52 protein-coding genes, 2 pseudogenes and 1 other annotated feature (2 of these 55 running past the window's edge) are annotated in these 57,671 nt (G+C 49.9%); of the genes and pseudogenes, 38 read left to right on the top strand and 16 right to left on the bottom strand.

Annotated features, from left to right (window positions below):
• On the top strand, positions 1 to 1,655 hold the 3' portion of the coding sequence (gene asmA, locus SK32_RS07915) for an outer membrane assembly protein AsmA (RefSeq protein WP_048212047.1). 199 nt of this gene lie to the left of the window's left edge; only the last 1,655 of its 1,854 coding nucleotides appear in the window; its start codon lies off the left edge, out of view; it ends in the stop codon at positions 1,653 to 1,655.
• Between the two features lie 44 nt (positions 1,656 to 1,699).
• Here the strand turns inward: asmA and SK32_RS07910 are convergent, their stop codons facing one another.
• Positions 1,700 to 3,283, bottom strand: a complete 1,584-nt coding sequence (locus tag SK32_RS07910; protein ID WP_048212046.1) for a TerC family protein — start codon at positions 3,281 to 3,283, stop codon at positions 1,700 to 1,702.
• Between the two features lie 656 nt (positions 3,284 to 3,939).
• Here SK32_RS07910 and SK32_RS07905 point away from each other — a divergent pair.
• The 24 genes from SK32_RS07905 to ugd all read left to right on the top strand — a co-directional run bounded on the left by SK32_RS07905 (position 3,940) and on the right by ugd (position 32,878).
• The gene (locus SK32_RS07905) at positions 3,940 to 5,079 is read left to right on the top strand and encodes a polysaccharide export protein (RefSeq protein WP_048212045.1); all 1,140 of its coding nucleotides are present in this window, start codon (positions 3,940 to 3,942) and stop codon (positions 5,077 to 5,079) included.
• Between the two features lie 5 nt (positions 5,080 to 5,084).
• A complete protein-coding gene (wzb, locus tag SK32_RS07900) occupies positions 5,085 to 5,534 on the top strand; it encodes a low molecular weight protein-tyrosine-phosphatase Wzb (RefSeq protein ID WP_048212044.1) in 450 nt (149 codons plus the stop codon).
• On the top strand, positions 5,531 to 7,693 hold the full coding sequence (wzc, locus tag SK32_RS07895; protein WP_048212043.1) for a tyrosine-protein kinase Wzc: 2,163 nt from the start codon (positions 5,531 to 5,533) through the stop codon (positions 7,691 to 7,693). The genes wzb and wzc overlap by 4 nt, the downstream gene beginning before the upstream one ends.
• A 76-nt stretch (positions 7,694 to 7,769) precedes the next feature.
• On the top strand, positions 7,770 to 8,612 hold the full coding sequence (gene wcaA, locus SK32_RS07890) for a colanic acid biosynthesis glycosyltransferase WcaA (protein WP_005128312.1): 843 nt from the start codon (positions 7,770 to 7,772) through the stop codon (positions 8,610 to 8,612).
• 37 nt (positions 8,613 to 8,649) lie between these two features.
• Positions 8,650 to 9,867 (top strand): colanic acid biosynthesis glycosyltransferase WcaC, encoded by a 1,218-nt coding sequence (wcaC, locus tag SK32_RS07885; RefSeq protein WP_048212042.1) that lies wholly within the window; start codon positions 8,650 to 8,652, stop codon positions 9,865 to 9,867.
• A complete protein-coding gene (gene wcaD / locus SK32_RS07880) occupies positions 9,842 to 11,059 on the top strand; it encodes a colanic acid polymerase WcaD (RefSeq protein WP_048212041.1) in 1,218 nt (405 codons plus the stop codon). Before wcaC ends, wcaD begins: the two co-directional genes overlap by 26 nt.
• 5 nt (positions 11,060 to 11,064) lie before the next feature.
• Positions 11,065 to 11,811, top strand: a complete 747-nt coding sequence (gene wcaE, locus SK32_RS07875; protein WP_048212040.1) for a colanic acid biosynthesis glycosyltransferase WcaE — start codon at positions 11,065 to 11,067, stop codon at positions 11,809 to 11,811.
• Positions 11,812 to 11,820: 9 nt separating this feature from the next.
• Positions 11,821 to 12,375 (top strand): colanic acid biosynthesis acetyltransferase WcaF, encoded by a 555-nt coding sequence (wcaF, locus tag SK32_RS07870; RefSeq protein WP_048212039.1) that lies wholly within the window; start codon positions 11,821 to 11,823, stop codon positions 12,373 to 12,375.
• A 24-nt stretch (positions 12,376 to 12,399) separates the two neighbouring features.
• Positions 12,400 to 13,521, top strand: a complete 1,122-nt coding sequence (gene gmd / locus SK32_RS07865; protein WP_048212038.1) for a GDP-mannose 4,6-dehydratase — start codon at positions 12,400 to 12,402, stop codon at positions 13,519 to 13,521.
• Positions 13,522 to 13,523: 2 nt separating this feature from the next.
• Positions 13,524 to 14,489 (top strand): GDP-L-fucose synthase, encoded by a 966-nt coding sequence (gene fcl / locus SK32_RS07860; RefSeq protein ID WP_048212037.1) that lies wholly within the window; start codon positions 13,524 to 13,526, stop codon positions 14,487 to 14,489.
• Between the two features lie 2 nt (positions 14,490 to 14,491).
• Positions 14,492 to 14,971, top strand: coding sequence for a GDP-mannose mannosyl hydrolase (locus SK32_RS07855; RefSeq protein WP_048212036.1), 480 nt, complete (start codon positions 14,492 to 14,494; stop codon positions 14,969 to 14,971).
• Positions 14,968 to 16,191: a colanic acid biosynthesis fucosyltransferase WcaI gene (gene wcaI / locus SK32_RS07850; protein WP_048212035.1), complete on the top strand. Its 1,224-nt coding sequence runs from the start codon at positions 14,968 to 14,970 to the stop codon at positions 16,189 to 16,191. Before SK32_RS07855 ends, wcaI begins: the two co-directional genes overlap by 4 nt.
• A 3-nt stretch (positions 16,192 to 16,194) precedes the next feature.
• The gene (cpsB, locus tag SK32_RS07845; RefSeq protein ID WP_048212034.1) at positions 16,195 to 17,631 is read left to right on the top strand and encodes a mannose-1-phosphate guanyltransferase; all 1,437 of its coding nucleotides are present in this window, start codon (positions 16,195 to 16,197) and stop codon (positions 17,629 to 17,631) included.
• 110 nt (positions 17,632 to 17,741) lie between these two features.
• Positions 17,742 to 19,112, top strand: a complete 1,371-nt coding sequence (gene cpsG, locus SK32_RS07840) for a colanic acid biosynthesis phosphomannomutase CpsG (RefSeq protein ID WP_048212033.1) — start codon at positions 17,742 to 17,744, stop codon at positions 19,110 to 19,112.
• Between the two features lie 53 nt (positions 19,113 to 19,165).
• Complete coding sequence (gene wcaJ, locus SK32_RS07835) at positions 19,166 to 20,560, top strand: undecaprenyl-phosphate glucose phosphotransferase (RefSeq protein ID WP_048212032.1); 1,395 nt, start codon at positions 19,166 to 19,168, stop codon at positions 20,558 to 20,560.
• Between the two features lies 1 nt (position 20,561).
• Positions 20,562 to 22,040: an MOP flippase family protein gene (locus SK32_RS07830; RefSeq protein ID WP_048212031.1), complete on the top strand. Its 1,479-nt coding sequence runs from the start codon at positions 20,562 to 20,564 to the stop codon at positions 22,038 to 22,040.
• Positions 22,041 to 22,103: 63 nt separating this feature from the next.
• Entirely contained in the window at positions 22,104 to 23,384 is a 1,281-nt protein-coding gene (gene wcaK, locus SK32_RS07825; RefSeq protein WP_048212030.1) for a colanic acid biosynthesis pyruvyl transferase WcaK, read from the top strand.
• Positions 23,381 to 24,601: a colanic acid biosynthesis glycosyltransferase WcaL gene (wcaL, locus tag SK32_RS07820; RefSeq protein WP_048212029.1), complete on the top strand. Its 1,221-nt coding sequence runs from the start codon at positions 23,381 to 23,383 to the stop codon at positions 24,599 to 24,601. The genes wcaK and wcaL overlap by 4 nt, the downstream gene beginning before the upstream one ends.
• 11 nt (positions 24,602 to 24,612) lie before the next feature.
• Positions 24,613 to 26,001 (top strand): colanic acid biosynthesis protein WcaM, encoded by a 1,389-nt coding sequence (wcaM, locus tag SK32_RS07815; protein WP_048212028.1) that lies wholly within the window; start codon positions 24,613 to 24,615, stop codon positions 25,999 to 26,001.
• Positions 26,002 to 26,166: 165 nt separating this feature from the next.
• Entirely contained in the window at positions 26,167 to 27,060 is an 894-nt protein-coding gene (galF, locus tag SK32_RS07810; RefSeq protein ID WP_048212027.1) for a UTP--glucose-1-phosphate uridylyltransferase GalF, read from the top strand.
• A gap of 385 nt (positions 27,061 to 27,445) precedes the next feature.
• Positions 27,446 to 28,465, top strand: a complete 1,020-nt coding sequence (gene galE / locus SK32_RS07805) for a UDP-glucose 4-epimerase GalE (RefSeq protein WP_048212026.1) — start codon at positions 27,446 to 27,448, stop codon at positions 28,463 to 28,465.
• 237 nt (positions 28,466 to 28,702) lie between these two features.
• Positions 28,703 to 29,860 (top strand): glycosyltransferase family 4 protein, encoded by a 1,158-nt coding sequence (locus tag SK32_RS07800; protein WP_048212025.1) that lies wholly within the window; start codon positions 28,703 to 28,705, stop codon positions 29,858 to 29,860.
• A 209-nt stretch (positions 29,861 to 30,069) separates the two neighbouring features.
• Positions 30,070 to 31,476 carry an NADP-dependent phosphogluconate dehydrogenase gene (gene gndA, locus SK32_RS07795; protein WP_040231903.1) on the top strand — a complete coding sequence of 469 codons (1,407 nt, stop codon included), beginning with the start codon at positions 30,070 to 30,072 and terminating at the stop codon, positions 31,474 to 31,476.
• 235 nt (positions 31,477 to 31,711) lie between these two features.
• Positions 31,712 to 32,878 carry a UDP-glucose 6-dehydrogenase gene (gene ugd / locus SK32_RS07790; protein ID WP_048212024.1) on the top strand — a complete coding sequence of 389 codons (1,167 nt, stop codon included), beginning with the start codon at positions 31,712 to 31,714 and terminating at the stop codon, positions 32,876 to 32,878.
• Between the two features lie 47 nt (positions 32,879 to 32,925).
• Here ugd and hisIE read toward each other — a convergent pair whose 3' ends face one another.
• The 9 genes from hisIE to hisL form a co-directional block, all read right to left on the bottom strand.
• Entirely contained in the window at positions 32,926 to 33,537 is a 612-nt protein-coding gene (gene hisIE / locus SK32_RS07785; protein ID WP_048212023.1) for a bifunctional phosphoribosyl-AMP cyclohydrolase/phosphoribosyl-ATP diphosphatase HisIE, read from the bottom strand.
• Positions 33,531 to 34,307 (bottom strand): imidazole glycerol phosphate synthase subunit HisF, encoded by a 777-nt coding sequence (gene hisF, locus SK32_RS07780; protein ID WP_048212022.1) that lies wholly within the window; start codon positions 34,305 to 34,307, stop codon positions 33,531 to 33,533. Before hisF ends, hisIE begins: the two co-directional genes overlap by 7 nt.
• Positions 34,289 to 35,026 (bottom strand): 1-(5-phosphoribosyl)-5-[(5-phosphoribosylamino)methylideneamino]imidazole-4-carboxamide isomerase, encoded by a 738-nt coding sequence (hisA, locus tag SK32_RS07775; protein ID WP_048212021.1) that lies wholly within the window; start codon positions 35,024 to 35,026, stop codon positions 34,289 to 34,291. The genes hisF and hisA overlap by 19 nt, the downstream gene beginning before the upstream one ends.
• On the bottom strand, positions 35,026 to 35,616 hold the full coding sequence (gene hisH, locus SK32_RS07770) for an imidazole glycerol phosphate synthase subunit HisH (protein WP_048212020.1): 591 nt from the start codon (positions 35,614 to 35,616) through the stop codon (positions 35,026 to 35,028). Before hisH ends, hisA begins: the two co-directional genes overlap by 1 nt.
• On the bottom strand, positions 35,616 to 36,683 hold the full coding sequence (hisB, locus tag SK32_RS07765; RefSeq protein WP_048212019.1) for a bifunctional histidinol-phosphatase/imidazoleglycerol-phosphate dehydratase HisB: 1,068 nt from the start codon (positions 36,681 to 36,683) through the stop codon (positions 35,616 to 35,618). The genes hisH and hisB overlap by 1 nt, the downstream gene beginning before the upstream one ends.
• Complete coding sequence (gene hisC, locus SK32_RS07760) at positions 36,680 to 37,759, bottom strand: histidinol-phosphate transaminase (protein ID WP_048212018.1); 1,080 nt, start codon at positions 37,757 to 37,759, stop codon at positions 36,680 to 36,682. Before hisC ends, hisB begins: the two co-directional genes overlap by 4 nt.
• On the bottom strand, positions 37,756 to 39,060 hold the full coding sequence (gene hisD, locus SK32_RS07755; RefSeq protein ID WP_048212017.1) for a histidinol dehydrogenase: 1,305 nt from the start codon (positions 39,058 to 39,060) through the stop codon (positions 37,756 to 37,758). Before hisD ends, hisC begins: the two co-directional genes overlap by 4 nt.
• Positions 39,061 to 39,158: 98 nt before the next feature.
• Complete coding sequence (gene hisG, locus SK32_RS07750; RefSeq protein ID WP_005128078.1) at positions 39,159 to 40,058, bottom strand: ATP phosphoribosyltransferase; 900 nt, start codon at positions 40,056 to 40,058, stop codon at positions 39,159 to 39,161.
• 45 nt (positions 40,059 to 40,103) lie between these two features.
• Positions 40,104 to 40,226, bottom strand: a sequence feature (His leader region).
• Entirely contained in the window at positions 40,202 to 40,249 is a 48-nt protein-coding gene (gene hisL / locus SK32_RS26005) for a his operon leader peptide (RefSeq protein ID WP_101741515.1), read from the bottom strand. It overlaps the preceding feature by 25 nt.
• Before the next feature lie 174 nt (positions 40,250 to 40,423).
• Between hisL and SK32_RS07745 the strand changes: the two genes are divergently transcribed.
• The 6 genes and pseudogenes from SK32_RS07745 to tsuB all read left to right on the top strand — a co-directional run bounded on the left by SK32_RS07745 (position 40,424) and on the right by tsuB (position 45,329).
• Entirely contained in the window at positions 40,424 to 41,248 is an 825-nt protein-coding gene (locus tag SK32_RS07745; protein WP_048212016.1) for an SDR family oxidoreductase, read from the top strand.
• A gap of 41 nt (positions 41,249 to 41,289) precedes the next feature.
• Positions 41,290 to 42,274 (top strand): annotated as a pseudogene (locus SK32_RS07740) (LysR substrate-binding domain-containing protein).
• A 162-nt stretch (positions 42,275 to 42,436) separates the two neighbouring features.
• Complete coding sequence (gene yoeI, locus SK32_RS26705; protein WP_101741514.1) at positions 42,437 to 42,499, top strand: membrane protein YoeI; 63 nt, start codon at positions 42,437 to 42,439, stop codon at positions 42,497 to 42,499.
• Positions 42,489 to 43,850, top strand: a complete 1,362-nt coding sequence (plaP, locus tag SK32_RS07735; protein WP_040231916.1) for a putrescine/proton symporter PlaP — start codon at positions 42,489 to 42,491, stop codon at positions 43,848 to 43,850. The genes yoeI and plaP overlap by 11 nt, the downstream gene beginning before the upstream one ends.
• 176 nt (positions 43,851 to 44,026) lie before the next feature.
• A complete protein-coding gene (tsuA, locus tag SK32_RS07730; protein WP_048212014.1) occupies positions 44,027 to 45,085 on the top strand; it encodes a thiosulfate utilization transporter TsuA/YeeE in 1,059 nt (352 codons plus the stop codon).
• Between the two features lie 16 nt (positions 45,086 to 45,101).
• On the top strand, positions 45,102 to 45,329 hold the full coding sequence (tsuB, locus tag SK32_RS07725) for a thiosulfate utilization sulfurtransferase TsuB/YeeD (RefSeq protein ID WP_048212013.1): 228 nt from the start codon (positions 45,102 to 45,104) through the stop codon (positions 45,327 to 45,329).
• 39 nt (positions 45,330 to 45,368) lie between these two features.
• On the opposite strand, the gene sbcB is transcribed toward tsuB, so the two are convergent.
• Positions 45,369 to 46,793, bottom strand: a complete 1,425-nt coding sequence (sbcB, locus tag SK32_RS07720; RefSeq protein ID WP_048212012.1) for an exodeoxyribonuclease I — start codon at positions 46,791 to 46,793, stop codon at positions 45,369 to 45,371.
• Positions 46,794 to 47,190: 397 nt separating this feature from the next.
• On the opposite strand from sbcB, the pseudogene phsA reads away from it, so the two are divergent.
• From phsA to SK32_RS07685, 7 genes and pseudogenes are all read left to right on the top strand, one after another.
• A pseudogene (gene phsA / locus SK32_RS07715) lies at positions 47,191 to 49,463 on the top strand (thiosulfate reductase PhsA).
• 14 nt (positions 49,464 to 49,477) lie between these two features.
• Positions 49,478 to 50,056, top strand: coding sequence for a thiosulfate reductase electron transport protein PhsB (gene phsB, locus SK32_RS07710; protein ID WP_005128061.1), 579 nt, complete (start codon positions 49,478 to 49,480; stop codon positions 50,054 to 50,056).
• Complete coding sequence (gene phsC, locus SK32_RS07705; protein WP_005128058.1) at positions 50,053 to 50,820, top strand: thiosulfate reductase cytochrome B subunit; 768 nt, start codon at positions 50,053 to 50,055, stop codon at positions 50,818 to 50,820. Before phsB ends, phsC begins: the two co-directional genes overlap by 4 nt.
• A gap of 150 nt (positions 50,821 to 50,970) precedes the next feature.
• Positions 50,971 to 52,143, top strand: coding sequence for a serine-type D-Ala-D-Ala carboxypeptidase DacD (dacD, locus tag SK32_RS07700; RefSeq protein ID WP_075551386.1), 1,173 nt, complete (start codon positions 50,971 to 50,973; stop codon positions 52,141 to 52,143).
• 124 nt (positions 52,144 to 52,267) lie between these two features.
• Positions 52,268 to 52,735, top strand: a complete 468-nt coding sequence (gene sbmC, locus SK32_RS07695; protein WP_005128054.1) for a DNA gyrase inhibitor SbmC — start codon at positions 52,268 to 52,270, stop codon at positions 52,733 to 52,735.
• A gap of 107 nt (positions 52,736 to 52,842) precedes the next feature.
• On the top strand, positions 52,843 to 53,901 hold the full coding sequence (locus SK32_RS07690) for an FUSC family protein (protein ID WP_048212010.1): 1,059 nt from the start codon (positions 52,843 to 52,845) through the stop codon (positions 53,899 to 53,901).
• A 238-nt stretch (positions 53,902 to 54,139) separates the two neighbouring features.
• Positions 54,140 to 54,475 (top strand): DUF496 family protein, encoded by a 336-nt coding sequence (locus SK32_RS07685; protein ID WP_005128046.1) that lies wholly within the window; start codon positions 54,140 to 54,142, stop codon positions 54,473 to 54,475.
• Between the two features lie 39 nt (positions 54,476 to 54,514).
• Here the strand turns inward: SK32_RS07685 and SK32_RS07680 are convergent, their stop codons facing one another.
• The 5 genes from SK32_RS07680 to pduT all read right to left on the bottom strand — a co-directional run.
• Entirely contained in the window at positions 54,515 to 55,381 is an 867-nt protein-coding gene (locus SK32_RS07680; RefSeq protein ID WP_048212009.1) for a GHMP family kinase ATP-binding protein, read from the bottom strand.
• 92 nt (positions 55,382 to 55,473) lie between these two features.
• Positions 55,474 to 56,688, bottom strand: coding sequence for an acetate/propionate family kinase (locus SK32_RS07675; protein ID WP_048212008.1), 1,215 nt, complete (start codon positions 56,686 to 56,688; stop codon positions 55,474 to 55,476).
• Positions 56,673 to 57,125, bottom strand: coding sequence for a EutP/PduV family microcompartment system protein (gene pduV / locus SK32_RS07670; protein WP_048212007.1), 453 nt, complete (start codon positions 57,123 to 57,125; stop codon positions 56,673 to 56,675). The genes SK32_RS07675 and pduV overlap by 16 nt, the downstream gene beginning before the upstream one ends.
• Positions 57,126 to 57,129: 4 nt before the next feature.
• A complete protein-coding gene (pduU, locus tag SK32_RS07665; RefSeq protein ID WP_048212006.1) occupies positions 57,130 to 57,480 on the bottom strand; it encodes a propanediol utilization microcompartment protein PduU in 351 nt (116 codons plus the stop codon).
• Positions 57,480 to 57,671 carry the 3' portion of a propanediol utilization microcompartment protein PduT gene (gene pduT / locus SK32_RS07660; RefSeq protein ID WP_048212005.1) on the bottom strand. It continues 363 nt past the right edge of the window, so the window shows 192 of its 555 coding nt (coding positions 364-555); its start codon lies beyond the right edge, outside the window — the gene reads right to left on this strand; the stop codon is at positions 57,480 to 57,482. The genes pduU and pduT overlap by 1 nt, the downstream gene beginning before the upstream one ends.

The following is a 57,671-nucleotide window of genomic DNA, read 5'->3' as shown; positions in this document are numbered from 1 at the left end:
GCATGGTGCTAACGGCCGAAGGTGCCAGCGAACCGCTGGTTCGTGCCGACAATATGCGTCTGGACGTCGCCTTGTGGCCGTTGTTGAGTCACCAACTCAGCGTAAAGCAAGTCATGCTCAAAGGCGCGGTGATTCAACTCATACCTGAAACCGAGGCTGTGCGCGGAGTCGATGCCCCTGTTGCGCCAAAAGATAATACACTGCCGGATCTGGCAGAGGATCGTGGATGGTCGTTTGATATCGCTCGCCTGCGCGTGGCTGACAGCGTTCTGGTATTCCAGCATGAAGACGATGAACAGATAACGGTTCGTGATATTCACCTGAATATGGAACAGGATGCCCAGCATCGTGGAACGTTCGATTTCACCGGCCGCGTTAACCGTGACCAGCGCGACCTGACGTTGTCCATCAGTGGCGCTGTCGATGCGTCTGACTATCCGCATGATTTAGTCGCCAATATTGAGCAGCTGAGCTGGCAGTTACAGGGCGCTGACTTGCCGCCGCAGGGGATCCGCGGCCAGGGTCAGCTTCAGGCTCGGTGGCAGGAAGAGAAAAAACAGCTCAACTTTACGCAGATTAACTTAACTGCTAATGACAGTTCACTCGCCGGGCAAGCTCAGGTGACGCTGGCGGAGAAACCCGCATGGGACGTCAATCTGAAATTCGGCCAGCTCAATCTGGATAATCTGATTGTACAGCATGATGCTCTGGCGGCGACAGATACCGGGGCACAGCAGAGTCAGAGCCAGTCGACGCTGGCGCGACCAGTCATTTCCTCGCAGGTTGATGCCGTCTCTTATCAGGGGCTGCAAGGATTTTCCGCCAACATTGCACTACAGGCGGATAAAGTTCTCTGGCGGAAAATGGCATTTGATCATGTTTCTGCAAAAATCGTCAACCAGGCTGGATTGTTGAATATCAATGAGTTGCAGGGGAAAAGTGACGGTGGATTGATCTCACTTCCAGGTTCGCTGGATGCCAGAAAAGGCCCACCACGGGCAGTCTTTCACCCACGGCTGGAAGGCGTAGAAATCGGCACTATCCTGAAAGCTTTTGACTATCCGATAGCCCTTACTGGCCAGCTGTCACTGGCTGGCGATTTTTCGGGCTCTGACATTGATGCGCAGGCATTTCGCCACAGCTGGCAAGGACAGGCCAATGTTGAGATGAGCGGCACGCGTATGGAAGGCATGAACTTCCAGCAACTGGTGCAACAGGCGGTTGAACGTAGCGGCGGTAATGCAGGCTCACAACAGGATTTGGATAATGCGACGCGGCTGGATCGCTTTGTGACCGATCTGACACTGGATAACGGCAAGGTTACGCTGGATAACATGGAAGGGCAGTCTGCCATGTTGGCGCTTTCGGGTAAGGGCACGTTAGATCTGGTTGAGCAAAATTGTGATACTCAGTTTAACGTGCGCGTGCTGGGCGGATGGAATGGGGAAAGTAAATTGATCGATTTCCTCAAAGCGACCCCAGTTCCGCTCAGGGTCTATGGCAAATGGCAGTCGTTGAACTATAACCTGCAGGTGGACCAACTCTTGCGTAAGCATATGCAGGATGAAGCGAAACGCCGATTGAACGACTGGGCCGATCGCAACAAAGACTCTCGCAACGGCAAAGACGTTAAAAAGCTGCTGGATAAACTTTGAACCCTGGTGCCGGATGGCGGCTTCAGCCCCATCCGGCATGTCGCTTATACCTCGTAATCCATCTCTTCTTCACTGCGCAGTGGTATCAACTGGACTTTCTGCACTCGATGGTTTTCTACTTGCAAGGTTTTCAGCAAATAGTCGCCAACCTGTACTTCCTCTCCGGTTTTCGGGATGCGCTGCAGATACTCCATTAACAGCCCGGCAATGGTGTGGTACTCACGTTTCTCATCTAATGGGATCGGGACATACTGCACCAGGTCTTCCAGCGGCATATGGCCGTTTGCCGTCCACGACCCATCGGCATTTTTCTGAATATCATGACGAGCATCGATCTCTTCGACTTCATTTGGCAAGTTACCCGCGATGGTTTCCATCACGTCGCTGAGCGTCACAATTCCTTCCACCGAACCAAACTCATCGGCCACAAAAGCGAAGTGTGTACGGGCATTACGGAACTGCTCCAGCGCAGGAAGAAGCGGCAGGGTTTCCGGGAATACCAACGGCTGGCGAAGTAAGACGCGCAAATCGAGCGGTTCGCCACGCAGCGACTGTTGCAGAAGGTCAATTACATGCACCACACCGAGCAGTTCTTCCTGTTCATCTTCTCCGGTTACGACCAGGCGCGTATGCTGGTTTTTCTCCAGTAGTGTGCGAATTTCTGCTTCCGGAGCATTGAGATCAATATGCTCGATATCATGGCGTGACGTCATGATACTGCTGACGGTTCGCTGATTAAGGTTCAGTACGCGCTCAATCATCCGCCGTTCTTGTGGTGCAAAAATCTGGCCTTCATGATGATCCGCCAACATAGCGGCAGTTTCGGCATCCAGCTCGGCATCTTCTTTTTGACCGCTTATCAGACGCATCACCGCCTCGGCGGTACGCTGGCGTAACGTGTGGTTAGCCGACAGGAAGCGACGACGGTTAAAAATAGCCAACTGGTTCAGGGCTTCTATCATGACCGAGAAGCCGATAGCCGCGTACAGATAGCCTTTCGGTATGCGAAAACCAAAGCCTTCCGCGACCAGGCTGAAACCAATCATCAACAGGAAGCTCAGGCACAGAATAACAATAGTTGGGTGGCTGTTAACAAAGCGGGTCAACGATTTACTGGCCAGCATCATCAGGCTGATGGCAATGATCACCGCCGCCATCATGACCGCCAGATGATCAACCATACCAACAGCGGTGATCACCGAGTCCAGTGAGAAAATGGCATCAAGTACCACAATTTGCGCGACCACGCCCCAAAATTTCGCACCCCGACGTTGGGTGGGATTGTCGCTGTCTTTCCCTTCCAGCCGTTCGTTGAGCTCCATCGTCGCTTTAAACAGCAGGAAGAAACCGCCGAACAGCATGATCAGGTCGCGGGCGCTGAAGCTGAAGTCCCGAATGCTGAACAGAGGTGTGGTCAGCGTCACCAGCCATGATATTGACGCCAGCAGCAGCAGGCGCATAACCATTGCCAATAGTAGCCCGGTAATACGCGCCTTATCCCGCTGAGATGGCGGGAGTTTCTCCGCGAGGATGGCAATAAAAACAAGATTATCAATGCCAAGAACGAGTTCTATCACGATTAGCGTGACGAGTCCGGCCCAGATTGACGGATCGGCAATCCATTCCATAGTAAATGCTATACCCATAGTTATATGACAATTGTCACAATTCGATCATGGGTAAAACCGACGAAAAATGCAATGGCGAGAAGGGATTTCTCTGCCCTTTATATCAGGACAGAGGCGAGAGAATAGTCGGAAGGTAACTGCAAGAAATGGCTTTATTTATGCAGTTATATTTAGGAAATATCGCAGGCTGGATATTTATATATTAACATTGTCAACATCAATAAAATCCTAAAAATATACATACCTTATGCTTAATATTAATCTTAAAAGGCTACGTTTCAGGGCTTGTTATCTTGCCTGCTATTCGGTTAGCTGCAACAATTCTTCCCGTAATAATCAAAAGAGAAATATGTTGCCAGTATCGCACCATGCTATTACTGATGGGCAGGCGCTATGAATATGATGACAACAGCGAGGATGGTAAAAATATAAATTAATCAGTGCATTGGTAGCCAATAAAGCCAGGGGCGGTAGCGTGCCTGGTCGCCTGATGATAAACCTAAATTATTCTGTCAAGAGACTGCAGATGGATTCATTTTTTTTAGGACTGATGCCAGTTAAATTTCTATTCAATTAACGGCAAGGTGAATGCAAACAGGCGTAATCGCTATTTAAAACGCACGTGATAATGACTCTGCCAAAGTGATAAATAATCAATGATGAAATCCAAACTTAAATTGATGCCAGTATTGGTGTCGGTAATATTGATCAACGGTTGTACCGTGTTTCCGGGCAGCAATATGTCTACCATGGGCAAAGATGTGATTAAGCAGCAGGATGCCGATTTTGATATCAACCGGATGGTGAATGTTTATCCGCTTACCCCTCGACTGGTTGAACAATTGCGTCCGCGACCGAATGTTGCTCAACCTAATATGTCGCTGGATCAGGAGATCTCCGGGTATCAGTACCGGGTCGGACCCGGCGATGTCCTGAATGTCACCGTCTGGGATCATCCCGAACTCACCACGCCTGCGGGACAGTATCGTAGCTCAAGCGATACAGGAAACTGGGTGCAACCTGATGGCACCATGTTTTATCCCTACATTGGCAAAGTTAGCGTGGTGGGAAAAACGTTGGCAGAAATTCGTAGTGATATTACCGGGCGCTTAGCGAAGTACATCGCAGACCCGCAGGTGGACGTTAATATCGCCGCATTCCGCTCGCAAAAGGCATATGTCTCCGGGCAGGTGAATAAATCCGGTCAGCAGGCCATCACCAACGTACCTCTTACTATCCTTGATGCTATTAATGCCGCAGGCGGCCTCACAGAAGCGGCCGACTGGCGCAACGTTGTGCTGACTCACAAAGGGCAGGAGCAACGCATTTCACTGCAAGCGCTAATGCAAAATGGCGATCTGAGCCAGAACCGTCTGCTCTATCCTGGCGATATTCTGTTTGTCCCACGAAATGACGACCTGAAAGTGTTCGTGATGGGTGAGGTGAAAAAACAGAGCACCCTCAAGATGGACTTCAGCGGTATGACACTCACCGAAGCGCTGGGTAATGCGGAGGGCATCGACCTGACCACCTCCAATGCCAGTGGCATCTTTGTTATTCGTCCATTAAAAGGCGAGGGTGGACATAACGGCAAGATAGCCAATATCTACCAGCTTGATATGTCTGACGCGACATCGTTGGTGATGGCGACCTCTTTCCGACTCCAGCCTTACGATGTGGTGTATGTCACGACCGCGCCGGTTGCTCGCTGGAACCGTTTGATCAATCAGTTGCTGCCGACCATTAGCGGTGTTCGTTATATGACGGATACGGCCAGCGACCTTCACAACTGGTAATCGCCATGTTTAACAAAATCTTAGTTGTCTGTGTGGGGAACATTTGCCGTTCTCCGACGGCAGAGCGCTTGTTAAGGCAATTTCATCCGGCGTTGACGGTGTCTTCCGCTGGTCTCGGCGCGCTGGTAGGCAAGGGCGCCGATCCGTGCGCTATCAGTGTGGCGCAGGCACATAACTTGTCGCTGGAAAATCATTGTGCACGACAAATCTCGGGACGGATGTGTCGGGAGTATGACCTGATCCTGACCATGGAAAAACGCCATATTACGGCGTTGTGTGAAATGGTGCCGGAGATGCGCGGCAAAGTAATGCTGTTTGGCCATTGGGACAGCGAACGCGAAATACCTGACCCGTATCGTAAAAGCCGTGATGTGTTTGATGCGGTGTATGCACTACTTGAGCGGTCTGCCCACCAATGGGCCCAGGCACTGAATGCGGAGCAGGGAAAACAATGACAGAAAAAGAAAAACAGTCTGCCACGTCGGCAACAGGCAACGATGAAATCGATATCGGACGTCTGGTGGGGACCGTAGTCGAAGCACGCTGGTGGGTACTGGGCATAACCGCCGCATTTGCGCTATGTGCGGCGCTCTACACCCTGTTTGCCACGCCGATCTACAGTGCCGATGCGCTGGTACAAATAGAGCAAAACACCGGCAGCTCGTTAGTTCAGGATATTGGCTCGGCGTTATCCAACAAGCCACCTGCTTCTGAAGCGGAAATTCAGCTTATTCAGTCACGGCGGGTATTGGGCAAAACGGTAGACGATCTTAATCTGGATATTTCCGTCACTAAAGATTCATTTCCTCTTTTTGGTGCCGGCTGGGACCGTCTGATGGGCCGCCAGAATGAAACGGTCAATGTAACGACTTTCGCCTTGCCAACGTCAATGAATGAACAGACCTTCACGTTGAACGTACTGAACGACAAAAGTTATCAACTGGTGAGTGACGGCGGCTTTAGCGCTCGTGGCCAGGTTGGGCAGTTACTGAACCATGACGGTGTAACGATGCTGGTTGAGGCGATTCATGCCAGTCCGGGTAGCGTATTTACCGTCAGTAAGTTCTCCACGCTTGGCACGATCAACAATCTGCAAAATAACCTGATGGTGACGGAAACAGGTAAAGATACCGGGGTGTTGAGTCTGACCTTCACGGGGGAAGATCGTGAACAAATCCGCCAGATCCTTGACAGTATTACCCGCAACTATCTGCAACAGAACGTGGAGCGTAAATCTGAAGAGGCCGCTAAAAGCCTGGCATTTCTGGCAAAACAATTACCGGAGGTGCGCAACCGTCTGGACGTTGCCGAAAACAAACTGAATGCATTTCGTCAGGATAAAGACTCCGTCGATTTACCGCTGGAGGCCAAAGCGGTGCTGGACTCGATGGTAAATATTGATGCTCAGTTAAATGAACTGACCTTTAAAGAAGCTGAAATCTCCAAACTGTTCACCAAAGCGCACCCGGCGTATCGCACGTTGCTGGAAAAACGCCAGGCGCTGGAAGATGAAAAAAACAAGCTTAACGGGCGCGTGACGGCGATGCCGAAAACGCAGCAGGAAATTGTCCGCCTGACGCGTGATGTGGAGTCCGGCCAGCAGGTCTATATGCAACTGCTGAATAAACAGCAGGAGCTGAAGATCACGGAAGCCAGTACGGTTGGCGATGTGCGCATTGTCGATCCTGCCATTGCCCAGCCTGGTGTCCTGAAACCGAAAACGGCGCTGATTATTCTCGGCAGTATCCTACTTGGTTTGATGCTTTCAGTGGTTGGCGTGCTGCTACGGTCGCTGTTCAATCGCGGTATTGAAAGCCCGCAGGCGCTTGAAGAGCAGGGCATCAGCGTGTATGCCAGCATTCCCCTGTCAGAATGGCAAAAAGCGCGTGATAACGTTCAGACCATCAAAGGTGTGAAACGCTACAAGCAAAGTCAGTTACTGGCTGTGGGGAATCCGACCGATCTCGCGATAGAAGCGGTGCGCAGCCTGCGTACCAGCCTGCACTTCGCCATGATGCAATCACGTAATAATGTGCTGATGCTTACCGGGGTCAGCCCGTCGATCGGCAAAACATTTGTCTGTGCCAACCTGGCTGCGGTTATCAGTCAGACCGACAAGCGCGTACTGCTGATCGACTGTGATATGCGTAAAGGCTATACCCATGAGCTGCTCGGGACCAATAACGTCAACGGTCTGTCTGAGATCCTTAGCGGCAAGGGTGACATTCCCTCCTGCGCAAAACCAACTTCAATTGCACATTTTGACCTGGTCCCTCGCGGGCAGGTTCCCCCTAATCCTTCAGAACTGCTGATGAGCGAGCGCTTTGGCGAGTTGATGACCTGGGCCAGTGCGAACTATGACCTGGTGCTGATCGATACGCCGCCAATACTGGCCGTGACCGATGCGGCTATCGTTGGTCGCCACGTCGGAACCACGCTGATGGTGGCGCGTTACGCGGTCAATACGCTGAAAGAGGTGGAAACCAGTCTGAGTCGTTTCGGGCAAAACGGAATTCAGGTGAAAGGGGTGATCCTCAACTCCATTTTCCGGCGCGCCAGCGGGTATCAGGATTACGGTTACTACGAATACGAATACACGTCGGATTCGAAATAGATAACTAACAGCAACGCATATCGAATGTAGGCCTGATAAGCGTAGCGCCATCTGGCAACTTTATCTGGGACAAAAAATGACGACAGACAACCCGCTAATTTCTATTTATATGCCCACCTGGAACCGCCAGCAGTTGGCTATCCGGGCGATTAAATCGGTGCTGCGCCAGGACTATAGTCACTGGGAAATGATCATTGTCGATGATTGCTCTGCCGAGTATGAGCAGCTGCAACAGTTTGTTGAGGCGTTAAACGATCCACGCGTGAGCTATACGCATAACGAGATGAACTCCGGCGCGTGCGCAGTACGCAATCAGGCCATCATGCAGGCCAGTGGGCAGTACATTACGGGGATTGATGATGACGATGAGTGGACGCCGAATCGCCTGAGCTCATTCCTTCAGTCTCGTCATCAACTGGTAACGCATGCTTTTCTATACGCTGATGATTATGTCTGTGAAGGTGAGGTTTATTCACAGCCAGCCAGTCTGCCGCTGTATCCAAAATCGATGTACTCACGTCGCCGATTTTATAAACGCAATATCATTGGTAATCAGGTCTTTAGCTGGGCCTGGCGTTTCAAAGCATGCCTGTTTGATACGACGTTAAAAGCCGCGCAGGATTACGACATTTTTCTGCGCATGGTCGTGGCCTACGGTAAACCCTGGAAGGTAAAAGAGGCGACGCAGATCCTGCATGTGAATCACGGCGAGATGCGTATTACCTCATCCCCACATAAGTTCTCCGGTTACTTCCAGTTCTATCGCAAACACAAAGGTAAATTTGACCGGGCGAGTAAAAAATATCAGCTGTTTACTCTTTATCAGATCCGTAACAAGCGGATGAACTGGCGCACATTGCTGACGTTGCTTTCCATCCGTAACGGCAAACGCCTGGCTGACGGTCTGCGAGGACGTTAAGTATGCTGAGTCAACATGTGAGAGCAAAGGTAATGCAATGAATATTCTGCAATTTAATGTTCGGCTTGCCGAAGGCGGGGCGGCCGGGGTCGCGCTGGATTTACACCTGCGCGCGCTGGAAAAAGGGTGGGTGTCGCGGTTTGTATACGGTTATGGCAAAGGAGGCAAGAGAAGCGCCAGTCACGGAAATTATCCGCACGTGATTAAACATGCGCCGCGTTTGACGTCGGCGGCGAATATTGCCCTGTTTCGCCTCGCAAACCGCGATCTGTTTGGCAACCTCGACAGTATGTATCGCACAATCATCCGCACCGCGGGCCCGCTGGTTCTGCATTTCCATGTGCTGCACAGTTACTGGCTGAACCTCGAAGAGGTAGTGGCGTTTTGCCAAAAGGTGAAGGCACATAAGCCCGATATCACCTTTGTGTGGACGCTGCACGATCACTGGAGTGTTACCGGACGCTGCGCCTTTACCGATGGCTGCGAAGGCTGGAAAACGGGCTGCCAGAAATGTCCAACGTTAAGCAACTATCCCCCGGTTAACGTTGATAAAGCGCATCAGCAACTGCCCGGGAAACGTCAAATGTTTCGTACGATGCTGGCGCTTGGCTGCCAGTTTATCTCGCCCAGTCAACATGTGGCGGAAGCATTTAACAGCCTGTACGGTGCCGGGTGTTGTCACATCATCAATAACGGTATCGATGTGGCGACGGAAGCGATTCTTGCTGACTTGCCGGTTCAGCATGAGCCGCTGGGCAGACCGAAAATTGCCGTGGTGGCCCATGATTTGCGCTATGACGGCAAAACCAGCCAGCAACTGGTCCAGGCGCTTATCGCGCTCGGTGACAAAATAGAGCTGCATACCTTCGGTAAGTTTTCCCCGTTTGCCGGAGCAAACGTCATCAACCATGGGTTTGAAAGTGACAAACGAACCTTGATGGGGGCGCTAAATCAGATGGATGGGCTGGTGTTCAGTTCGCGGGTTGATAACTATCCGCTAATCTTGTGCGAAGCGCTTTCTATCGGTGTACCGGTTATCGCCACGCACAGTGAGGCGGCACAGGAAGTGCTGGCAAAATCAGGCGGCAAAACATTCAGTGAAGCGGATGTTCTGCATCTGGTACAACTGAAAAAATCAGAAATTGCACAGGCGGTATTTGACACCTCGTTGGCTACCTTTAGCCAGCAGAGCCGGACAGCATACAGCGGACAACAGATGCTGGAGGAATATGTCTCGTACTATCAGGGTCTGTAGCTATCTGGTGTTGCCGCTGCTTTATCTGCTGGTTAACGTCAAGCTTGCGCAACTGGGTGAAAGTTTCCCTGTCACCGTTGTCACTTTTTTACCACTGTTGCTACTGCTGTTTGTTGACCGTATCAATATTAAAAAGCTGTTGATTGCGTTGGGAGTGGGTGGGGGGCTGGCGGTGTTTAACTACCTGTTTGGCCAATCGCTGGATGCCAGCAAGTATGTAACATCTGCCATGTTGTTTATCTATACCGTGATCATTATTGGCATGGTGTGGAGTATTCGCTTTAAAACCATTTCGCCACATAACTATCCTAAAATTTTGCGTTTATTCTGGCTGGTGGTGGGGTTAGTGGTCGGTCTGGCTGCCGTTGAAATGGCACAGATCATTCTCAGCGGTGGCAGCAGTATAATGGAAGCTATTTCGAAATATCTTATTTACAGCAATAGCTATGTGCTGAACTTTATTAAATTTGGTGGGAAGCGTACCACCGCACTCTATTTTGAGCCTGCATTTTTCGCTCTGGCGTTAATCTCAATTTGGCTCAGCATCAAACAGTTTGGTATCAAAACGCCCAAGACCGATGCTATGATTCTGGCAGGGGTGATATTGTCAGGATCGTTTTCAGGGGTGATGACATTTATTTTGTTTTACCTGCTGGAGTGGGCGTTTCAGTATCTGAATAAGGATGCTATAAAAAAGAAGTTACCCTTGGCAATTATTTCGCTGAGTGTGTTTATGGTGGGCGTGATATTTGCCTTCCCCTACATCACGACGCGTCTTGGTGATTTAGGTACTGAAGGCTCTTCATCTTATTATCGCATAGTAGGACCGTTGGTCATGGTTGGCTATTCATTACTGAATGTCGACGGTGTAGTGAGATTTGGCTCACTTTATGAATATGTTGCATCATTCGGAATCTTTAACGGTGCAGATGTAGGTAAAACGATAGACAATGGTTTGTATTTGTTAATTATCTATTTTTCGTGGTTCGCCGTAATATTATCCCTGTGGTACATGGGAAAAGTAACGAAAATGATGATGAATGCGTTTGGTGATAATCAGAATTATCGGGTGCAGCTTTATCTTTTTACACCGTTGTCGCTGTTTTTCACCGGTTCAGTATTTAGTCCGGAATATGCATTTTTAATTGTATGTCCGTTTATTTTGCGCAAGGCGCTGAATATCGCGAGGTAATTTACATGCTGCTGAGTATTATCACCGTCGCTTTTCGCAATCTGGACGGGATCGTCAAAACCCATGCGTCACTGGCGCATCTTGCGCAGGCGAGCGATATCAACTTTGAGTGGATTGTTATCGATGGGGGGTCAACAGACGGTACACCGGCGTTCCTGGAAAATCTCAATGGAGAGCACCAGTTACGTTTTGTCAGCGAGGCTGATAACGGTCTCTACGATGCAATGAACAAAGGTATCGCTATGGCGCGCGGGCGCTTTGCACTCTTTCTCAACTCTGGAGATATTCTGCATGCCGATTGTGCACATTTTATCCGCCAGTTAAAAACGCAGAGTGATAAAGCGATGGTGATTGGCGATGCTTTGCTGGATTTTGGTAATGGTAAAAAAATGACGCGCCGGGCTAAACCAGGTTGGTATATCTACCACAGTTTGCCAGCCAGTCATCAGGCAATATTTTTTCCGCTGACGGGGCTGCAAACCTGGCATTATGATTTGCAATATAAAATATCATCGGATTATGCGCTGGCAGCAAAATTATACAAGTCCGGGTTCGCGTTTAAAAAACTGACTGGTTTAGTGTCGGAGTTTTCCATGGGCGGCGTATCGACTACGAATAATCTGGAATTGTGTCGGGATGCCAAAAGAGTCCAACGTCAAATATTGCGCATGCCCGGTTTTTGGGCTGAATTTTCTGAATACATACGTCTGCGTACAACCGGTAAGACAAAACACTTATATGGTAAAACGTAAGGTCACACTATGCAGGATTTAAACGGCTTCGCGGTGCCGAAAGGTTTTCGCGGCGGTGGTGCAATTAAAGTGCAATTATGGTGGGCGGTACAAGCAACATTATTTCACTGGTCACCACAGGTGATGTACCGCTGGCGTGTTTTTTTATTAAGGATATTTGGCGCGAAAATAGGAAAAAACGTAGTTATTCGGCCTTCAGTAAAAATTACTTATCCGTGGAAATTAACACTGGGTGATTACGCCTGGGTAGGGGATGACGCGGTTTTATATACGCTGGATAATATTACGATTGGGGCTCATACGGTTATTTCGCAGAAAAGCTATTTATGCACCGGAAGTCATGATTATGCCAGCCAACACTTTGATATTAGCGCCACGCCAATTGTGATTGGCGAGAAATGCTGGCTGGCGACAGATGTTTTTGTCGCGCCTGGCGTGACGATAGGCGACGGCACCGTCGTGGGTGCACGTAGCAGCGTTTTTAAATCGTTGCCGGCCAATGCCATATGTCGGGGTAACCCCGCAGTAGTTACGCGTAAACGCGTCGAGAACGTTACTCCCTGAAGGGAAATTTTAAGAGGTAATAACATGTCAAAAGTCGCTCTCATTACTGGCGTAACCGGGCAGGATGGTTCTTACCTGGCAGAGTTTCTGCTGGAAAAAGGTTATGAAGTTCATGGTATTAAGCGCCGGGCCTCGTCATTTAATACCGAACGGGTAGACCATATTTACCAGGATCCACATGCGGGTAATCCCAAATTCCATCTGCATTATGGTGATTTGACGGACTCCTCTAATCTGACCCGCATTTTGCAAGAGGTTCAACCGGATGAAGTCTATAACCTGGGCGCAATGAGCCACGTGGCGGTGTCGTTTGATTCACCAGAATATACTGCTGATGTTGATGGGATCGGCACGCTGCGTTTGCTGGAAGCGATTCGCTTCCTGGGTCTGGAAAAGAAAACCCGTTTCTATCAGGCCTCCACCTCTGAACTGTACGGTCTGGTTCAGGAGATCCCACAGAAAGAAACGACGCCGTTCTATCCGCGATCGCCCTATGCTGTCGCCAAACTGTATGCCTACTGGATCACCGTCAATTACCGTGAATCTTATGGCATATATGCCTGTAACGGCATTCTGTTTAACCATGAATCTCCGCGTCGTGGCGAAACCTTCGTCACACGCAAAATTACCCGTGCAATTGCCAACATCGCCCAGGGGCTGGAGTCCTGTCTGTACCTCGGCAATATGGATTCGTTGCGTGACTGGGGACATGCCAAAGACTACGTCAGGATGCAGTGGATGATGCTGCAGCAGGAGCAGCCGGAAGATTTCGTGATCGCCACTGGCGTGCAGTATTCCGTCCGTCAGTTTGTGGAAATGGCTGCTGCCCAACTCGGTATTAAGCTGCGCTTTGAAGGTGAGGGCGTGAATGAAAAAGGCATTGTGGTTTCGGTGACTGGGCATGATGCGCCAGGGGTGAAACCGGGGGATGTGATGATCGCCGTCGACCCGCGCTATTTCCGTCCTGCAGAGGTTGAAACGCTGTTGGGCGATCCGACAAAGGCACACGAAAAACTGGGCTGGAAACCGGAGATCACATTGCGCCAGATGGTTTCTGAAATGGTTGCTCACGATCTGGAAGCAGCGAAGAAACATTCACTGCTGAAGTCCCATGGTTACGATGTCGCCATTGCGCTGGAGCATTGAGGATGATGAAACAACGAATTTTTGTGGCGGGCCATTCTGGGATGGTGGGGGCCGCCATCGTAAGGCAACTCGCACAGCGAGAAAACGTGGAACTGGTGCTGCGTACTCGCAATCAACTTAACCTGCTGGACGCCAGTGCTGTGCAGGCGTTTTTTGCCACTGAACGTATTGACCAGGTTTATATGGCGGCAGCCAAAGTGGGCGGGATTGTGGCTAATAATACTTATCCTGCTGATTTTATTTACGAAAATATGGTTATTGAGAGCAACGTAATTCATGCGGCTCATTTGCATAGCGTGAATAAACTGCTGTTTCTCGGTTCATCCTGCATTTATCCGCAGTTGGCCAGGCAGCCAATAGCTGAAAGTGAACTGCTGCAGGGGTTGCTGGAACCCACTAACGAACCGTATGCGATAGCCAAAATTGCCGGAATTAAGCTTTGTGAGTCATATAACCGTCAGTATGACCGTGATTACCGTTCAGTGATGCCGACAAATTTGTACGGACCTCACGACAATTTTCATCCCAGCAATTCGCATGTTATCCCGGCGTTACTGCGTCGCTTTCATGAAGCCTGTGAGCAGAATGCGCCGGATGTGGTGGTGTGGGGCAGTGGCACGCCGATGCGTGAGTTTCTGCATGTGGACGATATGGCGGCAGCCAGTATCCACGTGATGGAGTTAGATCGAGAAGTTTGGCAGGAGTATACCCAGCCGATGCTATCACATATCAATGTGGGCACTGGCGTGGATTGCACTATCCGTGAGCTGGCACAAACGATCGCGCAGGTTGTTGGTTATAAAGGACGTGTAGTGTTTGACGCCAGCAAACCGGACGGAACACCACGCAAACTACTGGATGTGACACGGTTACACCAGCTTGGTTGGTATCACGAGATACCCCTGGAAGCGGGGCTTGCCAGTACGTATCAGTGGTTCCTTGTGAATCAGCAACGGTACCGGGGGTAGCGATGTTTTTACGTCATGAGGAGTTTGCCGGCGTTGTACGTTCTACTCCGCTGATTTCTATCGATTTGATTGTGGAGAATGCTCAGGGGGAGTTTTTGCTCGGTAAACGCCTTAACCGACCGGCACAGGGCTACTGGTTTGTACCTGGCGGTAGGGTGCGAAAAGATGAGTCGCTACATACGGCCTTTGAGCGGTTAACTACAGCCGAGTTGGGGGTGCGTTTACCGCTGTCCTCCGCTGAGTTTTATGGTGTCTGGCAGCACTTCTATGACGATAACTTTTCTGGTCAGGATTTTTCGACACATTACATCGTGCTGGGTTTTCGTCTGAGGGTGTTGGAAAAAGAGTTACAACTTCCCGGAGAGCAGCACGAGACCTGGCGTTGGATGATGCCGCAGTCGCTGTTAGCGACTGACAACGTGCATGAAAACAGTCGGGCATACTTTATGTCGGAACGTCAGGCTGAGGTGCCTGGTTTATGAAGATCCTGGTGTATGGCATTAATTATTCTCCTGAGCTTACAGGCATCGGCAAGTACACCGGTGAAATGGTGGAATGGATGGCGCGTCAGGGGCATGACGTTAGGGTGATTACCGCGCCGCCTTATTATCCCCAGTGGAAAGTCAATGACTGCTATTCATCATGGCGTTATCGCCGTGAAGAGGGGGATGCGATCGTCTGGCGCTGTCCGCTATATGTGCCGAAACAACCGTCAACGATCAAACGTCTGCTGCATTTAGGCAGTTTTGCCCTGACCAGCTTTTTCCCTCTGATGGCACAGCGTCGCTGGAAGCCGGATCGCATAATTGGCGTTGTGCCGACACTGTTCTGTACACCTGGTATGCGCCTGCTGGCGAAGCTGTCTGGCGCGCGTACGCTGTTGCACATTCAGGATTATGAAGTTGACGCCATGCTTGGCCTTGGGATGGCTGGGAAAGGTAAATTCGGAACAGTGGCAAAGTTGGCTAGCGTCTTCGAACGCAATGGTCTGCAGCGCATGGATCTTGTTTCAACGATCTCTCGCTCAATGATGCACAAAGCTCTGGATAAAGGCGTGTCAGCAGAGAAAGTTATTTTCTTTCCAAATTGGTCGGAAGTGGCTCGTTTTCGTGATGTAACTGACGCTGAAGCTTGGGCGCTGCGCCATGAACTGGGGTTACCTAAGGATAAAAAAATTATTCTGTACTCAGGCAACATCGGTGAAAAGCAGGGACTTGATAGTGTGATAGATGCGGCAGCCTGGCTCAGTAATCAGCCATGGCATTTTGTGATCGTTGGGCAAGGAGGCGGTAAAGCGAGGCTGGAAAACATGGTCAGCAGGCGGAGCCTGAGTAATGTGACATTTCTCCCGTTGCAACGCTATGAGGTGCTACCTGCGTTACTGAAGATGGGGGACTGCCATTTAGTCGTACAAAAGCGTGGTGCAGCAGATGCCGTTCTTCCCTCCAAACTGACCAATATCCTGGCTGTTGGTGGTAATGCAGTGATTACCGCTGAACCTGATACCGAACTGGGCCAGCTATGTGACACCTTTCCTGGTATTGCTGTTTGCGTGGAGCCGGAATCGGTGAACGCACTTGTAAGTGGTATTGAACAGACGTTATTGATGCCGAAAGTCAACATAGTGGCTCGTCACTATGCCGAACGCACGCTGGATAAAGAAAACGTGCTTGGTCAATTTATTGCAGATATACGGGGATAAAAGATGAGTCAGTCCAAACTCTTTCCGGTTGTGATGGCTGGTGGCTCAGGTAGTCGTTTATGGCCATTGTCCCGTGTGTTGTATCCAAAGCAGTTCCTGTGTCTTAAGGGCGACCTCACGATGTTACAGACGACAATTTGCCGTCTAAAGGGTGTGGAGTGTGAAAGCCCGGTCGTTATCTGCAATGAGCAACACCGTTTCATTGTGGCGGAACAACTACGGCAACTGCACAAGTTAACCGATAACATTATCCTCGAACCCGCTGGGCGCAATACGGCTCCGGCTATTGCATTGGCTGCATTGGCGGCAACACGCCCTAACCCGCAGGGCGATCCGCTGCTGCTGGTGCTGGCAGCGGATCATATGATTGCTGATGAAGAGGCGTTCCGCAAGGCGGTTCTCAATGCTATGCCCTATGCCGAGTCGGGAAAGCTGGTCACATTTGGTATCGTGCCGGATCAGGCTGAAACTGGCTATGGTTATATTCGACGTGGAGATATTTCCCCCGCCAATACCGATGCGGTTGCTTTTGATGTTGCGCAGTTTGTTGAAAAACCGAACCTGGAAACCGCTCAGGCTTATGTCGCAAGCGGTGACTATTACTGGAACAGCGGTATGTTTCTGTTCCGCGCTAGCCGCTACCTGGAAGAGCTGAATAAATTCCGGCCCGATATTCTGGAAGCTTGCAAGAAAGCTATGAACTTGGTTGATCCCGATCTCGATTTTATTCGTGTAGGTGAAGAGGCCTTTCTAGCCTGTCCGGAAGAGTCTGTGGACTATGCGGTAATGGAGCGTACTGCAGACGCGGTAGTTATGCCGATGAATGCTGGCTGGAACGATGTAGGTTCGTGGTCATCACTGTGGGAAATCAGTGCGCATACTGCTGAAGGCAATGTGCATCACGGTGACGTGATTAGCCACGAAACAGAAAACAGCTATGTATATGCGGAATCTGGCCTGGTGACTACCGTTGGCGTGAAGGACCTGGTAGTGGTGCAGACCAAAGACGCAGTGCTGATTGCCGATCGCAACGCGGTACAGGATGTGAAGAAAGTGGTGGAGAGAATTAAGGCTGATGGCCGGCATGAGCATCATAACCACCGTGAAGTCTATCGTCCGTGGGGCAAATACGACTCTATTGACGCAGGCGATCGTTATCAGGTTAAGCGTATTACCGTTAAGCCTGGCGAGGGATTATCGATGCAGATGCACTTGCACCGCGCCGAACACTGGGTTGTAGTGGCAGGAACGGCGAAAGTCACAATCAATGATGATATCAAACTGCTCGCGGAAAATGAGTCAGTCTATATTCCGTTGGGAGCAACCCATTGCCTGGAGAATCCCGGGAAAATTCCGCTCGATCTGATTGAAGTACGCTCTGGTTCTTATCTTGAAGAAGATGATGTAGTGCGTTTTGAAGATCGTTACGGGCGTGTCTAACGGTTATTAACTCCGCCGGGAAAGCGCTACGTCATCCGGCAAATTACGACAACACTATTTTTGGCCATTTATAGGGTTAGGGCTAACTGTTGCCTGAAGAAGGGTAAATCATGACGGAATTAACCTGTTTCAAAGCCTACGATATTCGCGGCAGGTTGGGCGAAGAACTGAATGAGAATATCGCATGGCGAATTGGCCGTGCCTTCGGTGAATTGCTGAAACCGAAAACGGTGGTACTGGGCGGTGATGTGCGTCTGAGCAGTGAGTCGCTCAAGCTGGCGCTGGCAAAAGGATTGCAGGATGCAGGTGTGGATGTGCTGGATATTGGTATGTCAGGCACCGAAGAGATTTATTTTGCCACATTTCATCTTGGTGTTGACGGCGGTATTGAAGTGACCGCCAGCCATAATCCAATGGATTACAACGGCATGAAATTGGTACGTGAAGGTGCGCGGCCGATCAGTGGTGATAGCGGCCTACGTGACGTGCAACGCCTGGCAGAAGCGAATGAATTCCCGCCCGTCAATCAGGCAAATCGTGGCAGTTTTACCCTTCTCAATCTGCGTGATGCCTATATCAACCACCTGTTGGGGTACATCAACACCAGCAATCTTAAGCCAATGAAGTTGGTGTTGAATTCCGGTAATGGTGCAGCAGGCCCGGTAGTGGATGCCATCGAAGCACGCTTCAGGTTGATGGGGGTGCCGGTCGAGTTTATCAAAATTCACAACACCCCGGATGGCAATTTTCCTAATGGTATCCCTAATCCTCTTCTGCCGGAGTGCCGCGCGGATACATGTAATGCGGTACTTGAGCACGGTGCTGATATGGGGATTGCTTTCGATGGAGATTTTGACCGCTGCTTCCTGTTTGATGAAAAGGGGCGGTTTATTGAGGGGTACTACATCGTTGGTCTGTTGGCAGAAGCGTTTCTGGAGAAACATCCAGGAGCGAAAATCATTCACGATCCACGTTTGTCCTGGAACACGGTGGACAGAGTGGTTGCTGCGGGTGGTACGCCGGTGATGTCTAAAACAGGACATGCATTTATCAAAGAGCGCATGCGTCTTGAAGATGCAATCTACGGTGGCGAAATGAGTGCGCATCACTATTTTCGTGATTTTGCATACTGTGACAGCGGAATGATCCCGTGGCTGTTGGTTGCGGAACTGGTTTGTCTGAAAGGGCTATCTTTGGGCGAACTGGTGCGGGACAGAATGGCGGCGTACCCGGCGAGTGGGGAAATTAACAGCATGTTGGCAGAACCTGCGGCGGCTATTGCACGGGTAGAACAGCACTTTTCGCGTGAGGCGCTGGCGGTGGACAGAACGGACGGTATCAGCATGTCGTTTGTAGACTGGCGCTTTAATTTACGTTCCTCCAATACCGAACCGGTAGTGCGCCTGAACGTGGAATCGCGCGGAGACATTCCGCTGATGGAAGCGCGAACGCGCACTCTCCTGGCATTGCTAAATCAGTAATGCTGGTATTTCCCTTGCCCGATAAGGGCAAGTGGTGACTAACAGGAACCACGATGACACATCTAAAAAAGCGCGAACGAGCCAAAACCAATGCGTCGTTGATATCGATGGTGCAACGCTTTTCAGATATCACCATCATGTTTGGTGGATTATGGATAGTCTGCGAACTGAGCGGTTTGCCTTTCCTGTATATGCACCTGCTGGTGGCGTTAATCACGCTGGTCGTTTTTCAGATGCTGGGCGGGATAACGGATTTCTACCGCTCCTGGCGCGGGGTGAAAATTTCAACTGAGTTGGTGCTACTGCTGCAAAACTGGACGCTGAGTCTGATTTTTTGCGCGGGTCTGATTGCCTTTAATAACGATTTTGATAACCGGTTTGCTCTCTGGCTGGCATGGTATCTGCTTTCAAGTATTGGTCTGGTGCTGTGCCGTGCGTTTATTCGCTACGGGGCGGGATGGTTGCGAAATCGTGGTTATAACACGCGTCGGGTAGCGGTAGCAGGGGACCTTCCTGCCGGACAGGTGCTGCTGGACAGCTTTCGCCATGAGCCGTGGTTGGGGTTTGAGGTCGCGGGTGTTTATCACGACCCCATCCCGGGGAAAAACGCCCGGGATTGGGCGGGAAATCTGCAGCAACTGGTGGATGATGCCAAAGCTTCACGTATTCATAACGTCTATATCGCTATGTCGATGAGCGATGGGGCGTGCGTAAAAAAACTGGTACGCGAACTGGCTGATACCACCTGTTCGGTGCTTCTGATCCCTGATGTCTTTACCTTCAATATTCTGCACTCGCGGATTGAAGAGATGAACGGCGTTCCGGTGGTACCGCTGTATGACACACCGCTTTCAGGCATTAATCGTCTGCTGAAGCGTGCGGAGGATATCGTCCTGGCATCGTTAATCCTGCTGCTTATTTCTCCTGTGCTATGCGCCATTGCGCTGATGGTGAAGCTGACCTCAAAGGGGCCGGTAATTTTTCGTCAGACCCGCTACGGGATGGACGGGAAACCGATCAAAGTCTGGAAGTTTCGTTCCATGAAGGTGATGGAAAACGATGCGGTGGTTACCCAGGCCACCCAGAACGATCCGCGTGTGACCCGCGTGGGTAATTTCCTACGGCGGACGTCTCTGGATGAATTACCACAGTTTATAAATGTGCTGACAGGCGGGATGTCTATTGTCGGGCCGCGTCCACATGCGGTGGCGCATAACGAACAGTATCGCCAGTTGATAGAAGGGTACATGTTGCGCCATAAGGTGAAGCCAGGCATTACCGGCTGGGCGCAAATCAACGGCTGGCGTGGTGAAACCGATACGCTGGAAAAAATGGAAAAACGCGTAGAGTTTGACCTCGAATACATTCGCGAATGGAGCGTGTGGTTCGATATTAAAATCGTTTTTCTGACGGTCTTTAAAGGCTTCGTCAATAAAGCGGCATATTAATATGAGTTTACGAGAAAAAACCCTCAACGGTGCCAAATGGTCAGCCATTGCTACGGTAATCATCATCGGTCTGGGGCTCATTCAGATGACGGTGATGGCACGGATTATTGATAATCATCAGTTCGGGTTATTAACCGTGTCGCTGGTGATTATAGCGCTGGCCGATACGCTGTCTGATTTTGGCATCGCCAACTCGATTATTCAGCGCAAAGAGATAGGTTATCTTGAACTAACCACCTTGTACTGGTTAAACGTTGGGCTGGGGATAGTCGTATGTATTGCTATGTTTGCGCTCAGCGAAACCATTGCCGATGCGCTTAATAACCCTGAGCTGGTGCCACTGATTAAAACCTTAGCGCTGGCGTTTGTGGTGATCCCGCATGGGCAGCAGTTCCGTGCGCTGATGCAAAAAGAACTGGCCTTCAACAAAATTGGCATGATTGAAACCAGTTCAGTACTGGCCGGTTTTACTTTTACCGTGGTTAGCGCGCATTTTTGGCCGATCGCTATGACTGCCATTGTTGGGTATCTGGTGAATAGTACGCTACGTACACTGCTGTTTGGCTATTTTGGTCGCAAAATATATCGACCAGGGCTATGTTTTTCACTTTCATCCGTGTCGCAAAATCTGCGCTTTGGGGCATGGCTGACGGCGGACAGCATTATCAATTATGTGAACACTAACCTTTCGACGCTGCTGCTGGCCAGAACCCTGGGTGCTGGCGTGGCGGGAGGCTTCAATCTTGCCTGGAACGTGGCAGTTGTACCGCCAATCAAACTGAATCCGATAATTACCCGAGTACTGTTTCCTGCGTTTGCCAAAATTCAGGACGATACCGAAAAACTACGGGTCAATTTTTACAAGCTGCTATCTGTTGTCGGCATTATCAATTTCCCGGCTCTACTGGGACTGATGGTGGTATCAAATAACGTCGTACCGCTGGTGTTTGGCGAAAAGTGGAACAGTATTGTTCCGGTGCTGCAACTGCTGTGCATTGTGGGTCTGCTGCGCTCAGTCGGTAATCCGATAGGCTCACTGCTGATGGCCAAAGCCCGGGTTGATATCAGCTTCAAATTCAATATTTTCAAAACCTTTTTGTTTATCCCCGCCATCCTGGTTGGCGGAAATATGGCGGGTGTGATTGGCGTCACGCTGGGTTTTTTACTGGTACAGGTCATAAACACCATCCTGAGCTATTTCGTGATGATCAAACCGGTACTGGGACCGAGCTATCGGCAGTACATGCTCAGCCTGTGGCTACCGTTCTATCTCTCTTTACCCACGCTGGTGGTGAGCTACGCGCTGGGAATGACATTGCAAAATAAATTGCCGTTAAGTGCGTTGCTGAGCCTACAGATAACCGCTGGCGCGCTGGTGTTTGTCGTGATGATTGTGCTGTCGCGTCATCCGCTGGTGGTGGAAATCAAACGCCAGTTCTGCCGTGGTGAAAAAATGAAAGCCTTGTTCCGCGCAGGGTGAATTGCGTTTGTTGTCGTCCGGAGACGGGAAAACCGTCATCCGCACTGATTTTAAGAGGTCATGATGAAATTACTGATTCTGGGCAACCACACCTGCGGTAATCGCGGGGACAGCGCCATTTTGCGCGGTTTGCTGGATGCCATTCATACGCTCCAGCCAGAGACTGAAGTGGATGTGATGAGCCGCTACCCGGTGAGTTCCTCCTGGTTACTAAATCGACCGGTGATGGGCGATCCACTGTATTCACAGATGAAGCAGCATAACAATGCTGCAGGCGTTATGGGCCGCGTAAAGAAAGTGCTGCGTCGTCGCTATCAGCATCAGGTGCTGCTCTCGCGCGTCACCGATTCCGGGAATCTGCGCAATATCGCTATCGCTCAGGGGTTTACTGACTTTGTCCGCTTGTTGTCGCGTTATGACGCCATTATCCAGGTCGGCGGATCGTTTTTTGTCGATCTGTATGGCGTGACGCAGTTTGAACATGCCTTGTGTTCGTTTATGGCTAAAAAACCGCTGTACATGATTGGTCACAGCGTAGGGCCATTTCAGGATGCACAGTTCAATCAGTTGGCGAACTACGTTTTTGGGCACTGCAATGCGTTAATTTTACGCGAATCGGTCAGCCTGGAACTGATGAAACGCAGTGAAATAACGACAGAGAAAGTCGAGTCGGGTGTGGATACCGCCTGGCTGGTAGACAACCATCACGATGACTTTGACCCGGGTTATGCCGTACAGCACTGGCTACAAACGGCTGCAAAGCAGAAGACTGTCGCCATTACATTACGTGAACTGGCGCCGTTTGATAAGCGTCTTGGAACCACACAACAGGCCTATGAGCAAGCCTTTGCCGGCGTGGTTAATCGGATCCTTGATGAAGGTTACCAGGTGATGGCGCTCTCAACCTGTACCGGTATTGATAGTTACAACAAAGATGATCGCATGGTTGCACTGAACCTGCGTCAGTACGTTAATGATCCGGCCCGTTATCACGTGGTCATGGATGAACTAAACGATCTCGAAATGGGAAAAATATTAGGCGCATGTGACCTGACGGTGGGCACACGCCTGCACTCTGCCATTATCTCGATGAACTTTATGACGCCGGCGATAGCCATTAATTATGAGCACAAATCGGCGGGAATTATGCAGCAACTGGGGTTAGCGGAAATGGCGGTTGATATCCGCCATCTGCTGGATGGTAGTCTTGAAGGCAAGGTTGCCGATAACCTGGGACGGCTCGCTGAACTTAACGTCAGGGTGGCGGAGGCGGTTAAGCGTGAACGTGAACACGGTAGGCGTATGGTGCAATCGGTATTAACGCGTATTCAGGAGGGGAAATGAAAGTCAGCTTTTTCCTGCTTAAATTTCCGCTGTCCTCTGAAACCTTTGTGCTGAATCAGATCACCGCGTTTATCGATATGGGGCATGATGTTGAAATTATCGCGTTATATCAGGGCGATCTTGATAACACCCATGCATCCTATATTGACTACCGCCTGGGCGAAAAAACACGATGGTTATTGAAAGAACCGGCTGACAGGTTGGCAAAGCTGAAATATCGCACCACGACGATTTTACAAGGCATCACCCGAACAGCGACCTGGAAAGCGCTCAATGTTCCACGCTATGGCGATGAGGCGCGTAATCTGATTTTAGCGTCCATCTGTGCGCTAACCCCACGAGCATTCCAGGCCGATGTCTTTATTGCGCACTTTGGACCCGCTGGCGTAACGGCGGCCAAACTACGTGAACTCGGCGTGCTCCGCGGCAAAATAGCCACTGTCTTCCATGGTATTGACGTTTCACATCGGGACATCCTTTCCCGCTATACCCCCGAATATCAGAAGCTGTTTCAGCGCGGTGATTTGATGTTGCCCATTAGCAATCTCTGGGCCGGACGTTTGCGGAATATGGGATGCCCACCGCATAAAATAGCGGTATCGCGTATGGGGATTGATATGACGCGTTTTACACCCCGTGAGGTGAAAGCGCCAGGCACGCCGCTAGAAATTCTCTCCGTTGCACGGTTAACTGAGAAAAAAGGGCTGCATGTCGCTATCGAAGCGTGCCGCCAGTTGAAAGAGCGGGGTATCTCATTTCGTTATCGCATTCTGGGAATTGGCCCTTGGGAGCGTCGATTACGTACGCTTATCGAGCAATATCAACTGGATGACGTGATTGAAATGTCAGGATTTAAACCCAGCCATCAGGTCAAAGAGATGCTTGAGCAGGCGGATGTCTTCCTGTTGCCCTCCGTCACGGGAATTGATGGTGACATGGAAGGGATCCCGGTGGCGTTGATGGAGGCCATGGCCGTAGGGATACCGGTCGTCTCTACTGTGCACAGTGGGATCCCTGAGCTGGTGGAATCTGGAAGGTCCGGTTGGCTGGCACCAGAGAATGATGCTCAGGCCCTGGCGGAGCGATTAGCGACGGTCAGCGTGCTAGACAGTGAGCAAGTGAAGCCGGTGGTGGCGTGCGCCCGCGAAAAAATAGCCGCTGAATTTAACCAGCTTGCGATCAACAAACAGCTAGCCAGTCTGCTGCAAACGATGTAAATCGAGGTTGTATGCCAGAGAAAAAACTCTCCCGACGTACTTTTCTGACGGCAGGCTCTGCGCTTGTCGTACTGCATTCTCCCGTTGCCCGAGCGCTTGAATCACCGGGCAGCGTCAACATTCAGGATTACAATCCACAGGATTGGGTGGCTTCCTTCAGGCAGGCGTTTTCAGAGGCGCAAACCGTTGTCGTGCCTGCTGGTCTGGAGTGCAGGAATATCAATACCGCGATCGGGATCCCGCCTGGTAAAACGTTGCATCTGCAAGGCGGGGTCAGTAGCAGCAGTCGTGGGCGCTTTATTCTGCAGGATGGCTGTCGCGTGACAGGGGAGCAGGGGGGGCGCTTGCGAAATATTACCCTTGATATTCGGGGATCCGACTGTGTGATAAAAGGCATAGCCATGAGCGGTTTCGCCCCTGTGGCACAAATTTATATCGGGGGGAAAACGCCGCGAGCGATGCGTAACCTCACCATTGACGACATTACCGTCACTGATGCGAATTACGGGATCCTGCGACAGGGGTTTCATAACCAGATGGATGGGGTACGGATAACCAACAGCCGCTTTAGTGATTTACAGGGTGACGCCATCGAGTGGAATGTCGCGATAAACGACAGTGACATCGTGATTTCAGACCATGTTATAGAACGCATCAATTGTACGAACGGAAATGTTAACTGGGGTATCGGTATTGGGCTGGCAGGTAGTACGTACGACAACACCTATCCAGACGAACTGGCGGTGAAAAGATTTGTGGTTGCCAATATAACGGGCTCGGATTGTCGGCAGTTAGTCCATGTCGAGAACGGCAAACATTTTATCATTCGTAATATTACCGCGCGAAATATCACCCCGGATTTCAGCAAGAAAGCGGGTATCGATAATGCTACAGTCGCTATTTATGGATGTGATAATTTCGTCATTGATAATATCAATATGAAAAATAGCGCAGGGATGCTGATTGGTTACGGTGTGATCAAAGGACGATATTTGTCCATCCCACAAAACTTTAAGTTAAATAATATTCAACTGGATAACACACATCTCGATTATAAATTACGTGGTATTCAGATTTCCTCAGGGAATGCAACTTCATTTGTGGCCATTACCAACGTTGAGATGAAGCGCGCGACGCTGGAGCTGCACAACAAACCTCAGCATCTTTTCTTGCGAAATATCAAGGTGATGCAGCAATCCACTACAGGGCCAGCGCTAAAGATGCACTTTGATCTGCGCAAAGATGTCCGCGGTAAGTTTATGGCCAAACAGGATACCTTGCTCTCGCTGGCCAACGTTCATGCAGTTAATGAAGCAGGACAAAGCTCGGTTGATATTGACAGCGTAAACCAGCAGGTCGTGAATGTCGCGGCAGTGAATTTTCGATTACCGGGCTGGTAATTTTACGACCATTCCTGGCTAAAAACCTACCCGGCTAAGAATATGATTACTGCATTCTGCCAGCAAGCGGCGTAACATGCGTCCCAACAGAGTGATGTAATTCATACTGGCTAAAACAAGCTAAAAAGCTATAATTCAGCAATTATTGAATAGGTGAATGACTTAATGATTAATTTAAAAGCAGTTATTCCGGTAGCGGGCCTCGGGATGCACATGTTGCCTGCCACAAAGGCCATCCCAAAAGAGATGCTACCGATCGTTGATAAGCCGATGATTCAATACATTGTCGACGAGATTGTAGCTGCAGGTATCAAAGAAATCGTTCTGGTAACACATGCGTCTAAGAACGCGGTTGAGAACCACTTCGACACCTCTTATGAACTTGAATCGCTGCTTGAACAGCGTGTTAAGCGCCAGTTACTGGCTGAAGTGCAGTCCATCTGCCCTCCTGGCGTGACTATCATGAACGTTCGTCAGGCACAATTGCTTGGTCTGGGGCACTCTATTCTTTGTGCCCGCCCAATTATCGGCGACAACCCTTTTGTGGTGGTGTTACCTGACGTCGTTCTGGATACGGCGAGTGCGGATCCACTGCGCTACAACCTGGCTGCAATGGTGGCCCGCTTTAATGAGACCGGGCGTAGTCAGGTGCTGGCAAAACGTATGGCAGGCGATCTTTCCGAGTATTCCGTTATTCAGACCAAAGAGCCTTTAGATAACGAAGGTAAAGTCAGCCGCATCGTTGAATTCATTGAAAAACCCGATCAGCCGCAAACCCTTGATTCAGACCTGATGGCTGTAGGGCGCTATGTGCTTTCTGCTGATATTTGGGCGGAAATTGAGCGCACGCAACCCGGCGCATGGGGACGTATCCAGCTTACGGATGCCATTGCTGAGATGGCGAAAAAACAGTCTGTTGATGCCATGTTGATGACGGGCGACAGTTACGACTGCGGTAAAAAAATGGGTTATATGCAGGCATTTGTGAAGTACGGGCTGCGTAACCTGAAAGAGGGACCGAAGTTCCGTAAGAGCATCGAGAAATTGCTTGGTGTTTAGCTGTCTTGGTCGATATTAATTAGGTTTAGTTGTTTTAAAAAGCATGGAAGATTCTGGGTGATATCTTAGCTGGTTGATGCTTCTCTTGGCTTTTTTATGAGTAACAACAAGTATCGATTGGTGTTTAACCGCATCTTTTTTCCTTGTTTCTTTCTACAATTAATACGACAATATTGAGGAGATCCTGCTGTTCAGGATCTCCAAAATTTAAGCGTGCAGTGCATTGGTAGCTGTTGAGCCTAGGGCGGTAGCGTGTTTAAAAAACATGCAGGTAATTGTGTTGAAGTAGGTTCGTTTATTCTGACAATAGTTGACAAGAACACGTACATATTTAAACAAATAGATTTGCAGTTAGAATGAAATAAATTCATTTTATGGAAATGGCATGACTCTACTCGTGACTGGTGGTACAGGTTATATTGGCTCACATACTGTTTTACAGTTAATTGAGGGCGGGTATGAAGTTGTGGTGCTCGACAATCTGAGCAATTCATCTATTGAATCGCTTCGTCGCGTTGAGTTATTAGTTTCAAAAAATATTCCATTCGTCAAAGCAGACATCAATGATAAAGATGAGCTCAAAAAAATCCTAACGAGCTATAATATTGAGGCTGTTCTTCATTTTGCGGGGCAGAAGTCAGTAGGCGAGTCTGTTGATAAACCATTAGAGTATTATATTAATAATGTCAGCGGTTCACTTGCGTTACTTGAGGCGATGAAGGAAGCGAACGTTTACAAGTTTATCTTTAGCTCGTCTGCAACTGTTTATGGAAATTGTTCGCCAGTACCAAATCTGGAAGATTCTCCTGTTGGTAGTGCATCTTGTCCATATGGAACGACAAAGGTGGTGCTAGAGGAGATATTATCAGATTATGCAAAATCAAATAATAAATTAAAAATTATTGCGTTACGATATTTTAATCCCGCTGGTGCACATCCAAGTGGTTTGATTGGTGAGGATCCTAATGGCATCCCAAATAATCTTGTGCCGTATATTTCGCAGGTTGCAATTGGTAAGTTAGAAAAATTGTTCGTCTACGGCGGTGATTATGACACAGTGGATGGTACGGGAGTTCGGGATTTTATCCATGTTGTAGACCTTGCCGCTGGACACGTAAGTGCATTACGCCATCTTGATCATGTTGAAGGATATGAAGTATTCAATCTTGGAACTGGACAAGGTGTATCAGTTTTACAAGTCATTAAAGCATTTGAAAAAGCAAGTAACCTAAAAATAAATTATGAGATTGTAGTCAGGAGACCTGGCGACATCGCAGCTTCATGGGCTGATGTTTCAAAAGCAGAGAAAATATTAAACTGGAAAGCTAGATTTAACATTGATGATATGATGTATCATACATGGAACTGGCAAAAGAAAAATCCTAATGGTTATAAGGCAGGATAGATCTAAAATCATGAAACTGTGTCTTATTACCCCCGTTTTAATTTGATTACTATTGCCCTCCTGAGTGAGTTGCGACGATTGTCTCGTTGTTATTTTGATAAAACCAGTCTTTTAGGTCATTACAATAAATAACTATTACATATAGGATAGTGTTGTTTGTAAAATTCTAACTTAAAATAATTTCCTGATAGGATATTATCTGAAAGTACATGCAGAAATAGAGTTTAGAACTTGACTATGAAAATAGCATTAATCGGTACTACAGCAGAAAGTCTAATCCAATTCAGAAAAGAACTGATTAATTCATTGTGTAAGAATGGGCATGTGGTCTATGCATTTGCAATTGACTATGATAATAGCACTAAAGAAAAAGTGAAATCATTTGGCGCTATTCCTGTTTGTTATTCTTTTAGTCGTACTGGTTTAAATCCATTTACCGATGTTGTTAATACTTACAAGTTATATAAAACTCTGAAATCATTAAATTTGGATTTAGTGTTTTCATATTTTTCAAAGCCAGCCATTTTTGGTACGCTGGCAGCAAAGTTTGCAAAAATACAGAAACGTTATGCAATGCTTGAAGGTCTTGGTTTCTTTTTTACCAATTCTGGAGGGCATGTCTCTGTTCGCAAAAAATTACTAAAGAAATTACTTGTTTCGTTATACAAAATTAGTTTTAAACATATTGATAGTTTAGTGTTATTGAATGTCGATGATAAAAGAGATCTTTTAGTAAATGAAAATATTTATGTCAAAGACGTTCATGTATTAGGCGGCATTGGTTTAAATATGTCGGATTATCCGTATTGTCCTCCGCCAGTTGATCCAGTCTCTTTTATATTTGTTGCCAGATTTTTACAAGAAAAAGGTGTCTACGAATTTATAGAAGCAGCAAGGATAGTCAAACATCAGTTTCCACAAACACAATTTTGTATGCTGGGAAGTCTTGATCTGCATAATCCTGGTAGCCTCACGATAGAAAGGCTCAATGAATTAAAAAGTAATAACATCATTGAGTTACCTGGTCATGTGGATAATGTTCAGGATTGGCTCGCTAAAGCGAGTGTTTTTGTTTTGCCTTCATGGCGTGAGGGTTTTCCTCGCAGTACTCAGGAAGCGATGGCCATGGGACGTGCTGTAATAACCAGCGACGTACCTGGGTGTCGGGAGACCGTAGTTGATGGTGTTAATGGTTTTTTAATTGAGCCTCGGTCACCAGTAGCATTGGCTGAAAAAATGCTTTGCTTTTTATATAACCCTGAGTTGATTCCCCAGATGGGAAATGCAAGTTATCAAATTGCCCAACAAAAATTTGATTCGAGCATAGTAAATGCTAAGTTGATGAAGATACTCCAGCTGGAAATTGAATGCTTGAAAACGCCCGAGAAAGAATAATATATTCCAGGATGGCAAAATTGAATACATATGTTAACTCCAACAATTCCCCAATTCATTCCTGGCAAGTAGCTCTTATATAAGAGACATACTGAGGTAAATATGGGGCTGTGACAGTTTACTGAACAATGCTACATTTGAGTTAATATACTTTCATCAAGAGTGCGAGAAAATTAACTCGAGATACTCACACCTGACAGGAGTACATAATGTCTAAGCAACAAATCGGCGTCGTTGGTATGGCTGTGATGGGGCGCAACCTGGCGCTCAACATCGAAAGCCGTGGTTACACCGTGTCCGTTTTCAACCGCTCACGTGAAAAAACGGAAGAGGTTATCGCCGAGAATCCGGGGAAAAAACTGGTTCCTTACTATACGGTAAAAGAGTTTGTTGAATCCCTTGAAACACCTCGTCGTATCCTGTTAATGGTGAAAGCGGGTGCTGGCACTGATGCTGCTATCGACTCCCTGAAACCTTATCTGGATAAAGGTGACATCATCATTGATGGCGGTAATACGTTCTTCCAGGACACTATCCGTCGTAACCGTGAGCTCTCCGCTGAAGGTTTTAACTTCATCGGAACCGGCGTCTCTGGTGGTGAAGAAGGTGCGCTGAAAGGCCCATCCATCATGCCGGGTGGCCAGAAAGAAGCTTATGAACTGGTCGCGCCAATCCTGACCAAAATCGCAGCGGTTGCTGAAGATGGTGAGCCGTGTGTGACGTACATTGGTGCCGACGGTGCAGGCCACTATGTGAAGATGGTACACAACGGCATTGAATACGGTGATATGCAACTGATTGCCGAAGCCTATTCATTGTTGAAAGGGGGTCTGAACCTGAGCAACGAAGAACTGGCCAGCACCTTTACCGAGTGGAATAACGGTGAGCTGAGCAGCTATCTGATCGACATCACCAAAGATATCTTCACCAAAAAAGATGAAGATGGTAAATATCTGGTGGATTTCATTCTGGATGAAGCGGCGAACAAAGGTACCGGTAAATGGACCAGTCAAAGCTCTCTGGATCTTGGTGAACCGCTGTCTCTGATCACTGAATCTGTGTTTGCACGTTACATCTCTTCGCTGAAAGATCAGCGTGTCGCTGCCTCTAAAGTCCTGTCTGGACCTAAAGCTCAGCTTGCGGGTGATAAGGCAGAATTTATTGAGAAAGTACGTCGTGCACTGTACCTCGGTAAGATCGTTTCTTATGCTCAGGGCTTCTCACAGCTGCGTGCCGCATCGGACGAGCATAACTGGGATCTGAATTACGGCGAGATTGCAAAAATCTTCCGTGCGGGCTGTATTATTCGCGCGCAGTTCCTGCAGAAAATCACCGATGCCTACGCTAAAAATCCGGGTATCGCGAACCTGTTGCTCGACCCGTACTTCAAGAACATTGCCGATGAATATCAACAGGCACTGCGTGATGTTGTAGCGTATGCCGTGCAGAATGGTATCCCGGTACCGACATTCTCTGCTGCTGTCGCTTATTACGACAGTTATCGTGCAGAAGTATTGCCCGCTAACCTGATTCAGGCTCAGCGTGATTACTTCGGTGCGCATACCTACAAACGTACTGATAAAGAAGGTGTTTTCCATACCGAATGGATGGAATAAGTCTTCTGATAGTCACTGGCCCGGTTCTCTAACCGGGCTTTTTTTTATCTTAAATCTGATTGATTTGCGTTGATTGCTTAATCTTTACTTAATATTTCTGGCGTACCCTGATAAAGAAAATCTGAATTGTTTTAACCTTCGTTGACACAATATTCAACAAAACGTTAAAACATTATTCTCTTATCAGGATGTCCAACATCATGATTAAATATTAAGTTAATACTGAGAGCATGAAATGAAAATTACCATTTCTGGTACCGGATATGTTGGCCTGTCAAATGGTCTTCTTATCGCCCAACATCATCAGGTCATTGCTCTGGACATTGTCCCTTCACGTGTCGAGATGCTAAATAATCGGATGTCTCCGATAGTCGATAAAGAAATTGAACAGTATCTACAATCAAGCGATATAAATTTTAAAGCCACGCTGGACAAGTACGACGCCTACCAGAATGCAGATTTTGTTATTATTGCAACGCCTACAGATTACGACCCGAAAACAAACTATTTTGATACCTCCAGCGTTGAATCAGTTATCAGAGATGTGATTGCAATAAATCCTGATGCACTCATGGTGATTAAATCAACAGTACCTGTTGGTTTTACGCAGACTATGCGACAGAAATTTAACTCGGATAATATTATCTTTTCTCCTGAGTTCCTGCGCGAAGGGAAGGCACTGTATGATAACTTATACCCTTCACGAATTGTCATCGGCGAACGATCTGCTCGTGCTGAGCGTTTTGCTGCCTTATTACAGGAAGGGGCGATAAAGCAGGATATCCCGGTGCTGTTCACTGATTCTACTGAAGCTGAAGCCATTAAGCTTTTTGCAAATACCTATCTGGCAATGCGTGTTGCTTATTTTAACGAACTTGATAGCTATGCAGAAAGCCTGGGGCTTAATGCACGACAGATCATCGAAGGGGTTTGTCTGGACCCGCGTATTGGTAACCATTACAACAATCCTTCATTCGGTTATGGTGGATATTGTCTGCCAAAAGACACGAAGCAATTACTTGCCAACTATCAATCTGTACCTAATAATATTATTTCAGCCATCGTTGATGCTAACCGCACACGAAAAGATTTTATTGCTGATGCCATTCTTTCGCGTAAACCCAAAGTTGTCGGTATCTATCGCCTGATTATGAAAAGCGGCTCGGATAATTTCAGGGCATCGTCTATTCAGGGCATCATGAAACGCATTAAAGCGAAAGGTATCCCGGTCATAATTTATGAACCGGTAATAGCAGAAGAGAGTTTCTTCCATTCACGGGTTGAGCGTGATCTGGCTAAATTTAAACGTGAGGCCGATGTGATTATCTCTAACCGCATGGCAGAAGAACTGCAGGATGTCGCTGATAAAGTGTATACCCGCGATTTATTCGGTAACGATTAAACGCTCGGCGAAATAATTGATACCGGCATCATGCCGGTATCAGTCTATTACTGATGGCGCTTGCGTAAATTCTCAATCACTGTCGTCAGATCGAGATCCTGGTCCTGCAGCAGAACCAGCAGGTGATACATCAGATCCGATGCCTCATTGGTCAACTCGAAACGGTCATGCACTGTCGCGGCCAGTGCTGTCTCAACACCTTCCTCTCCAACTTTCTGGGCAATTCGCTTCGTACCGCTGGCGTACAATTTTGCGGTATAGGAGCTGGCGGGATCTGCCGTTTTACGCTCAGCCAGGAGTTGCTCCAGTTGATACAGGAACAACCATTGGTGGCTGGACTCACCAAAACAACTGCTGGTGCCTTTGTGACAGGTTGGCCCAATAGGGTTAACCAGCGCCAGCAGGGTGTCGTTGTCGCAATCAGCGGAAATGCTGACGACATTAAGAAAGTTGCCAGAGGTTTCACCTTTGGTCCACAGGCGTTGTTTAGTACGCGAGAAAAAGGTCACTTTGCCGCTTTCGATCGTTTTATCCAGCGCTTCCGGGTTCATATACCCGAGCATCAGCACCTCACCGGAAACTGCATGCTGCACGACGACCGGCATCATCCCATCGGTTTTTTCCCAGTCCAGCTCGCGGCATTGTTGCTTCGTTAACATATCCTGATCTCCACGCCCTGTGTTGCCAGGTACGCTTTTAATTCGCCAATATTGATAATTTGCTTGTGGAAGACCGAGGCGGCAAGCGCGCCATCGACATCCGCATCCCTGAAGGCTTCGAGAAAGTGCTCCATCGTTCCGGCACCGCCTGAGGCGATCAGCGGAACGTGGCAAACTTCGCGCACTTTTTTCAACTGCTCGAGATCGTAGCCGTTACGCACGCCGTCCTGGTTCATCATATTAAGAACGATTTCACCGGCGCCCAGTTTTTGCACCTCTGTTACCCAGTCGATCGTTTCCCACTGCGTGACGCGGGTACGGCTTTCATCCCCGGTATATTGGTTAACGTGATATTTGCCGGTTTCTGCGTCATACCACGTATCAATGCCCACCACGATACACTGCACGCCAAAGCGATCCGCCAGGCGGGTGATCAACGTTGGGTCAGCCAGAGCCGGGGAGTTGATAGAAATTTTATCTGCGCCGAAAGACAGTATCTTTGCGGCATCCTCTGGTGATTTAATCCCACCGGCGACACAGAACGGAATGTCGATCACTTCTGCCACGCGTGATACCCAGCTTTTGTCCACCACGCGACCATCGCTCGATGCGGTGATATCGTAAAAAACCAGCTCATCTGCGCCTTCATCGGCATAGCGTTTCGCCAGCGGAACGATATCGCCAATAATCTCGTGATTGCGGAATTGAACACCTTTGACAACCTGTCCGTCACGAACATCAAGGCAAGGGATTATGCGTTTTGCCAGCATTGGATGGCCTCCTCAACGGTGAATTTACCTTCCAGCAAAGCACGACCCACAATGACGCCGCCAACGCCGGTTCCGCGCAGGGCTGCGACATCTTCAATCCCACCAATCCCGCCGGATGACTGAAATGCCACCTGCGGATATTTCGCACACACTTCTTCGTACAGTGCAACGTTTGAACCCGCCAGCGTGCCGTCGCGGGAGATATCGGTGCATAGCACGTGCTTCAGACCGACGGGTAAATAGGTCTCAACCAGTTCTTCCAGTGAAACCCCGGAATTTTCCTGCCAGCCGCTAACTGCAACCTGTTTATTTCCGTGCTCGTCAATCCGCACATCCAGAGCCAGAACCAGCGCGTCGGCACCAAAACGGGCAAACCAGTTCCTGACGACTTCGGGATATTTTACCGCAGTCGAACCCACCACTACGCGGGCGACGCCAGCGTTAAGCAGCGCTTCAATATCTGCTTCGGTACGTACTCCACCCCCTACCTGCACCGGTACGTTTACGCCAGCAACCAGTGTTTTAATCAGCGGTATTTGCCGTTTCTGCGGATCTTTTGCCCCGGTCAGATCCACCAGGTGCAACACCTTTGCGCCTTGTGCGGCATAGCTTTGTAAACGGGTCAGGGGATCGTTACCGTAATCACGCTGCGTTGCGTAATCGCCCTGATGAAGACGCACAACCGTGCCGTCGATTAAATCTAATGCCGGAATAATCATTACATCTCCAGAAAGTTTTTCAGCAACTTCGCGCCAGCGGCACCTGAACGCTCCGGGTGGAACTGCACGCCAAAGAAATTATCTTTTTGTACCGCTGCGGTGAAGGGCTCACCGTAGTTGCATTGCGCAATAGTCCATGGGTTCACCGGCATGGCGTAGCTGTGTACAAAATAGAAATACGCCCCATCCTCAATGCCCTGGAAAAGGCGGTTTCCGGCCTGTGGATAGACACGGTTCCAGCCCATATGCGGCAACGGCAGACCAAAATCGGTCATTTTGGGTACGTCTTGATCAACAATCCCCAGCAGGGAGACACCGTTACTTTCTTCACTGCGTCGACCAAGCAGCTGCATACCTAAGCAAATCCCCAGTACAGGCTGTGTGCAGGCTTTGATCAGTTCAATCAGCTCACGCTCGTGTAGCTGATCCATTGCCGCCTGGGCGGTACCGACACCCGGCAGAAACAGTTTATCGGCGCGCAGCACAACATCCGCATCGCGGCTAACTACCGGATCGTAGCCGTGGCGTGCGACGGCGGATTTCACCGAGTTCAGGTTGGCACAGCCGGTGTCGAGGATCACCACGTTCATCACAGCACCCCTTTTGAAGAAGGAAGCGTGTCGCCTTCTACGCGAATAGCCTGGCGCAGCGTGCGGCCAAAGGCTTTGAACAGACTTTCCACGCGGTGGTGGTCATTTTTACCTTTGGTTTTAAGGTGTAACGTGACGCCCATGGTGTAAGAGAGCGAACGGAAGAAGTGTTCGATCATCTCCGTACTCAGATCGCCGACGCGCTGGTAGGTAAACTCAGCCCGGTACTCCAGGTGTGGACGCCCGGAGATATCCAGGGCGCAGCGTGCCAGGCACTCGTCCATCGGCAGCACAAAACCAAAACGGTTGATGCCGCGTTTATCGCCCAACGCCAGTTTTAAGGCTTCGCCCAGAGCCAGCCCTGTATCCTCAACGGTGTGGTGATCGTCAATATACAGATCGCCTTTGACGGCTATTTCCATACGAAAACCACCGTGGGTCGAGATTTGATCCAGCATGTGGTCAAAGAAGCCGACGCCGGTATTAATTTTGCTGCGGCCTTCGCGGTCCAGCCAGACTTTAACGTCAATCTGCGTTTCTTTGGTATTACGCTCAACGTGGGCGTAACGATCTCGTTTGGTTAGTTGCTCACCGATCATTGCCCAGTTCAGCGTATCGCGGTGATAGCGTAACCCGGTGATGCCCATGTTTTCCGCCAGTTGAATATCGGTTACGCGATCGCCGATCACGTAGCTGTTCTCGGTATCCAGCGCCTGTTCAATCAGGTATTGCTCGACCAGCTTCACTTTGGGTTTACGACAATCACACGCGTCTGCCGGCAGGTGCGGACAGATCAGCACTTCATCAAATATGACGCCCTGCGAGGTGAAAACTTGCATCATCAGGTTGTGTGGACCGTCAAAATCCGCCTGCGGGAAGCTCTGTGTTCCCAGTCCATCCTGGTTGGTGATCATCACCAGCTTAAAACCAGCTTTTTGTAGTTTTAGCAAGACCGGGACAACCTCCGGCTCAAAGGCAAGTTTGTCGAAGCGATCAACCTGAAAGTCACTGGGCGGCTCGGAAATCAGGGTTCCATCACGGTCAATAAAAAGATACTTCTGGCTCATACTTGCTCCGCACGTAAGGCGTCAATGACGCGCTGGCTCTCTTCACGGGTTCCGACAGTAATTCGCAGGCAGCCGCTTAACGAAGGTTGTTTATTCTGATCTCGTAAGATAATGCCCTGATCCCACAAAGATTTAAATACGCTACTTGATGCGGTGAAGCGCGCCAGAACATAGTTGGTTTCAGACTCGAAAACCTGCTCTACACAGCGAATTGTTTTCAGGTTTTCCACCAGATACTGACGTTCTTCCAGGATCTGTTCTACGCGTTGGCGCATGGCGGAAATCCCTTGCGGCGTCAGGGCCTGGGCGGCGATATCTGCCACCGGCGTAGAGAGTGGATAAGGCGCGATCACTTTCAACAACAGGTTGATGACATCTTCATTAGCTAGCGTAAATCCGCAGCGCAAACCGGCAAGGGCAAACGCCTTAGACAGGGTGCGCAGTACCACCAGGTTTGGGTATTCCGATAGCCAACCCGCCAGTGTGGCCTGCGGGCAAAACTCGATATACGCTTCATCGGCGACCACGATGGCTTTGCCCTGCGTCATGTCGAGCAGTGAACGCAGATCCTGCGGGTTAATTAACTGGCCCGTCGGGTTATTGGGGCTGCAAACGTAAACCACTTTCACGCCATCAAGCTTGTCAGCGATGCCCTGTAAATCCAGTTGCCAGTCGGCAAGAGTCGGCACGGTGCGACATTCAACGCCAATGGTTTCCGCACTGACGCTATACATACCATAGGTCGGCGGGCAGTAGAGAATCGCATCTTTACCCGGCTCGCAAAAAGCACGTACCAGCAACTCGATACCTTCATCAGCACCGCGGCTGACCAGTACCTGCTCTGGCTTAACGCCCGCATACTGTGCGTAGTTCTCGATCACCGCCTTCGGCTGGCACTCCGGATAACGGTTCAGTGTTTGCTGAGTTAGCTGGAATTCAACGGCGGTGGGGAACTCATTGGCATTGAGCCAGACGTCGCCATTTCCGCCCAGACGGCGGGCAGACTGATACGGTGTTAGCTCACGGACATTTTTACGAGCTAAATCAGTAACGCTGAGAATGTTGTCAGTGCTCATGCTTGCTCCTTCAGGGCGTTAACGCGCAGGGTAACGGCATTTTTGTGGGCTGTCAGTCGTTCTGCTGCGGCCAGCGTTTCGATGGTTGCGGCCAGGGCAGAGAAACCTTGCGGCGATAATTCCTGTACGGTCATCCGCTTCTGGAAATCGGCCAGTCCAAGACTTGAGCTGGTTGCGGTATAGCCGTAGGTAGGCAGCACGTGGTTAGTCCCGGAGGCATAGTCACCGGCAGATTCCGGTGACCAGTCACCGAGAAAGACAGAGCCCGCACTGGTGATGTCATCGACAAGTTCGCGAGCATTGCGGGTCTGAATGATCAGGTGCTCCGGGCCGTACGCATTAGAAATTGCTACGCATTGCGCAAGGGAGCGGGTGACAATCAGACGACTGGCGCTTAACGCCTGCCGCGCGGTTTCAGCGCGTGGCAGCGCTGCAAGCTGGCGTTCTACTGCTTCAGCAACCCGGCTGGCCATACCGGCATCCGGCGTCAGCAGGATCACTTGGGAATCGGGGCCGTGTTCGGCCTGCGAGAGTAAGTCAGAGGCAACGAAATCCGGCGTGGCGCCGCTGTCGGCAATCACCAGCACTTCAGACGGACCTGCTGGCATATCGATGGCGGCACCGTCCAGACGCTGACTCACCTGACGTTTGGCTTCGGTCACAAAGGCATTACCGGGGCCAAAAATTTTGTCCACTTTCGGCACGGATTCACTGCCAAATGCCAGCGCGGCAATAGCTTGTGCGCCCCCAACGTTAAACACCTCCTGTACGCCGCAGAGTTGTGCGGCATACAGAATTTCATCGGCGATGGGTGGGGGAGAGCACAACACCACTTTTTTACAGCCTGCAATGCGGGCCGGGGTGGCGAGCATTAACACTGTTGAGAAGAGTGGCGCGGAGCCCCCGGGAATGTACAGTCCAACAGAATTTACCGGGCGGGTAACCTGCTGGCAGCGTACACCGGGCTGCGTTTCAATATCGACTACCGGCAGTTGTTGCGCGTTATGAAACGTTTCGATGTTTTTCACGGCGACTGCCATGGCCTGTTTCAGGTCATTGCCAAGACGTGCGCCGGCGGCGGCAATCTCTTCAGCGCTGACTTTCAGCGCACTCACGTTAGTTTTATCAAACTTTGCGCTGTATTCACGTAGCGCTGCGTCACCGCGCGACTTTACGTTATGCAGAATTTCGCTCACGGTACGGGTGATGCTATCTGACGCCGAGATTGCCGGGCGCATCAGTAATTCACTTTGCTGCTCTTCAGTACAGCTATTCCAGTCGATGATGGTATTAAAGCTCATAATCGTCTTCCTTTTTTTGCCGGATGGCACGTTGTTTATCCGGCCTACGGGTCTTGTAGGCCCGGCTAGCGAAGCGCTACCGGGCAGCATAAGTGGAATTACTCCATCATCTTCTCAATAGGCAGCACCAGGATGGAGCTGGCGCCAAGCGCTTTCAGTTTTTCCATCGTTTCCCAGAACAGGGTTTCGCTGCTAACCATGTGCATTGCCACGCGCTGCTGATCGCCGGCCAGTGGCAAAATCGTTGGGCGTTCAGCGCCTGGCAGCAAGGCGATAACGTCGTCCAGACGTTCACTTGGCGCGTGCATCATGATGTATTTAGATTCGCGCGCCTGAATAACCCCCTGAATACGGGTCAGCAGCTTATCGATCAGTTGTTGCTTAGCATCGGCCATTTCTCCGTCACGCTGAATCAGACAGGCTTTGGAGCGGTAAATGACTTCCACTTCACGCAGGCCGTTGGCTTCAAGCGTTGCACCGGTAGAGACCAGATCGCAGATTGCATCAGCAAGTCCTGCACGGGGAGCAACTTCGACAGAGCCGTTTAACAAACAGGATTTGAACGACACTCCTTTCTGGTCGAGATAGCGTTTGAGCAGGTGCGGATAAGAGGTGGCGATGCGTTTGCCGTTCAGTGCCGACGGACCGTCCCAGGCTTCGTCTACTGGGGTCGCCAGCGAAAGACGACAGCCGCCGAAGTCCAGACGACGTAACGTAAAGTAACGAGGATCTTCACCCTGTGCGCGGCGGTTGAGCAGTTCTTCTTCCAGCACGTTTTCACCGATGATGCCGAGATCAACGACGCCATCCATGACCAGACCCGGGATATCGTCATCGCGTACGCGCAGAATATCGATTGGCATATTTTCTGCCATCGCAATCAGGCGCTGGGTGTGAAGATTAATTTTAATACCACAGCGGGCCAGCAATTCACGTGAGTCATCGCTTAAACGGCCTGATTTCTGCATAGCTATGCGTAAGCGGGTGTTGTCTAACATTCTCTATTCCTCGTTATCCTGTCTGAATCGGTTTGGGTCACGCACAAAAAAAAGCCCCCGGAAGAAATCTTCCGGGGGCTTTCTCATACGCTCATGCACCACTGGAAGATTTAAATGTCTCCCAGCACACATCGCCTGAAAGACTAGTCAGGATGATGGTGATGATGGTGATTAAATTGAGCGCGTGTCATAAATTTTCTCGATGAATGCTTATTCATTTGATGTCTTTTAACCTAAACCACTTTAGCCACGGAAAGCAAGGGCTTTTTTTGATCATTAATTCATTTCATATTGATACTATGAATTGTCAGCCACCGTGGGCTGGCGTAGCCTTGGGTTATAGGCCAAAAGTCAGGAGAAAAGGCATGAAAAAGGTCGCAATTGTCGGATTAGGTTGGTTAGGCATGCCATTAGCCATGTCTCTGGCGGCCAGGGGCTGGCAGGTTACCGGCAGCAAAACCACATTGGATGGGGTGGAAGCGGCCCGAATGAGCGGTATTGAAAGCTACTCGTTGCGCCTGGAGCCTGAACTGGTCTGTGAACCTGACGATCTCGATGCGCTAATGGATGCGGATGCGCTGGTCATCACCCTGCCTGCACGCCGTAGTGGCCCGGGTGAGTCGTTTTACTTGCAGGCAATGCAGGAACTGGTCGACAGTGCGCTGGCGTATCGTATTCCACGGATTATTTTTACCAGCTCTACCTCAGTTTATGGTGATGTGCAGGGGACAGTAAAAGAGGGCACACCACGCAATCCGGTCACGGCGAGCGGTCGTGCCCTGAAAGAACTTGAAGACTGGCTGCACAATCTGCCGGGAACGTCGGTGGATATTCTGCGCCTGGCGGGCCTTGTGGGACCGGGCAGACATCCCGGTCGCTTTTTTGCGGGTAAAACAGCACCTGATGGACAGCATGGCGTCAATCTGGTGCATCTGGATGACGTGGTTTCTGCTATCACGTTGCTGCTACAAGCGCCTAAAGGGGGACACATCTATAATATATGTGCGCCTATGCATCCGGCACGCAATGTGTTCTACCCTCAGATGGCTCGCCTGTTGGGGATGGAACCACCGGATTTCCGGGACGGAGTGGATAACGGTAAAGGTAAAGTCATTGATGGCAACCGAATTTGCAATGAGCTTGGGTTTGAGTACCAGTATCCCGATCCGCTGGTGATGCCGATGGAGTGACAGATCAGCAGAGTGTCGCTGTATACCGCCAGGGGGCGAGTATGAAACCACTGCTGGATGTTCTGATCATTCTTGATGCGTTAGAGAAAGAGGGGAGTTTCGCGGCGGCGTCCGCAAAATTGTTTAAGACGCCGTCAGCGCTGAGTTATACCGTCCACAAACTGGAAAGCGATCTCAATATTCAGTTGTTGGATCGCAGTGGACACCGGGCCAAATTTACCCGTACCGGACAGATGCTGCTGGAAAAGGGACGCGAGGTATTACATACCGTGCGCGAACTCGAAAAGCAGGCCATCAAACTGCATGAAGGATGGGAGAATGAACTGGTTATCGGCGTAGACGATACCTTTCCCTTTTCGCTTCTTGCCCCGCTTATCGAATCTTTCTATCAACACCACAGCGTGACGCGTCTTAAATTTATCAATGGCGTATTGGGCGGCTCCTGGGATGCCCTGATTCAGGGCCGGGCCGATATCATTGTGGGTGCCATGCGTGACCCACCCACAGCGAGTGACTTTGGTTTTGCGCGTCTGGGTGTGCTTGAACAGGTTTTTGTTGTTGCCCCCCATCATCCACTGGCGCAGGAACCGGAACCGTTGAGTCGTAGATCGATCAAACGTTTTCGCGCCATTGTGGTCGGCGATAATGTGCATCCCGCGAACGTATCGGCTTCTCAGCTACTTGACGATCAGGAAGCCATCACCGTTTTTGACTTCAAAACCAAACTGGAACTGCAGATAAGTGGTTTGGGGTGTGGTTATATTCCGCGCTATCTGGCACAACGATTTCTGGACAGCGGGGCCCTGATTGAGAAGAAAGTTGTCGCGCAGATTCTGTTTGAACCCGTGTGGATTGGCTGGAACGAGCAGACCGCGGGATTAGCCAGTGCATGGTGGCGGGATGAAATTTTAGCAAATAGTGCTATCGCGGGTGTCTATGTAAAAACGGTTGTCGATAAATCAATCGGTTAGAAAAAAATATTTTTTGACAAGGCTCTCATTCTCTTGTCATTTCGCCCTAATTTAGTGCACAATGCGCCGCTTGCAAAAAATGAGATTAACCGACGTTTTAATACGCGTCGGTTATTTTTTTGCATCAAACCAATCATTCATAAAAGAGGCCGGGCTTCGTACCGGATAGATACTTACTTAAAAATCGACAGTTGTTGTCGCTGAGGATTAACAAAAAATGGGGCAATTTTTTGCTTACGCGACGGTTTCCGCCGTAATGGAGGATAACCATGTCGCATAACGCTACTCCAAACACCTCTCGCGTGGAATTACGTAAAACGCTTACGCTGGTTCCGGTTGTCATGATGGGCCTTGCCTATATGCAGCCGATGACGCTGTTCGATACATTCGGTATCGTATCAGGAATGACCGATGGTCACGTCCCGACAGCTTACGCCTTTGCACTGATCGCCATCCTTTTTACCGCACTGAGCTACGGTAAACTGGTGCGTCGCTATCCGTCTGCAGGCTCTGCCTACACTTACGCCCAGAAATCCATTAGCCCGACCGTTGGCTTTATGGTGGGTTGGTCATCACTGCTGGACTATCTGTTCGCACCGATGATCAACATTCTGTTGGCGAAAATCTATTTTGAAGCTCTGGTGCCGTCGATACCGTCATGGATTTTCGTGGTAGCACTGGTGGCCTTTATGACCGCTTTTAACCTGCGCAGCCTCAAATCTGTCGCGAACTTCAACACCGTGATCGTGCTGTTGCAGGTCGTGTTGATTGCGGTAATCCTCGGCATGGTCGTTTATGGCGTGTTCGAAGGGGAAGGGGCGGGTACGCTGGTGAGCAGCCGTCCGTTCTGGTCAGGTGACGCACACGTGATTCCAATGATCACAGGGGCTACTATCCTGTGCTTCTCGTTCACTGGTTTCGACGGTATCAGCAACCTCTCTGAAGAGACCAAGGATGCTGAGCGCGTGATCCCGCGTGCAATTTTCCTGACCGCACTGATTGGTGGCCTGATCTTTATTGTCTCCACTTATCTGTTGCAGTTGTATTTCCCGGATATCTCTCGCTTCAAGGACCCGGATGCTTCACAGCCTGAAATCATGCTGTACGTAGCCGGTAAGTTCTTCCAGGTCGGTGCGCTGATTTTCTCCACCATTACCGTATTGGCATCCGGGATGGCGGCGCATGCTGGCGTAGCGCGTCTGATGTACGTGATGGGGCGTGACGGTGTATTCCCGAAAAGTTTCTTCGGTTATGTACACCCGAAATGGCGTACTCCGTCCATGAACATCATCCTGGTTGGCGCGATTGCCCTGCTGGCAATCAACTTCGACCTGGTGATGGCGACGGCGCTGATTAACTTTGGTGCGCTGGTGGCGTTTACCTTCGTTAACCTGTCGGTAATCTCCCAGTTCTGGATCCGTGAGAAGCGTAACAAGACGCTGAAAGACCACTTCCAGTATTTGTTCCTGCCGATGTGCGGTGCGCTGACCGTGGGGGCGCTGTGGGTGAACCTGGAAGAGAGCTCTATGGTTCTGGGGCTGATCTGGGCTGGTATTGGTCTGATCTACCTGGCTTGTGTGACCAAGAGTTTCCGCAACCCGGTACCGCAGTACGATGAAGATATCGCGTAATAACCTAATCTGACATCGAAAAACCGGAGACATGTTCTCCGGTTTTTTTATTCCTCTGCTTTATTTCCAGCCAATATTAATAACCGTTAGTTCTAAATTAGAGAATTTGGTTATTGGTTCTGAACCCGTTAGTCATTAATAATTTCCTGACTAATATACTTCTGGCTAATTAATTTATGTTTTCAATGATCTTAAGCGGGCTCATCTGTGGCGCGCTGCTTGGCTTTGTCATGCAACGTGGACGATTCTGTCTGACGGGCGGCTTTCGCGATATGTATATTGCGAAAAACAATCGTATGTTCTATGCGCTACTGATAGCCATCTCTGTGCAAAGCGTGGGTGTCTTTGCGCTGATTCAGGCGGGTGTACTCAGCTATGATGCCGGCCCCTTCCCATGGCTGGGAACCGTTGTTGGTGGTTATGTCTTTGGTATCGGAATTGTTTATGCGGGCGGGTGTGCTACCGGAACCTGGTATCGTGCAGGAGAAGGGCTTATCGGTAGCTGGATTGCGCTGTTTACCTATATGGTGATGAGTGCGGTGATGCGCTCTACGCATGCGAGTGGGCTGAATCAGGCGCTGAAAACCTACAGTACTGAGCATAACTCCATTGCCGATACGTTGAGCCTGTCCGTATGGCCACTGATCGCTATTCTGCTGGCGGTTACAGTGTGGGTGGTAGCGAAAGAGCTGAGAAAACCAAAATTGAAAGTCGCTACGCTACCGCCTCGTCGTACCGGCCTTGCGCATATTTTGTTTGAGAAGCGCTGGCATCCATTTGTTACTGCGGTTCTGATTGGGCTGATTGCGCTGTTGGCATGGCCGCTGAGCGAAGCAACCGGACGAATGTTTGGCCTGGGTATCACGTCACCAACCGCCAATATTTTGCAATTTCTTGTCGCAGGCGACAGTAAGTTTATTAACTGGGGAGTGTTCCTGGTGCTGGGCATTTTTATCGGCTCATTTATTGCAGCGAAAGCCAGTCGCGAATTTCGCGTTCGCGCAGCCGACGCACCCACCACGCTGCGTAGCGGTTTTGGTGGTCTGTTAATGGGCTTTGGTGCCAGCATCGCGGGTGGCTGTTCGATTGGCAACGGTCTGGTTATGACGGCGATGATGACCTGGCAGGGATGGGTTGGCCTGGTCTTTATGATTTTCGGTGTCTGGACCGCGTCATGGATTGTGTATATCAGACCGCAGCGTAAGGCAAAACTAGTCGCTGCTGCGGCAAATTAAGCGTAAGGATTTGATGATGGCAATTAAAAGACTGGATGTGGTCACACAGGTTTGTCCGTTTCCACTGATTGAAGCAAAAGCGGCACTGGCTGAAATGGCAAGTGGTGATGAACTGGTGATCGAATTTGACTGTACCCAGGCAACTGAGGCAATCCCGCAATGGGCCGCCGAAGAGGGGCACGTGATTACTGATTATCAACAGGTGGGTGACGCCGCCTGGAGCATTACGGTGCAGAAAGCGTAACCAGGATCCCTCCGCCGTCTGGCGGAGGGCATTTCATCTTCAGACTATCTCTTGCGCATACTGCCAGAGTGATTTCAGTAGCACCAGCTTCTCTTTATTGTCAGCATATTGCTGACTCAACATCTGCAATTCATTCGCGTAATTTTGCAAAAACTCCGGTGTGAATACCTGACGACGATGATCCAGCCAGCGTTGCTGCTCCCCCTCATCCAGTGTTCCGGGGAAATTGCGTGCGCGATAATTAAACAACAGTTTTTCAATGCGCTTGTCGACAAAAGTGATGTCCAGTGCGGGTAAATTTCGAGGTTCGGTTTCCAGAACGATCTTCATTGCGGCGCGGTCGGCATCGCTGAAAAAACCGTTGTATAACTGCGCATCTACGTTATCCGATGGCGCAAAGGGTTCTGCTTCGGCAAAAATAGCCACCACTTTATCGCGCACCTGCGGGTTTTCACGCAGGACTTTAAGATTATCCAGGCAATGCTGGCGGTTAATTCCGAGACGATCGGCATCTTCCGGACGTAACGTATTAGCCTGTGCCAGAACCGGGCATTTGTTGATATGCACCAGTTTAACCGGCACCGCTGCGTTATCCCCCAGATCGGCTTTGGCGGTGTAAAGACGTGCGCGCAGGGTGTCGCTATCCAGTTCAAGCAAGGGAGAAATATCACCCGCTAAGTCGACCATAATAACCGCATTACGATTATCCGGATGCCAGGCAAGCGGGGCAACCCAACTGGTGTTACCTCGCCATGCACCGAACATTCCAGATACATGCACTAAGGGCTTCATTTGCGGGACATCAATCAACGCAGCCAGCTTGTGTTTATTGCGGTGACTGTAGAGATAGTCAAACAGACGCGGCTGACGTGACTTTACGAGTTGCGCCATTGCAATGGTGGCATACACGTCTGCCATCGCATCGTGGGCATTAGCATGCTCAATACCGTTGGCGCGGGTCAGGAGCTCAAGGCGGAAACTGGGTAGACCATCGTCGTTTTCTGGCCAGTTGATCCCTTCCGGTCGTAGCGCATAGCAGGCGCGCATTACATCCAGCAAATCCCAGCGAGAATTGTCGTTCTGCCAGCTCCAGGCGTAGGGATCATAAAAATTGCGATACAGGATATTACGTGTCACTTCATCATCGAAGCGCACATTGTTATAGCCGAGGATACACGTTTTCGGCACGGTAAACAGCGCATGGATACGGGCAGCAAAAGCGGCTTCGTTCTCACCCTTTTCACGTGCTTCTTGCGGCGTAATACCGGTTATCAGTACCGCTTCGGGTTGTGGCAGATAGTCGTCGGCGGGCTTGCAGTAAAAGACTTCGGGATCGCCAATGATATTGAAATCGCTATCTGTGCGGATGGCCGCAAACTGTGCGGGTCTGTCCAGTGCCGGATGGGTACCAAAGGTCTCGTAATCGTGGAAGAGAAAACCAGGTTGCTGCTTGCCGTCATTCATTGTTCAGTTATGTCCGGGATCAATTTAGCGCTTATCTAAGAATACCAAAAAATAGCGCGGTAATCAGCAACGGGATTATCAATGCCCGGCGGTGGCCGCAATAAAATTGCGGTAAACGTGATTAAAATAAAATGAATTAATAGATTTGGGGTTTTAAGGATATTTCATGAAATAAGATAACGTTATTTTGTGAGTGCATAAATAAGCTAATTGAGAACTATTATTGTTATTTTTACGTTTGGTAGTGTGTTCTGGAAACTTTAAAACTCTTTTATAAACAATGAGTTTTATTCTTGCCAGTTAACGGAATTTCATTGTAATGAAATGTGAGTAAGGTTAAAAATTAATAATTTAAAGGCCATATAATCATTGGATATATCTAATAACAGGAGGTTATATGAGAATTAGTCGGCGTAATTTTTTGCGGGGTGTGGGTATTGGCTGCTCGGCCTGTGCAATAGGCAGTTTCCCCCTGGCGCACTGGCGCGAAATTCACCAGAGAGTATTAAAGGGAAAACATCCCTGACGCCGAGTCTGTGTGAAATGTGTTCCTTTCGCTGTCCAATTCAGGCTCAGGTGATTAATAATAAAACAGTTTTTATCCAGGGAAACCCTAATGCCCCTCAGCAAGGCACGCGCGTTTGTGCTCGTGGGGGCAGCAGTGTTAGCCTGATAAACGACCCGCACCGGATTGTTAAACCAATGAAACGCACCGGGCCGCGTGGCAGTGGCGAATGGCAGGTCATTAGCTGGCAACAGGCGTATAAAGAAATTGCCGAAAAGATGGCGGCAATAAAAAATCAATATGGGCCGCAGGGCGTTGTATTCTCCTCTAAATCTGGTTCGCTTTCCGGCCATTTATTTCATTTGGCGACGGCTTTTGGCTCACCAAATACCTTTACGCACGCTTCAACTTGTCCAGCAGGTAAAGCCATTGCCGCCAAAGTGATGATGGGTGGGGATTTAGCAATGGATATCGCCAATACCCGCTATATGGTCTCTTTTGGACATAACCTCTATGAAGGGATTGAGGTTGCTGATACTCATGAACTGATGACCGCACAAGAGAAGGGCGCGAAGATGGTCAGCTTCGACCCCCGGCTGTCGGTATTTTCCAGTAAGGCGGATGAATGGCATGCGATTAAACCGGGGGGCGACTTACCGGTGCTGATGGCGATGTGCCACGTCATGATTACTGAAAAATTGTATGACGCGGGATTCGTTGAACGCTACACAACAGGTTTTGACCAACTGGCAGAGGTAGTACAAGAGGCCACGCCGGAATGGGCACAAAAGTTGGCCGACGTGCCTGCGGATGTCATTACCCGGGTGACTCGAGAAATGGCGGCCTGCGCCCCCCATGCGATTGTCAGCCCTGGTCACCGTGCGACTTTTTCGCAGGAAGAGATCGACATGCGGCGCATGATTTTCACCCTCAACGTGCTGCTGGGAAATATTGAGCGCGAAGGCGGCATGTACCAGAAAAAAGCCGCTGCAACCTACAATAAGCTGGCAGGAGAGAAGGTGGCTCCGGTGCTGGCGAAACCGGATGCCAAACTCCCTAAGCCAACGGCGCAGCGTATTGACCTGGTCGCGCCGCAATTCAAATACATCGCTGCGGGCGGTGGGGTGGTGCAGAGCATTATCGATGCTGTGTTAAACCAGACGCCTTATCCGGTGAAAGGATGGATTATGTCCCGGCATAACCCTTTTCAAACCGTGACCTGTCGGCCGGATCTGGTCAAAACCGTTGAGCAGTTGGATCTGGTGGTGAGCTGCGATGTCTATTTAAGCGAAAGCGCGGCCTATGCCGATTACCTGTTACCTGAATGCACCTATCTCGAACGCGATGAAGAAGTCTCTGATATGTCGGGGCTGAATCCGGCCTATGCGCTGCGCCAGCAGGTCGTTGAGCCTATCGGTGATGCGCGCCCAAGCTGGCAAATCTGGAAAGAGCTGGGTGAGCAATTGGGTCTTGGGCAGTACTATCCGTGGCAAGATATGCAAGTACGCCAGTTGTATCAGCTCAATGGTGACCATGCGTTATCTGCTGAACTGCGCCAGAAAGGGTATCGGGAGTGGGGCGTTCCACTGTTACTCCGTGAGCCTGAATCGGTACGCCAGTTTACTGCGCAGTATCCGGGAGCAGTGGCCGTTGACAATGACGGTTCGTATGGCGAACAACTGCGCTTCAAATCCCCATCCGGAAAGATCGAACTTTATTCCGAAGAACTGGAAACTCTCCTGCCGGGCTATGGTATTCCGCGTGCACGCAATTTTGCGCTCAAGGCCGACAATGAACTCTATTTCATTCAAGGCAAAGTCGCAGTTCACACCAATGGCGCGACGCAATATGTCCCATTACTCAGCGAACTGATGTGGGATAACGCGGTGTGGATCCACCCGAAAACGGCTGGAGAAAAAGGGATTAAAAGCGGCGATGACATCTGGCTTGAAAATGCGACGGGTAAGGAGAAAGGCAAAGCGCTGGTCACTGCCGGTATTCGACCCGACACGCTGTTCGTCTATATGGGATTCGGCGCCAAGGCTGGCGCGAAAACCGCAGCGACAACGCATGGGATCCACTGTGGCAACCTGCTTCCGCATGTAACCAGTCCGGTATCCGGCACAGTGGTCCATACCGCTGGCGTTACGCTTCGTCGGGCATGAGAAAGGAGAACATCATGAATCAGTCAACAAATCCGTATGTCATGCTGCATGACGAGAAACGCTGTATTGGTTGTCAGGCGTGCACAGTTGCCTGCAAAGTTCTGAATGATGTGCCAGAAGGTTTTAGCCGGCTGCAGGTGCAGATCCGCTCACCGGAAAACGAACCTGAGGTGCTGTCTCACTTTCAGTTTGTCCGCGTCTCCTGCCAGCACTGCGAAGATGCGCCTTGTGTCAGCGTCTGTCCGACTGGCGCTTCGTTTCGGGACGAAAACGGCATTGTGCAGGTGGACAAGTCCCGCTGTATTGGCTGTGATTATTGCGTAGCTGCCTGTCCGTTCCATGTGCGCTACCTGAACCCACAAACAGGAATTGCAGATAAATGTAACTTTTGCGCAGACACCCGTCTGGACGCTGGACAATCGCCTGCCTGTGTTTCCGTATGCCCTACGGATGCGCTGAAGTTTGGTCGCCGTGATGACCCTGAAATTCAGCACTGGATTCTTCAAAAAGAGGTTTACCGTCAGCAGGATACGCGTAGCGGTGCGGTGAGTATTTTTCGGCGTAAAGAGATTCATCAGGAGGGAAAAGTATGAATTCTATCTGGGGAGCAGAGCTTAACTATGCGCCAGACTACTGGCCGCTGTGGCTCATTTATGCCGGCGTAGTCATTCTGTTGATGATTGCCGGTCTGGTGATGCATGCACTGCTGCGTCGAATGCTGGCACCCAAAACGGCAGCCGGAGAAGAGCACCGTGACTATCTCTACTCATTGGCTGTCCGCCGTTGGCACTGGGGAAATGCGCTGCTTTTTATCCTGCTTCTGCTCAGCGGTTTGTTCGGCCATTTTTCTATCGGACCGGTAGCGCTGATGGTGCAGGTGCACACCTGGTGTGGATTCGCATTACTGGCTTTCTGGATTGGCTTCGTCATGATCAATGCCACAAGCGGCAACGGTAGTCACTATCGTGTGCAATTCAGCGGGTTGATAACGCGTTGCCTGCTGCAAACGCGTTTTTATCTGTATGGGATAATGAAAGGTGAGGCACATCCGTTTGCGGCAACAGCGGAGAATAAATTTAACCCCCTGCAACAGTTAGCCTATCTGGCCATCATGTATGCGTTGGTTCCGCTGTTAATCATTACCGGGTTGCTCTGTCTTTACCCGCAGATTATAGGCGCCGGGCCGGTGGTGCTGGTGCTGCATATGGTGTTGGCGATTGTTGGCATTCTGTTCATTTGTGCACATATTTACCTGTGCACATTGGGTGACACACCGGGGCAAATCTTTCGCAGCATGATTGACGGCTATCACCGTCATCGCAGCCATCATGCAGAAACAGCATCACATAAAGGCTAATCCTGCGCGTATTTTGCAGGGGAAGTCCGTCTGACTTTTTTCTTTAACAGCAAGAAAATGTGCCTTATGTCACATTTTCTTGCAATTTATCCATGTTTGTTCGGCAGAACTTCCGTAAAAAGAACGGCTATTTCTCCTGGTTATGAGGACATGCTGTTGAAACGCCGTTTGTTTATTGCCGCTTCGCTATTCGCGATAAGTTTTTCGTCCGCTTATGCGACTGATGTCGCCAGTTTTGCACCTCGGCCTCCCGCCATCAATGCTGGCGCGTGGGTGCTTATGGATTACACCACGGGCCAAACCCTGACCGCCGGTAATGAACACCAGCAACGCAACCCCGCCAGCCTGACCAAGTTAATGACCGGCTATGTTGTCGATCGCGCGATTGATAGCCATCGCATTAGCCCAACGGATATCGTCACTGTCGGACGTGACGCATGGGCGAAAGATAATCCGGTGTTTGTAGGCTCATCATTAATGTTCCTGAAAGAAGGCGATCGCGTGTCAGTACGCGATTTAAGTCGCGGCTTAATTGTTGATTCCGGCAATGACGCATGCGTCGCGCTGGCGGATTACATCGCGGGTGGACAGCCACAGTTTGTCGCGATGATGAACAGTTACGTTGAGAAGCTGAAGCTTAAAGATACACATTTCGAAACGGTGCATGGGCTGGACGCGCCAGGCCAGCATAGCTCGGCCTACGATCTGGCCGTGTTGTCCCGGGCGATTATTCACGGGGAACCTGAGTTCTACCACATGTACAGTGAGAAGAGTCTTACCTGGAATGGTATCACGCAGCAAAACCGTAACGGGCTGCTGTGGGATAAAACGATGAACATCGATGGCCTGAAGACCGGGCACACATCCGGGGCAGGATTTAACCTGATCGCCTCCGCAGTTGATGGACAACGTCGCTTGATTGCCGTGGTCATGGGAGCCGAGAGCGCGAAAGGGCGCGAGGATCAGGCACGCAAACTGCTGCAGTGGGGGCAACAAAATTTTGATACGGTGCAGGTTTTGCGTAGCGGTAAGCAAGTCGGCGTCGAACGAATCTGGTATGGCGATAAAGAAAAAATTAGCCTCGGTACCGATCAGGATTTCTGGATGGCGCTTCCTAAGGCTGAAGTCCAGAATATCAAAGCAAAATATGTTCTTGATAAGAAAGAATTGGTAGCGCCTATTGCCGCGCATCAACGCGTGGGGGAAATTGAACTCTATGACAGGGATAAGCTGGTGGCGCATTGGCCACTGGTCACCCTGGAATCGGTCAGTAAAGGCGGCGTATTTTCGCGTCTGAGCGATTACTTCCACCATAAGGTGTAATTTTTCACCCATGCTACTGACTGGCAAGAGTGCGAAACTGCTCACATAATAATCACTATTTCCTTGTGGCCGTAATATACAATAATTGCACTGTATATAAATACAGTGTAATGACGGAGGTTATATGGAGTACGAGATAAAGCAGGTCGATAAACGCAGGATTGCTGGTTTCCATATGGTTGGACCGTGGGAGCAAACGGTAAAGCAGGGTTTTGAGCAGTTAGTCATGTGGGTGGATGACAAGCAGATAGTGCCGCTGGAATGGATCGCCGTTTATTACGACAACCCGGATGTTGTGCCTGCTGACAAACTGCGCTGCGATACTGTGGTTTCCGTCGCAGAGAATTTCGAGATCCCAGAGAACAGCGAAGGTGTGATACTGACTGAACTGGCCGGTGGTGAGTATGCTATTGCTGTTGCTCGTGTTGAAAATCATGACTTTGCGACGCCATGGTATCAATTTTTTAATCTTCTGCTACAGGACGCAACATACCAGATAGCCGCCAAACCCTGTTTTGAGATTTATATGAATAATGGCATGGAAGACGGTTACTGGGACATCGAAATGTATGTGCCGGTACAGCCGAAGTAGCTGTTTTTTGTGTAAATCAGGATGAAAGTCCTGGTGATAACGATGATGTTTTCACTAAAAAAGCAGGTACAATTCTGTTCTTTGCTATTCCCTGACGGAGTGGATGAGTGCGTGCCGATAAGTCGCTGAGTCCTTTTGAAATTCGTTTGTATCGTCATTATCGTGTAGTGCACGGTATTCGCATTGCGCTGGCGTTTCTTCTTACTTTTCTGTTGGTTCGCCTGCTGGATATTCCTGAAGGTACGTGGCCTCTGATCACGCTGGTGGTGATTATGGGGCCTATTTCATTCTGGGGTAATGTCGTCCCAAGAGCGCTTGAACGCATTGGCGGGACGATTCTGGGCTCAGTACTTGGGCTGGTTGCTCTGCGTCTCGAACTCTTGTCACTTCCGCTTATGCTGATATGGTGCGCAGTAGCGATGTTTCTCTGCGGCTGGCTGGCCTTAGGTAAAAAACCCTATCAGGCGTTGCTGATTGGTATAACGCTTGCCGTCGTCGTCGGGGCTCCTGCGGGTGACATGAATACAGCGTTGTGGCGCGGTGGCGACGTGATTCTGGGATCGTTACTGGCGATGCTGTTTACCGGCATCTGGCCGCAGCGGGCATTTATTCACTGGCGTATTCAACTGGCGCATTGTGTAACGGGGTACAATCGGGTGTATCAGGCCGCGCTCTCCCCCAATTTGCTCGAGCAGCCCCGACTGGAGAAGCATTTACAACAACTACTGAGTGACGTTGTCAAAATGCGTGGACTCATCGTTCCTGCCAGTAAAGAGACCCACATCCAAAAATCCATCTTTGAAGCTATTCAGACGGTTAACCGCAACCTGGTGTGCATGCTTGAGCTGCAAATCAACGCGCTGTGGGCGACACGTACCAGTCACTTTGTGATGCTGAACGCGCATACCTTGCGTGAAACTCAGCTCAGAACGCAACAAGCGCTACTGACGATCACTCATGCGCTATATGAAGGTAATCCGCAGCCGATACTTGTCAATACGGAAAAGCTCAATGACACCGTGGCGGAGTTGCGCCAACTCATCGCTGAGCATAAAGGCGATAATGTTGCTGAAACACCTATTCATGGCTATGTCTGGTTGAATATGGAGATGGCACGGCAACTGGAATTGCTCTCACATTTGATTTGTCGCGCGCTGCGCAAATAAAGAGCAGATAAGGGGATTGGTTCTACTGCTGCTTCGATTCAGCAAAGATTAAGGGTATGATACTGAAAAAGGCTAAAACCATTGGTAACTACAATGGCTTTACCCTCGATAATTCAGGTTTCAGCCATGCATTATCAATGCAGATGCAACTTGAAGTATGGCGGGCATGAAAGTAATGTTGACCCACTTTAGCCGTTGTTTTAACGAATCCGAATCTCACATTATCAGGGGTGTAAAAATGGAAACTACCAAGCCTTCTTTCCAGGACGTGCTGGAATTTGTTCGTCTGTTCCGTCGTAAAAACAAACTGCAACGTGAAATCCAGGACGTTGAGAAAAAGATCCGTGACAACCAGAAACGCGTCCTGCTGCTGGACAACCTGAGCGACTACATCAAGCCGGGCATGAGCGTTGATGCTATCCAGGGTATCATCGCCAGCATGAAAAGCGACTATGAAGATCGTGTAGATGATTACATCATCAAGAATGCAGAGATCTCTAAAGAGCGTCGTGATATCTCTAAAAAGCTGAAAGCCATGGGTGAAGTGAAAAACGGCGAAGCGAAAGCAGAGTAACGTTTTATGGCAGTAGGGGGCGCTGCTAAGCGGCGACCCCTACTGTAGTTTTACCCCGCCAGTTACCATCCGCAATAAATGCTGCTCAGGCCAGTGAGTTGTCAGTTTTTTCTGTGCCAGCATCCATTTGATGTAATCAACATCATGACGTTTTCTGTCCAGCATCAAACCCACCACGCTGCCGCTGTGCGCAACATTCACCCCGTATAAATCGCACTCTTCTACCAGCGCCAATATCGAATCGAAATCCGGTTTTGGCAACAACATTTGGCTGGCGATTGCGCTAAGCGTGGCGGCCTCCCCCATCCGATAGGGATTTTGGCTAATACAGGCTTCCTGTACTTTTTCCCATGCGCGTTTAAGCGCGGGAGCACCGGCCTGTAACCCGGGCTGGCGCGGAATGCGGTGATAATCTGCGGTACGTAATGTTTCCGGGCTTTCCAGAACCAACAGGTCAAGCTGGGGCTGCGCTTCACAGGGAATTTGCGTAGAGGCGTCGTTATGATCGAAAAGGGTTAACTGGTGGAAAACGGTGCTGTCGGTAGGTTCAAGAGAAACGCAAAGCTGTGCCAGTGTAGGTTCATCAAGCTGATGACCCAGAAAATGAGCGGTGGCAAGCGCGGTGGCGGCAATATCTGCGGTGCTACTGGCCATTCCTTTCGCAATGGGAATCGTTGACTGGATATCTATACGAATATCCTGACTGATATGCGCCGGGTAGTGCCAGTGCTGCAATAACCGGTCAACCATCGCTCGCGAGAGTGGGCGTTCATCCACTTGTGGTGAACCCGAACTGACCTCAACGGTGCTATACCATTCAACCGGGCAGGAGACCAGCTTCTCACTGCCCAGAATCCAGCCCTGGATAAGTTCCCCGCACGATGCAGGACATTGCGCAATAGCCACGTCTTCACCTTTGTGATCAGCAATCCTCGGCGCATAGTGTCATGGCGATCGCGCTATTACCATGATTTGCCGCAATTTGCGGTGCGGCAGAATTAAGCAGGGATGCCCAATGTCACAGTTTCTGATATCGCTATACGCATAACATCCTGCGCGATCATCAACTCTTCATTGGTATTTATAACGGCCACTTTGACCAGCGCCGTTTCAGTTTGAATGAAGGTTGCGTTGCGCTGATTTTTTTCATCATCAACAGCCAGACCTAAGAAATTCAGATTGTGGCAAATCGCAGCGCGTGCTCGGGCTGAGTTTTCACCAATTCCACCCGTAAATACCAAAGCATCCAGACCGCCCATCTGCATAATATAACTGCCTATTGTGGCACGAATTCGCTCTGCAAACAGCGTAAGTGCGAGTGCAGCCTGTGAGTCGCCTTCGTCTGCGGCGTGTTCAACGTCACGATAGTCTGATGAGATACCGGAAACCCCAAGTAATCCCGATTCATTGTTGAGGAGCTGGTTAAGTTGCTGCGGTGTTTTGCCTTCGCGCAGGGCAATCCACGGTAAAATTGACGGGTCAATATCTCCGCTGCGCGTACCCATCATCACGCCAGACTGTGGCGTAAAGCCCATTGAGGTATTCACCGATTTTCCGCCCTTGATAGCACAGATGCTGCTGCCATTACCAAGATGACAACATACGACGCGCAGTGCGCTGAGCGGGACGCCCAGCTTTTCAGCCAACGCGGTACTGACGTATTTGTGGCTGGTACCATGAAAACCGTAACGCCGAATTCCCAGCTCTGAGTAATAGCGCCAGGGTAGAGGATAAATAAAAGAAGGCTCAGCCAGCGTCTGATGAAAAGCAGTGTCAAAAACTGCGACGGCAGGTGCTTCGGGTAATAACTGACGAAAAACTGCGATCCCCAGCGCATTAACCGGGTTATGTAGCGGTGCCAGTTCTGCAAGACGCTCGATTTCGGCCAGTGTTTCATCATTGACGAGGGCTGAGTCTTTAAAGGACTCACCACCATGTGCGACGCGATGACCGACGCCATCGATCTCTTCCAGACTTTTGATGATGTTCAGGCTAAGCAGTTTTTCCAGTAACAGAGTTACTGCTTCACGGTGATCGGCAACGGGTAACGTCTGCCGCCATTTCTGTACGGGTGTTTTAAGCGTGACCTGCGCGTCAGACATCCCGATACGTTCAATCAGCCCCTGGCAGATCATTTCACCCTGCGGCATCGCCAGTAACTGAAACTTAAGCGAGGAGCTCCCCGCGTTAATGGCCATTATTTTGTGAGACATGACGGTTCCTTTGCATTCAGAAAAATGAACATCTCATCGACCCCGGTATTCTCCAGCGCGCTGGTGACAAACACGTTCTGCGCCCCAGCCTGCACCAACCAGCTTTCTATGAGTGAAATCTTCTGAGGGTTAGCTAAATCGGCTTTGGTGACGAGGCCGATAACAGGTCTGTTCATTGGACCCGTAAAACCTGGAGAAAAAGGTGACCATGGGGCGTCGGCATTCAGTACCAGAGCGATAATGTCGGCTTCACAAGCGCTGGCCAGTAACGCACTGTACAGGCAGCGGTTCTCAAGATATTCACCCGGCGTGTCTATTGTCGTTGGCGACCAGACAATCGCCTGAGTTTTCTGGTAATGAAGTGCTTCTCCATGCAAACATTGTGTGAGCGATGTTTTACCGCACTGGCTGGGGCCAATTAGCATGATGCGTTTCATGTGGTTACGTCCGGGTAATAGGGCATGCAGTAAAACGCATCATTTCGCCAAGCGTTCTGGTTACCTGTTTCAGCGCGTACTCAACGGCGGAAACATCGCCCGTCAGTACTACTGCACCGGTAAAACGATCGAGAAAACCAATCTCTACCGCCCCGGACTTTGTGGCGATATCACAGGCGATAATTGAGGCTTCACTGGGCGTAATGGTTAAAATACCAATGGCCGAGACTGAATCCTGCAACCCCAGTTTTTTGAATAAATCCTTACCTGGATTAGCAATAAGGTGCGCCAGCGTGACCTGCTTGCCGGGTACGTATTCCTGGATCATGCGATCCGTCGGCGGTTGTCTGTCCATTATCCTTCCACCATTTGTCGCCACATGCTTTCATGTGGGCGAGGGATGACCGAGCGATAAACCAGCAGACCTTTTTCACCCGCGCTTTCGCTGGCAACCGTCACGGCGTTATTCACATCAGACACGTCGCCTGCGACAACCATGTAGCACTTGCCGCCTATACCAAATGCCATATGGACGCGTACCAGCGT

This window comes from Citrobacter sp. MGH100 (genome assembly GCF_001034465.1).
GTDB lineage: Bacteria > Pseudomonadota > Gammaproteobacteria > Enterobacterales > Enterobacteriaceae > Citrobacter > Citrobacter youngae.
The sequence above is the reverse complement of the archived record's forward strand: the minus strand, read 5'-3'. Positions and strand labels throughout refer to the sequence as shown.

What these genes read in the sequence shown, in the direction of transcription:
- wcaM (WP_048212028.1), top strand. Translation starts at nt 24,613, where the DNA reads ATGCCAGAGAAAAAACTCTCCCGACGTACTTTTCTGACGGCAGGCTCT.
- wcaK (WP_048212030.1), top strand. Translation starts at nt 22,104, where the DNA reads ATGAAATTACTGATTCTGGGCAACCACACCTGCGGTAATCGCGGGGAC.
- hisC (WP_048212018.1), bottom strand. Translation starts at nt 37,759, where the DNA reads ATGAGCACTGACAACATTCTCAGCGTTACTGATTTAGCTCGTAAAAAT.
- wcaE (WP_048212040.1), top strand. Translation starts at nt 11,065, where the DNA reads ATGCTGCTGAGTATTATCACCGTCGCTTTTCGCAATCTGGACGGGATC.
- SK32_RS07855 (WP_048212036.1), top strand. Translation starts at nt 14,492, where the DNA reads ATGTTTTTACGTCATGAGGAGTTTGCCGGCGTTGTACGTTCTACTCCG.
- hisD (WP_048212017.1), bottom strand. Translation starts at nt 39,060, where the DNA reads ATGAGCTTTAATACCATCATCGACTGGAATAGCTGTACTGAAGAGCAG.
- galF (WP_048212027.1), top strand. Translation starts at nt 26,167, where the DNA reads ATGATTAATTTAAAAGCAGTTATTCCGGTAGCGGGCCTCGGGATGCAC.
- hisIE (WP_048212023.1), bottom strand. Translation starts at nt 33,537, where the DNA reads ATGTTAACGAAGCAACAATGCCGCGAGCTGGACTGGGAAAAAACCGAT.
- phsC (WP_005128058.1), top strand. Translation starts at nt 50,053, where the DNA reads ATGAATTCTATCTGGGGAGCAGAGCTTAACTATGCGCCAGACTACTGG.
- SK32_RS07910 (WP_048212046.1), bottom strand. Translation starts at nt 3,283, where the DNA reads ATGGAATGGATTGCCGATCCGTCAATCTGGGCCGGACTCGTCACGCTA.
- wcaJ (WP_048212032.1), top strand. Translation starts at nt 19,166, where the DNA reads ATGACACATCTAAAAAAGCGCGAACGAGCCAAAACCAATGCGTCGTTG.
- wzb (WP_048212044.1), top strand. Translation starts at nt 5,085, where the DNA reads ATGTTTAACAAAATCTTAGTTGTCTGTGTGGGGAACATTTGCCGTTCT.
- wcaI (WP_048212035.1), top strand. Translation starts at nt 14,968, where the DNA reads ATGAAGATCCTGGTGTATGGCATTAATTATTCTCCTGAGCTTACAGGC.
- galE (WP_048212026.1), top strand. Translation starts at nt 27,446, where the DNA reads ATGACTCTACTCGTGACTGGTGGTACAGGTTATATTGGCTCACATACT.
- wcaL (WP_048212029.1), top strand. Translation starts at nt 23,381, where the DNA reads ATGAAAGTCAGCTTTTTCCTGCTTAAATTTCCGCTGTCCTCTGAAACC.
- wzc (WP_048212043.1), top strand. Translation starts at nt 5,531, where the DNA reads ATGACAGAAAAAGAAAAACAGTCTGCCACGTCGGCAACAGGCAACGAT.
- pduV (WP_048212007.1), bottom strand. Translation starts at nt 57,125, where the DNA reads ATGAAACGCATCATGCTAATTGGCCCCAGCCAGTGCGGTAAAACATCG.
- plaP (WP_040231916.1), top strand. Translation starts at nt 42,489, where the DNA reads ATGTCGCATAACGCTACTCCAAACACCTCTCGCGTGGAATTACGTAAA.
- gmd (WP_048212038.1), top strand. Translation starts at nt 12,400, where the DNA reads ATGTCAAAAGTCGCTCTCATTACTGGCGTAACCGGGCAGGATGGTTCT.
- hisB (WP_048212019.1), bottom strand. Translation starts at nt 36,683, where the DNA reads ATGAGCCAGAAGTATCTTTTTATTGACCGTGATGGAACCCTGATTTCC.
- hisA (WP_048212021.1), bottom strand. Translation starts at nt 35,026, where the DNA reads ATGATTATTCCGGCATTAGATTTAATCGACGGCACGGTTGTGCGTCTT.
- pduU (WP_048212006.1), bottom strand. Translation starts at nt 57,480, where the DNA reads ATGGACAGACAACCGCCGACGGATCGCATGATCCAGGAATACGTACCC.
- tsuA (WP_048212014.1), top strand. Translation starts at nt 44,027, where the DNA reads ATGTTTTCAATGATCTTAAGCGGGCTCATCTGTGGCGCGCTGCTTGGC.
- sbmC (WP_005128054.1), top strand. Translation starts at nt 52,268, where the DNA reads ATGGAGTACGAGATAAAGCAGGTCGATAAACGCAGGATTGCTGGTTTC.
- sbcB (WP_048212012.1), bottom strand. Translation starts at nt 46,793, where the DNA reads ATGAATGACGGCAAGCAGCAACCTGGTTTTCTCTTCCACGATTACGAG.
- wcaA (WP_005128312.1), top strand. Translation starts at nt 7,770, where the DNA reads ATGACGACAGACAACCCGCTAATTTCTATTTATATGCCCACCTGGAAC.
- wcaF (WP_048212039.1), top strand. Translation starts at nt 11,821, where the DNA reads ATGCAGGATTTAAACGGCTTCGCGGTGCCGAAAGGTTTTCGCGGCGGT.
- fcl (WP_048212037.1), top strand. Translation starts at nt 13,524, where the DNA reads ATGATGAAACAACGAATTTTTGTGGCGGGCCATTCTGGGATGGTGGGG.
- SK32_RS07905 (WP_048212045.1), top strand. Translation starts at nt 3,940, where the DNA reads ATGATGAAATCCAAACTTAAATTGATGCCAGTATTGGTGTCGGTAATA.
- tsuB (WP_048212013.1), top strand. Translation starts at nt 45,102, where the DNA reads ATGGCAATTAAAAGACTGGATGTGGTCACACAGGTTTGTCCGTTTCCA.
- SK32_RS07830 (WP_048212031.1), top strand. Translation starts at nt 20,562, where the DNA reads ATGAGTTTACGAGAAAAAACCCTCAACGGTGCCAAATGGTCAGCCATT.
- hisH (WP_048212020.1), bottom strand. Translation starts at nt 35,616, where the DNA reads ATGAACGTGGTGATCCTCGACACCGGCTGTGCCAACCTGAACTCGGTG.
- cpsB (WP_048212034.1), top strand. Translation starts at nt 16,195, where the DNA reads ATGAGTCAGTCCAAACTCTTTCCGGTTGTGATGGCTGGTGGCTCAGGT.
- ugd (WP_048212024.1), top strand. Translation starts at nt 31,712, where the DNA reads ATGAAAATTACCATTTCTGGTACCGGATATGTTGGCCTGTCAAATGGT.
- SK32_RS07685 (WP_005128046.1), top strand. Translation starts at nt 54,140, where the DNA reads ATGGAAACTACCAAGCCTTCTTTCCAGGACGTGCTGGAATTTGTTCGT.
- hisF (WP_048212022.1), bottom strand. Translation starts at nt 34,307, where the DNA reads ATGCTGGCAAAACGCATAATCCCTTGCCTTGATGTTCGTGACGGACAG.
- wcaC (WP_048212042.1), top strand. Translation starts at nt 8,650, where the DNA reads ATGAATATTCTGCAATTTAATGTTCGGCTTGCCGAAGGCGGGGCGGCC.
- phsB (WP_005128061.1), top strand. Translation starts at nt 49,478, where the DNA reads ATGAATCAGTCAACAAATCCGTATGTCATGCTGCATGACGAGAAACGC.
- dacD (WP_075551386.1), top strand. Translation starts at nt 50,971, where the DNA reads ATGCTGTTGAAACGCCGTTTGTTTATTGCCGCTTCGCTATTCGCGATA.
- SK32_RS07800 (WP_048212025.1), top strand. Translation starts at nt 28,703, where the DNA reads ATGAAAATAGCATTAATCGGTACTACAGCAGAAAGTCTAATCCAATTC.
- SK32_RS07675 (WP_048212008.1), bottom strand. Translation starts at nt 56,688, where the DNA reads ATGTCTCACAAAATAATGGCCATTAACGCGGGGAGCTCCTCGCTTAAG.
- cpsG (WP_048212033.1), top strand. Translation starts at nt 17,742, where the DNA reads ATGACGGAATTAACCTGTTTCAAAGCCTACGATATTCGCGGCAGGTTG.
- hisG (WP_005128078.1), bottom strand. Translation starts at nt 40,058, where the DNA reads ATGTTAGACAACACCCGCTTACGCATAGCTATGCAGAAATCAGGCCGT.
- wcaD (WP_048212041.1), top strand. Translation starts at nt 9,842, where the DNA reads ATGTCTCGTACTATCAGGGTCTGTAGCTATCTGGTGTTGCCGCTGCTT.
- SK32_RS07745 (WP_048212016.1), top strand. Translation starts at nt 40,424, where the DNA reads ATGAAAAAGGTCGCAATTGTCGGATTAGGTTGGTTAGGCATGCCATTA.
- gndA (WP_040231903.1), top strand. Translation starts at nt 30,070, where the DNA reads ATGTCTAAGCAACAAATCGGCGTCGTTGGTATGGCTGTGATGGGGCGC.